Here is a 57018-nt window from a genome sequence, read left to right on the forward strand (position 1 = left end):
GATCAGAGCCTCGTGGCTGACGCCCATCGGACCGTGCAGCCAGTCCAGCAGGGCCGGCGGGTAATCGGGTCGATAGCGGACGTAATCTGCGACGCGGCTGCTGAAGCGTTCAGTGCTGTCGGAGGCGGTCATGGCAGTCAGTTCGACATTGCAGCGAGCCAGGCCAGGCCGCCGAAGAACAGGATGAAGACCAGGATGGCGGCGATCACGGCGCCGACCATCACCCAGCCCAGCACCAGCCCGGTGACGGCCAAGCCATCGCCTTCCAGCTCATGCGGGCGGCGGCGGATTTCGGCGCGGGCCATGTGGCCGGTGATGATGGCCACGACGCTGGCCACGAAGGGCAGGACGGTCCAGCTGGCGATGCCCATGACCAGGCTGACCACGGCCAGGGCGCTTGTCTGTCGGGGTGCCACGCTCATCGGGGTCCTCCTTGGCAGTACGCACATGATAGTGCCTCTGCCCTGGCAATCCCATGCCCGGCGGATGCGATGGCAGGCGTCGACCTTGGTCGACGAAAGGCATTTCAGCCAGGTTGGCAGCTACCGGAGTGCCGGTGTCAGCCCATCAACACCTGGCCGCCATCCACGTTGAGCACGCTGCCGGTGACCCAGCGCGCCAGCGGTGAGCACAGGAACAGGGCGGCATCGGCGATCTCGCGCGGGTGGCCGAAGCGACCGAACGGAATCTTCGCCAGCGTACCGTGGTACAGGGCGGGATCTTCGGTGCGGCGGCGGTCCCAGAGGCCGTCATCGAACTCGATCGAGCCCGGTGCGATGGCATTGACCCGGATCCGTTCCTTGGCCAGCGCCAGTGCCTGCGAGGTGGTGTAGTGCGAAAGCGCGGCCTTGGCGGCGGCGTAGGGTGCGCCACCGGGGCGCGGCTGCTGCGCGGCGATCGAAGAGAGATTGAGGATGCAGGCGTCGCTGGATTTGCGCAGCCAGGGCAGGGCCAGGCGAGAGGCCCGAACCGCCGCCATCAGGTCGATCTGCAGGCTGGCGGCCCAGCCGTCCTCGTCATCGGCCATGCCGTAGCCAGTGGCGTTGTTGACCAGCACATCGATGCCACCAAGTGCATCGGCGGCGGCCTGCAGCCAGGCCTGGATCTGGCCGGGATCGGCCAGATCGGCGGAGAATGTGTGCAGTTCGAAGCCCTGCACCCGTGCATCGGCACGCAGGGCATCCAGACCGGCCTGGCCGCGAGCGCAGACCGCGACCTGCGCTCCGGCGCCGGCAAACGCCAGCGCCATCTCACGACCGATGCCCTTGCTGCCGCCGGCAATCAACACGCGGCGGCCGGTGAAATCGAGGGTCGGGGCCCCTGCGGGGGTCCGACCCTTCGCTGGGGTCAGATCCCCGGAGGGGCTCTGACCCACAGACGTGTCCGCGTCGTTTGCCATCACAGATCGAACTTGATGCCCTGGGCCAGCGGCAGCGAATCCGAATAGTTGATGGTGTTGGTCTGGCGGCGCATGTAGACCTTCCACGCATCCGAGCCGGACTCGCGGCCACCGCCGGTGTCCTTCTCGCCACCGAAGGCGCCGCCGATCTCCGCACCGGACGTGCCGATGTTGATGTTGGCGATGCCGCAGTCGCTGCCGGCGGCCGACAGGAACTTCTCGGCGGTCTTCAGGTTCTGGGTGAAGATCGAGGACGACAGGCCCTGCGGCACGCCGTTCTGCATATCGATGGCTTCGTCGATGCTGTCGTATGGCATCACATACAGGATCGGCGCGAAGGTCTCATGCTGGACCACGGCGTCGCTGTTCTTCAGGCCCGAGACAATCGCCGGAAGTACGAAGTTGCCTGCGCGGTCGATGCGGGTGCCACCGGTTTCGATGGTGCCGCCGGCGGCCTTGGCCTGGGCGATGGCATCGAGGAACTGCTGCACGGCGCCATCGCTGTTCAGCGGGCCCATCAGGTTGGCGGCATCGGTCGGATCGCCGATCTTGCCTTCCACCTGCTTGTAGGCCTTGACCAGGGTGGCCAGCACGTCGGCGTAGATCGAGCGGTGCACGATCAGGCGGCGGGTGGTGGTGCAGCGCTGGCCGGCGGTACCGACCGCGCCGAACACGATGCCCGGCACGGCCAGCTTCAGGTCGGCGGTTTCGTCCAGGATGATTGCGTTGTTGCCACCCAGCTCCAGCAGGCAGCGGCCAAGGCGGCGCGCGACCTTCTCGTTGACGGTGCGGCCGACCTGGGTCGAGCCGGTGAAGCTGATCAGCGGCACGCGACGGTCATCGACCATCTTTTCCGACAGCGCCGTGCCTGCATCGTTGATCAGGAAGAAGATGTCCGGGAAGCCGGCTTCGCGCAGGGCATCGTTGCAGATCTTCAGCGAGGCGATGGCGGTCAGCGGCGTCTTGTTGGACGGCTTCCAGATGCACACGTCGCCGCAGATGGCGGCCAGGAACGCATTCCAGCTCCACACCGCGACCGGGAAGTTGAAGGCCGAGATGATGCCGACCAGGCCCAGCGGGTGGTACTGCTCGTACATGCGGTGGCCGGGGCGCTCGGAATGCATGGTGTAGCCGTACAGCATGCGGCTCTGGCCCACGGCGAAATCGGCGATGTCGATCATCTCCTGCACTTCGCCATCGCCTTCCGGCTTGCTCTTGCCCATTTCCAGGGCGACCAGCGAACCCAGGGCGTCCTTGTGCTTGCGCAGTGCTTCGCCGCACAGGCGCACGGCTTCACCGCGGCGCGGGGCCGGCGTGGTACGCCAGATCTTGAAGGCTTCCTGGGCGCGGGTGACGACGGTCTCGTACTCAGCCTCGGTGGTCGCGCGGACCTGCGCGATCGGCTCGCCGGTGGTCGGGTTGACCGGGGTGATCAGCTCACCACTGGTCGCGCTCGACCACTCCCCGTTGCCCAGGTACGTGCCAGCGTTGATCGCGTCCAGGCCAAGGGACTTGAGCAGCTCGGAAGACATGCAGACTCCTGTGTTTCGTTACGTTGTTTGGCGCCATCGCGGGCAGGTGGGGGACGCGATGAACAGAACCGGCGATGGTAGCAGAGGGAGGTTGCTGGGCTTTGGTGCGGTGCGGGGTGGAATGGGGTGGGTTGAGCGCCAGCAAACCGACATGAAGTGCGCAATGGCGTTCATTTTTTGACGTGAAATGACTCATGTCGATGCAAATTGAAAAATAAAGATTTATTAATGATTTCAGTGAGGTATGACTATTCTGGGGTGCTCACTTGGGCCCGCAGTCTGTCGAAATTCCTATCTTTTGGCTCAATCTTCATTCACAATTCCTCCACATTTGATTGACACAACCTCGATGATTCCGTGCCGGCTGGGGAGTCCATGCACGTGGATGCAGGCAATTCCGCGTCCCGTCGAGCCGAGAATGGAGAAGTGCGTTGCTACATGGATCAGTAGAAGATCTTTCCGCAGAGCGGGCCCGGGTGGGTCGCCGCCGCGTCGAAGCCCGGGCTGCCCTGGAGTTGGGGCTGCGCTTGGGCGACATGCTGCTGCTGCCGGGCATGGCAGTTCTTTCCCACATTCTGCTGTACGGAACAGGTGCGCCTGATTCATCCCAGCGCATCGTGTTCGGCGCGGTGATCCTCAGTGCCATCGTCTGCTTCTCTGTGGCGCCGGTGTACCGCAACTGGCGGATCCGTGGCCTTCTGGCGGATCTCTGGCTGTTGTTGCTGGCCTGGTCTGCCACCTTTGCGCTGTTCTCGCTCTATGTCGTGCTGGTCGGGCTTGCCGATGTGGTGCCTTCGACATGGCTGGTTGGCTGGTACGCCTTTGGCCTGGGATCGATGGCGGCGCTGCGAGTGCTACTGAGGGTGCAGTTGCATCGCCTGCGCTCGCGCGGGATGGACCATGAGCGGATCCTGCTGGTCGGGCTAAGGGCCCCCGCGTTGAGGCTGCATCGTCTGCTGCGTGGGAAGCCGGAGCTTGGCAAGGACGTCATCGGCTACTTTGCCGGTGCGGGCGATATCGCCACCCGTCGCGGCGGGGACGCGCCGTGCAGGCTGGGGCGGCTGGAAGACGTTCCGCAGTACATGGATCAGCACCGCGGCGAGTTCGACCAGGTCTGGGTTTCGATGCCAATGGGGGACGCATCCGCGATCAAGGACATGCTCAAGCAGATCGAGCGATTCCCGGTACCTGTACGTCTGATCCCTGATACGACTGGCCTTGGGGCGCTCAACCCTGGTGTGCACCAGGTGGGTGATGTACCGATGATCGGTGTACGCCAAGGATTGGTGGATCATCGGTTCCGCTTGTTCAAGCGCGTCGAGGACATCCTGGTTGCCGGTGCGGCGGTGATCCTGCTGGCGCCGTTGTTTGCCGTGCTGGCCATTGGCGTGAAACTGAGTTCGCCGGGGCCGGTTTTCTTCCGCCAGAAGCGTCATGGGCTTGGCGGCAAGGAATTCTGGATGCTCAAGTTCCGCTCCATGCGCGTGCATGCCGAGGGGACGGGTCAGATCACCCAGGCGACGCGCGGTGACCCGCGAGTGACCCGGTTCGGCGCCTTCCTGCGCCGCAGCAGCCTGGATGAGCTGCCGCAATTCTTCAATGTGCTGGGTGGGAACATGTCGGTTGTGGGGCCGCGGCCGCACGCTATCCAGCACAACAACCACTATGAGCGTGTGATCGAGCGCTATATGCATCGTCACTATGTGAAGCCGGGTATTACCGGTTGGGCGCAGGTGAATGGATTGCGTGGTGAGACTCCGGAGCTGCGCTCGATGAAGAAGCGGGTCCAGTACGACATCGATTACATCCGGCGCTGGAGTCCGACGCTGGATGTGCGCATCATTGTGATGACGGCTTTCAAGGTGCTGGGCCAGAAGTCGGCATACTAGGCGCCGAGACTGTCGCTGGCGATATGCCGGCCGCGCCCGCGTGGAAGCGCCCGATCTGCAGAAGCGGCCGGGCGCTGCGTTTCATGTACCGAAGAACTGATGGAAGCCGTTGTCCGTGTTCAAGAATATTCTGGTTGTATGTGTCGGCAACATCTGCCGTAGTCCGTCGGCTGAAGTGATGCTGCGTGAGGCAGTGCGGGGCAAGGGCATCACGGTGTCCTCGGCCGGCCTGGGGGCGCTGGTCAACCATGGCGTGGACGCGACCGCGCAGGCGCTGTTGACCGAGCATGGCCTGGATGGCAGCAGCCATCGTGCACGGCAGATCGACCGCAGCATCCTGGGTGCCTCGGATCTGGTGCTGGTGATGGAGCGCAAGCACGTCCATCGCATCATCGAGATCGCGCCAGAGGCGTCGGGCAAGACTTTCCTGCTGGGCAAGTGGCAGTCCGACCGCGAGATTCCCGATCCGTATCGCCAGCAACGGGCGGCATTCGAACACGTCTACACGCTGATGGATGAAGGCGTGAAGAGCTGGGTCCGCTACCTTTGAGTGCCCGGCGCCTACTGAAGGTGCGCTGGAGGCAGAAAGCCGGGAGCCGTCAGGCCCCCGGCTTTTTTCATTCGCCGACGTTGCGCAGGTTGTCGTAGAAGAAGCGCTCGTCGCGGTCACCGGTCATACCGTACAGGCCGTACTTGCGGCCGAGCATGGCGCCGCCGTCGCGGATCAGCGGGTTCCAGTTGAAGGCTGCACGGCCGCGCGTGGAGCGCGGCAAGAAGCCGTCGAGCGGAATGCTGAAGTAGATTCCCTTGTCGAAGCTGCCTTCACCGAAGTCGCGCGCCGAGACATTCGTCTTGGTCGCATAGGCGCCCATGGTCACGCCATTGTTGAACACGCGGGCCAGGTCCAGAGTGGCGCCCTTGTCGCCAGCCAGGTACTGACCGACCGATAGCGAGCCGATGATGCGTTCACGGGCGTCGAAGGCATAGTAGAACGTGGCGTGGCCGGTGGTGACGCGGTAGTCGCGCAGACCCCAGTGCTGGTCGTAGTCGCGCTGCTGCACCCGGTTGAGATTCGCACCAACCGCCCAGCGCTCGCCGCTTGGGCGATACAGCAGCTCGCCGCCAACGCCGGCATACATCCACTCCAGGTAACCGGCATAGGCAATGCCATACAGGTCCGGTGCCAGCCGTCCGGCGATATTGGCCTGCAGGTTGGGCAGCATCACGTCGGAGGTGGTCAGGTACTGGCGGATGTCGGTGCGCACGCGCGGCAGGCGGCTGGGCGCGTTGTACTTGAACTTGTGGTAGTTGTTGGTGACATCGGCGCTGACGGTGCCGGTCAGCCAGATGTTGTCGCGCAGGAACAGGCTGCCGGTGTAGTTGGCTGCGATCTGGTAAAGGATGAAGCCATCGGGGCCGCCCAGGTTCTGCCGGTAGCCGACGTTGAAGCCGCCGCCGAAGGGGGTGCGCTTGGGCTTGTACAGCGTCTCCCGCGCGCGCGTGTCGGGTGCCTGCAGTTCCGTGCTCCGGCGCAGGACGTCTTCGCTGACCGTGCCATCCAGGTAGCCGGCGAATGCTTCACGGTTGATCGACAGATCGGCGATCGGCATGCCCACGCGGGTGGTGCGCAGGGTGAACCAGTCGTAGTCATCGCCGGTCGCGTTGGCAAGGATGCGCGTGGCGCGGCCCAGGCCCTTGGCGGCATGCAGGTAGCGGGTCTGGTAACCGTCGATATACAGCTCGTCGCCGCGGCGCGAAATGCGTTCGACGCGGAAGCCGGCATTGCGCTGCAGTTCGGCGGTGACTGCGGCCCAGTCGGTGCTGGTGACGGGTGCGACACCGGAGGCGTCGCCGCTGGTGACGGCTGCGCGCTGCTCGGCGACAGCGGTCGCGGGCAGCATCCGTTGCGGTGGCGGGTCGAACGGTTTCGGTGCAGCAGGCGTATTGCCCGGGTTGCCACGCAGGGTGAGCGAGAACATCGCCGCGTCCCCGCGCTCCCAGGCAGCAGTCAGCTCGACATTACGGCTGGGGACATAGACAAGGCCCACGTTGATGGGTGTGCGCTGGCGCAGGTTGTTGTTGCGGGGTTCACGGCGGTAGTCGTTGCCGTCGTATTCGACTTTGAGCAGCAGTTCATCCATCGGTGTCTGGTAGGTGATGCCGCCAAAGATACCGACCGGCCCCTTGAACATGTTGCTCAGGCCGAACTTGCCGGCCTGGGTGATGTCACTGTTGGCGATGGAGCGGCGGTCCTTGAAACGATCATCGATGGCGCCGAGTGGATTGGAGAAGTCACCTCGGTTGCCAATGTAGCCGGTGGCGAGTCCGATCGAAGCATCGAACGGACCGAAATTCTTGTTGGCGACCAGATACTCGCTGGAAAAGAATCCGGTACCACCCAGGTCACGCACACCAAAGGCAAGTTCCGGCAGCAGGCGTGATTCCTGCCACAGGCGCAGTTTGAAGTCGATCGACTTGTCTTTGTAATGCTGATCGCCGGCAACGCTGGGCCCATACAATAAGTTATTGACATTAATGTAGCGGAATGATGCCTCCAGCCATGGGAATGGCTGCATGGTCAGGTTGTAGCGTGCATACGGAGCGTTGTACGACGCAGTGAAGCTCAGGTCTCCGTCGCTTGCCATGCGCGCGGTAGGCGTCTGCAGAAGGCCGATCCCGCCCCATTCGTTGGCAGTGGGTGGCGGCGCCTCCTGGGCATGCAGTGCGCAGGATAGCGACAAGGCGAGCGCGCTCAGTGCGAAACGGGCGGGGCGCACCGGGCGCGCGCGCAGGCAGGACTGGGTCATCACGGATTGATGGGCTGGGTGGCGATGAACGTGGCGAAATCGCTGTTGAACAGCGGGTCGATACGCTTGATGAGGGAGGCACGTACGGGCACGAAGACCGTACCTCCTGGCGCGACAGCCTGCGGATCTGCGCGGTTCCACAGGCCGATACCCAACTGCTGGACTCGCCCGTCGGGTTGGATCACGTAGATGTCGTTGCGGTCGGCAAGAGGGCTGGGATGACAGTCACGCAGATAGTCGCGTGCGTCGCGCTGCGGGACGTGCGGCAGTTGGCATTCCTGCTCCACTGCGCCCATGACAGTAATCGTGCGTGGCTGCAGTGGGAACCGCAGCCTGTCGCCTGTCGCTAGTACAGGGTTGCTTGCGGGCTGCACCTGGATCAGGCGTGCGGAGCCGATGATGGGCGTCCGGCCGGTGGCGGGATGTGTCTCCAGCCAGGTCTGCAGAGCCTGTGCGAGCGCCACGACCTGTGCGTCGGCAGACTCTGCCAACTGCCCGGCGCCATACTGCAGCCCCGCGCGCAGCCGCACCTGGGCCTGCAGGGCCTGCGGGCGTTCGAGGCTTGTCCCCAGCAGGTAGGCGTCGGCGCTTGGGCGGGCCAGCAGCAGGCCCTCGGCCAAGCGGGCGCCGGCGCTCAGCTCGTACACCCCGGTCGCTTCAGCGGCGCCCTCAATATGGATCTGCGCGGCCTGGGCAGCACTGGTGGCCAGCAGCGCGGCGAGGATAGCCGCGCTGAAAAATCTGAACGTCATGGCTCAATCCTTGGCCGTGCGATAGGGTTTGAGCTGGGTCAGTTCTGCGACGCGACCGGGCGCCAGATGCTGTCGGCTCTTCCAGATGAAGCCGGTGGCTGGGTCTGCCCAGTAGACATTGCGGCCACTCATGCCACCGCCCCGCAGCTGTTCGTCGAACCGCTGCAGGGTTCGGCGCGAACCAAGGATGTCCACCTGCTCCAGTGCACCCCTGCTCAGGGTGCCAGTCACGGCGACGTCGACCTGGTAGGCGGGCACCCAGTCGTAGCGGCGCTGCACGCTCACGGGCGTGGTCACGCCCCTCAGGTCATCAAAAGGTGACGGGCCGATGATGCGGGCACGCCATTGCTGTCCCAGACCGCTGCCGCCCAGAAGCAGGCCATGGTGGTCCATCTCGAACACCGCGTGTGTACCTGCGAACCACTGCTGCCGGCCCGCATCGATGTAGCCCAGTACTGCCACGGCGACGATGTCAGGTGTGTCCACCTGCATCTGCGGGAAGCGGTTGCTGGCCACGCCTTCCGCGGTCGCCTGTGCCGGGCGATGGGTGATCAGCCGGAAGGTATCCACTGTGGAGCGGCTGCCGGTGGTGCAGCCGGTGAACAGCAGGGCGGCGACGATGACCAGCAACACCGCGCCACGGGCGCGATGTGCCGGGCATTGGCAGGCCGCATCCATGCGAGCCATGTCAGTTGTCCTTGATTTCGGTTCCGGTACGTGCCGCGTTGTACAGGATATTGGTGAAGGGCAGCAGCTGATTCACGAAGCGATTCCAACGGCTGACGCCGGCTGCGCCGACAAATACCACGTCCCCTGGCTGCAGATGGAACTGACTACCAGCGGCAAACGCGGTCGGCGAGCGCGCCTCCAGCTGATAGACCATCGAGGGCTCCTGTTGCAGGTCCGTGCTGCCGCGGATGACATACACGGCGTTACCGCTTGCGGTCTGTTGAAGCAGGCCGCGAGCACGGCCGAGTGCCTGGTTCAGCGAGACATCGCCGGTGCGGAAGCTGTAGGCGCCGGGCTGATTGACTTCGCCCACCACGAAGATCTCTTTGCGATCAAGGTAGGGCACGAAGATGGAGTCGCCATCCTTGAGGAGCAATTGGCGGCCGCCAAACTCGCGGGCCAGGGTTTCCAGGTTGATCGTGTAGGTGACGCCCTCCCGGCTGAGCTGGATACCCGACAAGTCGGCCTGCTGGTTGTCCAGTCCGGATTGGCTGATCGCATCCGCCAGCGTCAGCGGCGAAGTGCCCAGAGCAATCGGCGAGGATCGCTGGGCAGCGCCTGTCACCCAGACCCGCTGGCTGCCATAGGTGAGGACGGATACGTCCACTTGGGGCGATTCCACGTACTTGGCCAAGCGGGTGCTGATCTCCTCGCGGAGCTGCATCGGCGTCTTGCCCGAGGCTGCGACTTTGCCGATGTATGGGTAGAACATCGTGCCGTCACTCTGCACAAGGCGCCCTGCCAGAGCGCCCTGCTGCTGGGGGCCGGCTGGCACCGTCAGTTCCGGGTGATCCCATACGGTGACATAGAGAATGTCGCCGGCGCCGACGGTGTATGGTGCCGGCTGGTAATCGAACAATGCAGCTGGCAGTGAATTCTGCGTCCGCGCGGCGTTTTCCTGCGCGATCAGCTTCGGTGTGATGGTGACGATTTCCAGCTGACCATCGCCGCTCTTGCGGTCAACGGCGACGTCGCTGCGACGCAGGTGCTGTCCCGGCGCAAGCGCACAGCTGGACAGCGCCAGTGCGGTCAACGCAGCGGCGAGAAGGCGAGGGGTGAGGTTATTCATGGGAATGAGAGTCTGGCAGGCATAAAAAACCCCCGCCGGGCCGCGCCCGGCGAGGGCCTGAATGGTACGCGGTGCGCTGATCAGCCGCCGGTGCCGCCCGTACCACCGGTGCCGCCCGTACCGCCGGTGCCACCCGTGCCAGGGCCGCCCGGACCCGGGCCGCCCGGATCAGTGCCGCTGCCGCCGTCATTGCTGCCACTGGTGCTGTCGCCGCCGATGCTGTATGCAACGGCAGCGGCGGCCACGCCGATTACGGTGGTGCCCACGACTGCAGCGGTCGAGACGCCAGCAGCTTCTGCGCCGGCAACTTCCGCCGCAGTAGCCTCCGTGCCGGCCGTAGCCTGCGCTTCCTGCGCGAAACTCATCATCGGGGAGGCGGACAGGGCCGCCAGTGCCACAACTGCGATCGTCTTCTTGAACATGGGAGGCCTGCTCCGTCAGGGAAAATTCCCTTCACATATTCTGCGGATGAACACTTGCTGTCAAGATTTGTGAAAACTTCGTGTCTGATGATGGCTTCTGTCTGGCGATGAGTGGCCGCGTAGATCCTGACGCTCGAATGCCTGCGCGCGGCCGGACAGTGTCTTGGCAGCGGCCTTCACGAGGTCATGAGTGTGTAAGTCTGCGAGCAATATCGGCGTGGTCATGGCGGCGGCAATGGCCAGCAGTGCCGCGCGGCCATGCACCGCCAGGATGTTGCCCAGCGTCTGTCCGTGACGCAGCACCCAAGCCGACGCGGCCAGGCCGAGGCTGAGTCCTATGATGATCTCGGAGGGAGAATGGGCCCGCAAAGGCAGTCGAGAGCAGCCGATCGCCACTGCAAGCCCCGCGCCGGCGACGGCCCAGGCCCGCAAGTGTCGGCTGCGGCCGCTGGCCAGCAGCCATAAGGCCACGGGATAGAGCGCGCTGGACATGGCGGCATGCCCGGAGATGCCGGTGAAATCCAGATGCTCCATCCCAAAACCCCAGCCCATGAAGGCGATCTTGCTGGCCAGCGTTGTCGCGGCGACTACAGTGACGGCCACGGCCCAGCGCCACAGCAGGTGGCGGTGAGAGGTTGGCAGGAACAAGGCGAGTACAATGGCAAGCGGAAACAAGGCGCGGCTGTCGCCGAGTGCAGACAGGCTCTCCCAGAAGGTCATCATGCGGCGACGGTATTAAGTGCAGCGGGTAGATGCGCACAGAATACTGATGCTGGGCGTCCTGCAGAACGCCTCGCGCTTGGTCCATTCAGCCAGACGCGGTATCCTTCCCCGCTGCCAATGGCCCCGTAGCTCAGCTGGATAGAGCGTCCCCCTCCTAAGGGGAAGGTCGCCCGTTCGAATCGGGCCGGGGTCACCATATATCAATGGCTTGTGGCATTTGACCGGCTTGCTGAATGTCTTGACGCGCCATTTGCTCGGCCGAGGCGGCAAGCCTCCATCGCGCGGCCCCGGTGGTAGGTGCGGCCGAATGGTGCCGGAGTTCTACTCCGTCGGCGTCATCCTCTCTGGGGAGGCTTGAGCTGCGGTCATTTGTCCCGCCTGTTCTCACGAAGGGCGAGGAATGCGGCAATTGCGCTTGCAGCGACGCCCAGCAAGAAGCCGAGGACCATTCCGTCGAACCAACCCAAGCTCGCCACGTTGCCCCCATGCAAAGATTGATGCGCGAATAGCGCTCTGCTGCTTGTGTTGTACTGCGAAGGGAAAGGTATGGCCCCGGGCTTTCGCGGGCCTTACAGAGCGCAATTCGCGTCTTGGTGTCGCCAACCCCAGGCGATCTGCACCAGCAGATTCAAGCTGTTGTTCCGCGGCGCGTTCACCGCGCGGCTGAGGTGGCAGACCTCCATTACGTAGCCAAAAGGCACCGCGGACAGATTGCTGCCATGTACTACTCCTTCCAGATCACTGCCGCCCATTCGGAGCGGGGCCGGATGGCCGACCCAAAAGCAAAGCGGCGCATATGCTGGTGAGTGAGCCTTGACCCAATCCAAGACCGAAGTGGTTTCGACGGGCCCTCCGGGTGCGGGCGAGCAGCGTCGTGTCGGCGTCCGGTCCGAGCTATTCAGGCAGATCGTTGCTGCGTTCGCAGGATCTTCGACCGCCGGTCGTATCCTTCCGGCTGACGTCAGGGCCAGCATCCCGGCAAAGGCTGTGACCTTCGCGAGGCTCAAGACTTGGAGTTACGGTGAGCGGACACCGCATTGGGTGACGGCTTCGATGTAGCGAGCCTGTCGACGCTTCAGGAACTTACTATAGAACTTGATATCGCTTCCCCCTCCAGCTCGAGGGGTGACCTCAACAAACTCTGCCGGGACGCCGCCGCTGGAGGTCGACACGGAGTAGCCATCGGAACGGGGCTCAAGTACATACTGCCATCGTGATCCTCCGATGCTCACCTCTCCCCATGCGTCGCGGACACACGTGGCGGCGGCTAAGGGGGCCTGATTGGACGAGAAAGTGGCTACAGGTCCGGAACTTCGCGTGTCGCCGACAGAGGTGCAGGCAGCCAACAGCATAAGTGTGCTTCCAGCTGTTGCCATCCTGATGTGTTGGATCATTCCATGCATTCTGCACCTCCATCGGAAGTGGGGAACTGTGACGCAACCATGAGGAAGCTTCAACGGTGCAGTCTTGAGGTCGGCCAGTATCTGGAAGTGATCTGAACCAAGGCAAAGAACCCGGTGAGGCTGTGGGCGAGGGCCGGGCTCACCACCCGCCACACCGCACGGCACCCGCTCGCCGGGCTTCTACAACAGCCCCACCACGCCCAGCACCGCCGCCACCTCCTCGCGCTCACCGCCCCGCAGCCCCTGTAACGGCAGTGGCAGGCAGTCTTCGCCGCACAGCCCCAGCAGGGCCGCCGCGCAGGCCATGACGCGAATCCCGCCAAGCCGGTCATACAAAGACCACACCGGCGCCAGTCGTGCTGAGAGGGCCATGGCGCCCTCCTCGTGCAGCATGTCTGCCCAGTGCAAATGGCGCACCATGAACGTCATGAAACCAAACCTTTGCGCCGTCCAGCCTTCCCACTACGCCACCATTGCCGGCTGGCTTGATTCCGCCGCGGCCACCCAGCGCTGGGCGGGCCCCGGCGTGCCGTTTCCCTTGCCGCCGGAACGGTTCGCGCAGGTGCTCGAGCTCGGGGCGCGGCCGGGCTGGGCGCTGCTGGACGAGCAGGGCCGGTGCCTGGGCTTTGGCCAGTACTGGATAACCGACGTCGGCACTGCGCACCTGGGCCGCATCATTGTTTCCCCACTGGCACGCGGGCGCGGCCTTGGCCGGCTGCTCATGCAGGCCTTGAGTGCACAGGCCATGCACGAAGACGGCATCGAGCGGCTCACCCTGCGCGTCTATCGTGACAACACGGCCGCCGTGGCCCTGTACCGCGATCTCGGTTTCCAGCAGGTTGAAGCGTCCTCAACACCAGAACTTCTTTTCATGCAGCGCACGTCGGCCTGAACTCCGCTCATGCCGGCAAGGTGGCCTGCAAGGCAAACCAATGCTCGCGGGTGATGCGGCTGATGTGCTCGGTGCGGTAGTCGCCGAGGAAGCTGTTGAACTTGTCCACCTCGGTATGATGATGCTGGAAACCGCATTTGCTCTGTGCGGCCAGCGACTGCAGGTTGTCGGCGAAGTAGCCGCACCACAGCGCGTCCAGCTCCAGATCCATGAAGGCGTGCCGCATCACTTCACGCACTGCTTCGGGCACCAGCCCGCGCCCCCAGTACGGCACGCCGATCCAGTAGGCGATCTCGCCTTCGCGGTCGCTGATCTCGAAATTGCTGTCAGCGCCGATCAGGATGCCGACACAGCCGATCGCTTGGCCGTCCTCGCGGTTCTGCAGTGCGTAGACCTCTGGCCGGTTGAAGACGGTGCGGATGATTTCGGTACTTTCCTCGACGCTGGTGTGCACCGGCCAGCCGGCGATGGGGCCCACGCGCGGGTCGCGGGCGTACTCGTACAGATCGGCGGCATCGGTGTCGCGCCAGGGGCGCAGGATCAGGCGTTCGGTGTGTAGCTGCATGGCAGTTCCAGATACGGAAAGAGAGTGCACAGGCTAGGTTCCGGCGCATCGCGGGCACAGGGCCGGACCTTGATGATTTCGGTACTTTTCACAACTGGCGGTCGAGCCCGGGTATGCTGGGGCCCGGATTACAGCCGGATCGGCCCATGGACCGCGTACCCCAGCTTCTGGACCAGGACGAATCCATGCGCCTGGAGGTCAGCACGCTGGCCGAAGGGCAGGGCGTCCCGCTGTCGTTCGGACACGCCTATCTGGCGGTGCTGGTATGCGTCTCGGGACGCGCACGCTTTGCACTGAACTTCCGCGAGGTAGCGGTGCAGCGTCATGATGCGCTGGTGCTGGCAGAGGACACACTGGCACTGCTGCGGCAACGCTCGCGCGGCTTCCTTGCGATGGTCTGTCTGATGCCCAAGTCGCTGGCATCGGAGGTGGCCTATGTGTTGCCCAATGCGCTGTTCCAGTTCCTGCACGAACAGCCGCACTGCCGGCCGTCACCGCTGGATGTGCCGTTGCTGCAGGGGTGGCTGCAGCTGATGATGGACGCGCAGCACAACGGTGGACGGCACCGCCATGTGATGCTGCGCAATCTGCTTCAGAGCTTCTTCCTGAAGATGGCCACGTTGCTGCCGAAGCAGAAGAAGGTACCCGCGCAAGTCAGCCGGCGAGAACGCCTGGCTTGGAACTTCTGGGAGCTGGTGGGCCAGCGCAGCACGCGCCAGCGTGACGTGCAGTCCTATGCGGAGGCGCTGTGCATCACCCCGTTCTATCTCTCGCAGCTCACCCGCGAATGCTTCGATGAAACGCCGAAGGCGTTGATCGACCGCCAGGTGGTGCTGGAGATCAAGGCGCTGCTCACGTACAGCGAGTTGCCGATCGGACGCATTGCCGATCGCCTGTGTTTCGAGGATGCGTCGTACCTGTGCCGGTATTTCCGGCGGCATACCGGTCAATCGCTGACCGGCTACCGCCGAGCGGGGCAGGGTGGGACTAGTGCGATACGAACAGCGGCGCCGGCACTTCGGCAAGCAGGTCCTCGGTGACCCCGCCAAGCACGCGCTCCACCACCCGGCTGCGGCTGTAGGGGCCCAGAACCAGCAGATCGGCTTCGGCGTCCAGCACGTGTTGGCGGATGGTCGCGGCGATGCCGCCCTGGCTCGAGTTGATCGCCTGTATTTCCACTTCAACGCCGTGCCGTGCCAGATGCTGGGCCATCTCGGTACCGGGTGCGCCTTCGGTCTTGGGCGTGTCGACCATCAGCAGGTGCACGGCCTGCGCACGGGCGAGCAGCGGCAGCGCATCGGCCACTGCGCGACGCGCCTGTTTGCTGGCATTCCAGGCCACCACGATGCGGCGGCCGACCTGATCGCCTTGCCAGTGCGGCGGCACCAGCAGCATCGGCACGCCGGTCTGGCGCAGTGTGCCCAGGGGCCGCCAGCCGCTGGGGGCCCCGGGTGTATGCGGATAGCCGGCGATGATCAGGTCGCAGTACAGCGATTGCAGGGCCAGGTCGGCTCCGCCCAGATAATCCGAAACGATGCGTAGCTCGGTGCTGATCTGCAGTGGTTCGGACAGTGCGCGCAGGTTCTGCATCAACTGTGCGGTACAGGCCGCGTCGGCGCGCGCTTCATGATCGAGCGCGGCGGCGATGCCGGCGCCACGCGCGAAGCCGTTGGCGATGTCGGTGGGATGCTGGGCAGTGGACACTGCGACCAGATGTGCCTGCTGTGTCTGTGCCAGGTGGGAGGCGATGTTCAGTACGCGTTGTCCGGTGTCGCTGGCATCGAACAGCACAGCGATATCGCGCAGTGGATGCAGCATGGCCTTTCTCCTTCGATGCCTGTGACGCGTTCCCTGCCATGCACCGACCCGGGTGCACCGGACGCAGCTCCGTTGTAGCGCATCTGTGATTCGAGTGAATCAATTTTGATTCAGTTTATTAATTGATGATTCATGCTAGCGTGTTCGTACCCCCTGTTTCCGACCCTTTCATGCGACCCGCCACCGCCCGCCCACGCCGCGACCTGCACCACGCCCTGGCGGCCACCCTGGTCAGTCATCCGCGCTGCACGCTCAGTGAGCTGGCGCGGGGTGCCGGCATCAGTCGCGCCACCCTGTACCGATTCGCGCCGACCCGCGAGGCGATCGACGAGGCGTTGTTCGCCGCAGGCTTCGAGCGCTTGGAGGCAGCGGCCAGTTGGTTCGACGATGGCGCGGATGCACAGCATGTGCTGGAGCAGGTCACCACCACGCTGCTCGCCGATTGGGAGCTGGTGACCCTGGTGTTCGCGCGGATGATGGAAGAGCAGCAGCGGCAGGGTGACCTGCATCTGCTGCCAGAACGCTGGGCAACGATAGGCGATCGATTCGAAGCCTTTTTCCTGGGTGGTCAGAAGACAGGCGAGTTCAACGTCGAATTCAGCGCGGTGTGGCTGGCGGACTTCTACTGGACCTGCTTCTACGGCATTACCTGGTCGCTTGCGCGTGGCCGCATGGCACCGGCATCTGCAGCTTCCACGCTGCTCGCATCGTTCCGTCATGGTGCTAGGACGGCCTGATAGGGGTGTCCGCGGCGCGCAATGCGCCGCGATGTGCTGCGGCGTGCAACTCGCGCCGAATTCGCGTGACGTCTTGCCGGAAAGGGCGTTCGCACTGCCGGAATCGTGCACGGTGTCGCACTTCCGGGTTGCTACAACTGTGGTCGTCGAATAACGCCGGAAGCGGTAAATTTAAATGAGACGTTCATCACACTTTTGTTGCGGTGCGGTATCGTAGTTGCAGAACTTCATACCTGACCAACGGGGTCCAGGGACGGTTGTAGTGGCCATGGAGCCGGCAGAACGTGCGTCCGCGCGTGTGGCCAGGCCCATGAGCTCGTCCCACGCGACCCACTGAACAGCGGCTCCACGCGAGCCGACCGGGGAAATCACCATGTGGCAGTCGACGACGTCGCGCATTCGCGCGGGCGGTGGATGCGTTCATCCCAAGAAAACCCAGCAGTGCTCAAAACCCGGGCGCTGGATCACCCGCGGCCTGCTGTTGCTGCTGTCGATGGCAGTGCCGTCGTTGGGGTGGGCGGCCGCGTATGCGACCGGCGGCAGCAGCCCGTATCGCAACACGGTGTTGTGGTTGACCTGGGGCGGCGGTGCCAACGGAGTGAACAACGTCGTACTCAACGATGGTGCGACGTCATCGATCGACCTGCCCATCGCATCGGGCATCAACCTGCGCGTCGACTGCCGGTTGAACACGGCCGAGACCAACGTGCTGCGCAGCTATCGTCCCGGCAACTTTGGCGGTGACAGCCTCGACGATCTGTACAACATCGGCGGTACCGGCAGCAGCAACCAGCTGATTGCCGGCATTGCGCGTGCCGGTGGTACATCCAGCTTCAGCATCACCTGCACCTCGACCGTGGGGGGGGCGCCTTATCGCCTGCGTGGCGTGGTGATGGCCGACGCCGAGTCGATCAACAACAGTGGCGAGTTCGTTGAAGCCAGCGCGCAGGGCACCTGGAACGTGGTCGAGGTCCGCAAGAACCTGGCCAACAGCACGCCGTATCTGGTCAACAAGTCGACCAGCGGCGCCAACCAGGTGATCCGCTTCGGCCCCGGCAACGACGACAACACGGCGGCGGTCACCTTCCTCAGCTTCGACAACGCTGCGCATGCGCCTGGCAACCTGGCCGTGAACATGGGTTTCTCGATGCGTGGCAGCGGGACCACCGCCATCGCCATCGGCCTGCTGGTGCCCTACGCCGACTTCGGCGATGCGCCGCAGAGCTACGGCGATGCGATGCACGTGGTGGATGACCTGCAGTTCCGCTCCGATGGCATTCCGCAGGGCAGCAGCAACTTCAATATCAACACCGCGGCGTACACACCGGGCGGCCTGGCGCCGCCGTTGACCGACTTTCTCGGCAGCCTCGGCCCGGATACCGAACAGCAGAGCAGCTACAGCCTGGATGCGCTGGGTGACGATAACTCGCCCGTTGCTGGCAGCCGCGAAGAAGATGCATGGCCGAGCAGCTACCGCTTGACCGTGATGCAGGCCGGCACGCAGATCAACCAACCGGTGGCTTGCGTGGGCAGTGGCAGTGTGGCTGGCTGGATCGACTTCAACCGCAATGGCAGCTTCGATGCCAATGAGCGCAGCGCTATCGCGGCGTGCAGCGGCGGGCAGGCCAACCTCAGCTGGAGTGTCCCGAACACAGTGAGTGCCGGCACCAGCTATGTGCGCCTGCGCTATGCCACCAACGCGGCGCAGATCCAGAACCCGACCGGCGTGGCCGATGACGGCGAGGTGGAAGATCACCGGATCACCATCACCGCGCCATCGCTGAAGGTGGTGAAGAGCAACAACGCTACCGGTGGCATCTGGAACTACGGCCAGGCCGGAACCCAGTACACGCTGACGGTGAGCAATACCAGCGACGTGCCGACCGGCAACCCGCCGAACGTGCCTGCGGGTGTGATCACCGTGCGCGACCAGCTGCCTGCCGGCATCGTCGCGAACTGGGCGGGCGTGCATGTGAGCGGCAACTGGAGCTGCACCGCCAGCGGCCAGGATGTCACCTGCACCAGCAACCAGGTTCTCTCCGCAGCGGGCAGCGCTGGATCAACGTCAGCGTTCACCCTGCCGGTGACGGTCACCGCCGCAGCGACTGGTGTGCTGACCAACCACGCCAGCGTGGGCGGTGGCCACGATCCGTTCAACAACGGTACGCCGCCAACGCCGGGCAGCAGCTGCACCGACGCCGACCACTGCACGCGCAGCGATGTGACCGTGCCGGTGACGCGCGTCAGCTATGCCAAGCGTTCCAACACGGCCGGCCCGGTCGCGGTGGGTGCGACGGTGAGCTACACCGTCGACGTCACCGTGGCCGATGGCAATACCCGCGATGTGTTGACCCTGACCGACACGCTGGGCACCGGCCTGGATTTCGGCAGTGTCAGCAATGCCGGCTCGTTCACCTGCAATGCGGCCAATCCGTTGGTGTGCACGCTGCCGGCCGGCACGGTACCAGGCACCTACAGCCTGAGCTACACCGCCACCGTCAACGCGCAGGCCAGCGGCCAGGTGGTCAACACCGTGGTCGGCACCGGCACAGATACGCCGACCTGCAGCAGCAACTGCACCACCACCACCCCGGTGGCGGCACCGAAGATCTCGGTCTCCAAGGCCAGTAGTACGACCGGTCCGGTCGCGGTGGGCGACAGCGTCGCCTACACCGTCACCGTGGTGGTGGCTGATGCGCGTACCACGGCGGTGGCCACGCTGACCGATACGCTGGGTACCGGCCTGGACTTCGGCAGTCTGACCAATGCCGGCGGTTTCAGCTGCGTGCCGGGCAACCCACTGGTGTGCACGCTGCCGGCTGGCACCGTGCCGGGCAGCTACGCGTTCTCCTATACCGGCATCGTCAACGCGCAGGCCAGCGGCCAGGTGCGCAATGCGGTGGTGCCGAGCGGCACCGACAACCCGTCCTGCGTGGGCAGCTGCGATACCACCACGCCGATGGCCAGTCCGCAGGTGGTGTACGCCAAGCAGGCATCCACCGGCGGCCCGGTGCGCGTCGGTGACCGCATCGACTACACGCTGAGCGTGACCGTGACTCGTGCACGCACGACGGGTGTGCTCACCCTCACCGATACCCTCGGCAACGGCCTCGACTTCGCAGGCGTGAGCAGTGCGGGAGCCTTCACCTGCAATGCCGCCAATCCGCTGGTCTGCACACTGCCGGCGGGCATCGTGCCTGGCACCTACAGCCTTACGTACGGCGCGACCGTCAACGCACAGGCCAGCGGCAGCGTGCGCAATGCCGTGCTCGGCAGCGGCACCGACACGCCGTCGTGCAGCGTGAACTGCGACACCACCACGCCGGTGGCAACGCCGGGCGTGAGCTACGCCAAGTCGGTGAACAGCACCGGTCCGGTGTCGGTGGGCGATCGCCTGACCTACACACTGACCACGGTGGTGACCAACTCTCGTACCACCGCTGTGGTGACCCTGACCGACACCCTGGGCACCGGTCTGGACTTCGGTTCCGTGACCAGCACAGGCGCCTACGGCTGCAATGCCGCCAATCCGCTGGTGTGCACGCTGCCGGCCGGTACCGTGCCGGGCAGCTACAGCCTGTCCTACACCGCCGTAGTGAATGCGCAGGCCAGCGGCCAGGTCACCAACGCGGTGCTGGGTAGTGGTGGCGACAATCCGTCGTGCACGGCCAACTGCGATACCACCACGCCCGTGGCAGGCAGCGAGATCGATTACCGCAAGACCTCGGCCGCTGCAGGTGCGGTGAAAGTGGGCGACAGCATCGCCTACACGCTCACCGCCGTGGTCAGCCGTTCGCGTACCACGTCCTTGTTCACCCTGACCGACACCATGGGCCCGGGTCTCGATTTCGGCGCGGTCACCGCCAGCCAGGGCTTCAGCTGCAACGCCAGCAATCCGCTGGTGTGCACGCTGCCGGCCGGTACCGCGCCGGGCACCTATGCGGTGGATTACACCGCAAAGGTGAACGCGCAGGCCAAGGGCAGCGTCAGCAATGCGGTGCTGGGCAGTGGCACCGGCACCAATACCTGTACCAGCAACTGCGGCACCACCACGCCGGTGCTGTCGGCGGTGGTGACCTACCGCAAGCAATCGAGCACGGTGGCGCCGATCGATATCGGTGATGCGGTGGACTACAGCGTCGAGGTGACGGTCGCCAATTCGCAGACGCTGGATGTGGTGACCCTGACCGATACGCTGGGCCGCGGCCTGGACCTGCAGTCGGTCACCCAGCCCGGTCCGTTCACCTGCAACAGCAGCAACCCACTGGTGTGCACGCTGCCGGCCGGGACCGCGCCGGGCACCTACACACTGGGCTATCGCGCGCGGGTCAATGCGCAGGCCACCGGCAGTGTACGCAATGCGGTGCTCGGCGGTGGCGGTGATACGCCCACCTGCAGCGGCGACTGCAGTACCGAACATGCGTTGGCCGACCCGCGTGTGGTACTGGAGAAGCAGTCCGGCCCGGCCAGCGGCACCGATGTTCGCCCAGGTGACCGCCTGAGCTACACCCTGGTTGCCACCGTTGAGCGCGCTGCCCTGCGCCAGCCGCTGCAGCTGGTCGATACACCTGATGCAGGGTTGAGCATCGAAAGCCTGCCCGCTGGATGTGCGCAGCAGGGCGCGGACATCGTCTGCACGGTGCCGAGCGGTACACCGGTTGGTCGCCACGAATACGTCTACCAGGCGATCGTCAACCAGGAAGCGCGGACCCAGGTGCTGAATCGTCTGCGCGGGCAGTACCCGGATGGCTCGCCGCCCCCGGAGTGCACGACCTGCGAGACGCATCACAAGGTGATCTCTGATTTCTCGCTGCGCATCACCAAGACCGCCAACCCGCGTCGGGTGAAAGTGGGCGACCTGGTGCGCTACCAGCTGGTGGTGGAGAACGTGGGAGGCAGCCACTGGCGCGATGGCGTGGTGGTCGATACACCACCGCCGGGCTTCAGCTACGTGGATGGCTCGATGCGCGTGGCCGACGATGACGGTGCATTCGCGCTGGCCAGCAGCCAGTCGCCGCTGCGCATCGGTGCGGTGGACATCGCGGTGGGTCGCAGTGCCACCATCACCTATCTGCTGCGGGTGGGCGCCGGTGTGCGCAGCGGTACCCACGTGAATCAGGCGGTAGCGACTGCCGATGACGGCAGTCCGTTGTCGAACGTGGCCACTGCTGAAGTGGCGATGGATGCGGACCCGCTGCTGGAAGACAGCCTGGTGTTCGGCACCGTGTTCGACGATCGCGACGGCGACGGTTGGCAGGACAGTGCCGAGCTGACCGGTGTGCGTGTACAGGGCGGCTTTGCGGCCTCGGCCTATGTGGCCGGCTCGACCACGCTGGATCGGGGCGACGGCCCGCAACCGCTGGCCGATGCCAGTGCGCCCCTGCTGCACGGCGTGCAGATCGGCGTGGTGCATGGACGTGCGTCGACCTCCGATACCGTCGAGGTGCATCAGGTGGTGCTGCGCCAGCGCCTGCACGAGTTGGCCTTCAGCGATGACTTCGTGCTGGAGAGCGAACAGGGGCATCGCTTGCGGATGGATGCGCAGGGGGGCACGAGCGTGCAGCTCAGTGGCGATGCCGGCAAGGGCCTGACCGCCGCCGCGCCGAGCGTCCGCCGTGAGATCGCACGCGTGGCCGATGGCTACGAAGTGGCCTATGTGATCGGCAACGAGGGCATCCAGGAGCAGGGCATTCCTGGCGTGCGCCTGGCCACGGTGGAAGGCCTGCTGGTTGAGACCGATCCGTTCGGGCGCTACCACCTGGCCGATGTCCACGGCGGTGATGCACGCCTGGGGCGCAACTTCATCATCAAGCTGGACCCGGCCACGATACCGGCCGGAGCCGAGCTGACCACCGAGAATCCGCTGCTGCGACGGGTCACCCAAGGCGTGCCGACGCGCTTCAGCTTCGGCGTGCGCCTGCCACCGTCGCCGCAGGCTGCGACCGAACGCATGGAGCTCGCCCTCGGCGAAGTTCTGTTCGCTCCGGGTAGCAGCGAACTGCGTGCCAGCTATCACCCCGTGCTGGCGAAGATGGCCGAGGTGGTGGACCGCTACCAGGGCGGGGACGTGGTGATCGCGGCCAATGGCGAAAGCCAGGCGCTGGCATTCGCCCGTGCGGCGGTGGTGCGCGATGCGCTGCATGCCGAAGTGGCAGAGAGTGCGCGCGCAGGCCTGACCGTGCAGCTGCGTACCGACGTGCAGGATCCGCACTCGCTGCTGGCCGGTGTCGATGCCGCTGGCGCGCTGCTGGGCAACGTATTGTTCGACACCGACAAGGCGGTCGTTCGCGAGGAGTTCAAGCCGCTGCTGGCGGCCATCGCCGCGCGCCTGGAGAAGATGGGGGGTGGTCAGGTCAGCCTGGTCGGGCACACCGATGTGCGCGGCAGCCATGCCTATAACCAGGCGCTGGGCCTGCGTCGTGCCAATGCCGTGTTCGAGGCGCTGCGCAGCCAGCTCAGCCCAGCCGTGCAGCAGCGCCTGCGCGTGCGCAACGAGGAGAGCGCCGCCACCCGCGCGGCCGCCCGCCAACAGGAGGCACGCCGATGAGCGCGCATCACTCTACCGCGCGTCGCGCGGCCCACCTGCAGCGCGCCGTTCTGTACCAGGCGATGCTGCTCGGGCTGGCCGGTGCCGTCCAGGCGGCGCCGCCCGCCGCCGAGCCAACACCGATCCGTTGCGACGGCAACCAGTGCAATGCCGAGGGTGAACTGCTGTTCAGCCTGCGCTCGCGCAGCTATGACGAGCCGGTGACCGAAGGCACCTCGACGCGTTCCAGCTCGCAGGCGCTGCAGCCGGATCGCCGGGTCAGCGTGGCGATCGATGAACCAGGCAAAGCGACGGTCCGGGGCGAGTTCATGATCCGCCTTCCGGAAGGGGGCGCGATCTGGGCCACCGAAGACCCGGCCATGGGCCAGCCAGAACTGTCGGTGTCGGCACCGGGCATGGTCGCTTTCGACGAAGGTCGCATCGTGCGACCGGTCGAGTTCTATGTGCGTGGCAACTACACCGCCTTCATCCAGCGGTTGGAAGTGAGCCTCTATCGCGGCAGCGACACCGACCGCGTTGCACCGCTGGCGCAGTTCGAACTGCCGGTGGCCGCCGTCGCACAGGGCAGCTGGGATGGCACGCTGCCGGCCTCGACACCGCTGCGTCGTGGCGACCACCTGGTCTATGTGCTGCGTGCCTTCGATGCCGAGGGCAATGTGGATGAGACCACCGCGCAGTCCATGCAGTTGGTGACCCCGGCGGAGTTCGAGCGTGGCAACCAGCAGTTGCGTGACGCGCTGGAGGACCGCCGCGGGACTGCGGTGGATTCCAACCAGGCAGCGTCGTTGTCGCTGCTGCAGCAGGTGTTCGACAGCAACGGCCTGCGCCAGCAGAACATCCCGGTGTACGGCTCGCGGGTCCGCCTGCGTGGCCGTGACCTGCCGCTCGGCGCCGCGCTGAAGATCAACGGCGACAGCTATCCGCTGCACCAGGACCGCAAGTTCGCTGCCGAGTACCTGATGCCGATCGGCCACCACGCCTTCGACGTGCGCGTCGAACGGCCGGATGGGCCGGCCATCGCACGCACGCTGGAGGTCGATGTCAGTGGCCGGTACCTGTTCGGTGTCGGCCTGGCCGACATCACCGTGTACCAGAACAAGGCCAGCGGGGCAGGGCAGGACCTTGCCCGCGGCGAGCGTAACGATGACGTGCTCAGCGATGGTCGTCTGGCCTTCTACCTGAAGGCCAAGACCCGTGGCCGCTACCTTCTGACTGCGCAGGCCGACACCCAGAACCGTCCGCTGGACGAGCTGTTCACCGGCTTCACCACCGCCGATCCGCGCGACCTGTTCCGCAGCCTCGACCCCGACCTGTACTACCCGACCTACGGCGATGATTCGCTGACCCAGCGCGATGTGGACAGCATGGGGCGCTTCTACCTGCGCCTGGACTGGGACAAGAACCAGGCGTTGTGGGGCAACTACAACACCGGGCTGACCGGCACCGAGTACGCGCAGTATGTGCGCTCTCTGTACGGTGCGGCGTTGTCGTGGCGATCCCGTGGTGCCAATGCCTGGGGCGATGCGCGCAGCGAACTGCGCCTGTTCGGGTCGCAGGCCGAAACCGCGCCCGGCCACAGCGAGTTCATCGGTACCGGCGGCAGCCTGTACTACCTGCGCCATGCCAGCATCCTCAGTGGCTCGGACCAGGTGGTGCTGGAGATCCGCGACCGTACCACCGGCCGTGTCGAGCAACGCGTGCCGATGGTGCGCGGCGCCGACTACGAGATCGATGCCCTGCAGGGCCGCATCCTGCTGACCCGGCCGCTGGCCCAGGTCAGCCGCGAGAACCTGCGCCGGATCAGTCGCGACGTACCGCTGGACGGCTACGAACAGCGCCTGATTGTCGACTACGAATGGGTGCCGACCGGCTTTGACAGTGATGACATCACTGCCGGCGTTCGTGGCAAGCACTGGTTCGGCGATCACGTGGCGGTGGGCGCCACCTATGTGGACGAACAGCGCGCCGGTCAGGACTACTCGCTGAAGGGTGCGGACCTGACTCTGCAGGCAGGCCGCGGTACCTACCTGAAGGTGGAGCACAGCCGCAGCGAGGCGACCAGTGCGCCGGTGTTCTTCTCCGACAACGGCGGACTCAGCTTCAGCCGGCTCAATCCAGAGGGGCCGCGCGAAGGTGAGGCGACGGCGGTCGAGGCCCGCATCAACCTGCGCGAGCTGGGTTGGACCCAGCGCGACTGGAGCGCCGGTGCCTGGTGGCGGCAGGTGGACGGAGGTTACTCGGTTGGGCGCTTCGACACCGGCCAGCGCGTGCGCGAGCAGGGCGCTGAGCTGCTCGGCTATGTGACCGACGACTTCAGCCTGTACGCGCGCTACAGCGAGGCACGTCGTGGCGCGCAGTCGCTGATCCAGGCGCAGGCAACCGCCGAATGGCGGATCGGCGACAACGATCGACTGTCGGCCGAGCTGCGCCGGGTGCAGGAGGATCGCGGCAGTGGCGGCAACGTGGCCGGCGTGCTGGCGGCCGCACGCTACACCCATCGCATCGGCACCTCGCTGGATGTGTATGGCGGTGGCCAGTTGACCGTGGACGACGACCACGGCCGTTATGCCGACAACGATGCGGTGGTGGCTGGCGGCACCTGGACCTTTGCCAACCTGTCCACCGTCGGCGCTGAAGTCAGCGATGGCGATCGCGGAACCGCAGCGCAGATCAACGCCGAGTACCGGCTGACCCCGCAGCACAGCTTCTACGGTGCGTTTACCCAGTCGACCGACCGTAGCGAGTATGACCCGCTGTTCAGCCCCAATGCGCAGGATGGATGGACCCTGGGCCAGCGCTGGCGGCTGTCCGACCAGGTCAACGTGTTCAACGAAAGCCAGTTCTTGAAATCCAGGCAGGAGTCCGGGCTGGCGCACACCTTCGGCATGGATTTCTATCCAGCGGTGGGCTGGAATGCGGGCTTCACGCTGAGCAACGGCAAGCTCGACGCCAGCACCGGCCAGGTCGACCGCAAGGCGGTGAGCCTGTCCGGCGGGCGTACCTCGCCGGGCACCGAGTGGCAGAGCAAGCTGGAGTGGCGCCGCGATACCGGCGCGGAGCGGCGCACGCAGTGGGTTAGCACCAACCGGCTGAGCCATCGCCTCAACGACAGCTGGCGCATTGCGGCGCGCTTCAACTACGCCGATACCGATGATGCGATCAATCCGGTCGCGGGCGCGCGCTTCATCGAAGGAAACCTCGGCTTCGCCTACCGTCCGTGGGACAACGACCGTTGGGCGTTGTTCGGTCGCTACAGCTACCTGTATGACCTGTCGACGATGGGCCAGGTCAACGGCGTGGACTACGACCAGCGCACCCAGGTGCTGTCGCTGGAAGGGGTCTACCGCATCGATCAGCGCTGGGAAGTGGCGGCGAAGGCCGCCCGCCGCGAAGGCGAGGTGCGCTACGGGCGTGGTACCGGCCCGTGGTTCGATTCAGCCACCAGCTTTGCCTCGGGACAGCTGCGCTACGACCTGTACTACCAATGGCATGGCCTGCTGGAATACCGCCTGCTGGATGTGCGTGACGGCGGCCGCCGTCAGGGGTGGTTGGCCGGTGTCGACCGCGATATCGGCCGCAACTTCCGCGTCGGCGTCGGCTACAACTTCACCGACTTCAGCGATGACCTGACGAAGTTCGACTACACCCACCGCGGCTGGTATCTGAACCTGGTAGGGCGCTATTGAGGAAGGCAGCCGAGGGTGGGCTCGGCTCTACGGCACGGACGTGCCGGGCATTGCCCGGGCAAGCCTCACGCCTGCTTCAACAGCTCCACCAGCTGGCGCAGGCGATAGGGCTTGGGCAGGAACTCGACCTGCTCGGGCAGCGGCGGCAGCTGCGAGCGGGCGTAGCCGGATGACAGGATCATCCGCGCCTGCGGCTGATCGCGCGCCACATGTTCGCTGAGTTCGATGCCGGACATGCCGTTGGGCATGCTGATGTCGCTGAACACCACGTCGAAGCGTGCTTCACCCTTCAACAGGGCGGCCGCTTCGTGTGCATCGGCGGTCGTCGCCACGTCGATGCCGAAATCGCGCAGGGCCAGGCCGATCATCTCGCGAAGATCGGTCTGGTCCTCCACCATCAATACACGGATCGGGTCATCGGTCATGGGCAGGTTCCTCCATTGCGGGAAGCAGCAGGCTGACCGTGGTGCCGACACCGGGCGTGGTGGACACGTCGACGAAGCCGCCGCTCTGGGTAGTGAATCCGAACACCTGGCTCAGGCCCAGGCCGCTGCCTTTGCCGATGTCCTTGGTGGTGAAGAACGGTTCGGTTGCCCGTTCGGCGATTTCAGCGGCCATGCCATGGCCCTCGTCGCAGACACTGAGGGTGACGTAGCCACGTTGCAACGTGGTGTCCGCATCCGGGTCGAGGCGATGTTCCAGCGCGGTACCGACCAGGATGCGACCACCGTCGAGGGTCGCCTCCACGGCATTGGCCACCAGGTTGGCCAGCGCGGTCTGCAGCTGCATCGCATCGGTGCTGACCGGTGGCAGATCCGGCGTGAAGCGGGCATCGAGCACGACCGAAGGAGGGCAGGCACGCTGCAGGTCGGGCAGCCACTGCTGCACCAGTGCATTGATGTCCACTGCTTCCCGGATCAGCGTCTGGCCGGTGCTGAAGGCCAGCAGCTGGCGGGTCAGCAGGGCGCCGCGGTCGGTGGCGGTCTGCGCAGCATCCAGTAGTTCGGCGGCGCGTACGTCGTCACCGCTGACGCGCAGGGACAGCAGGTCCAGCGCGTTGCCGATGGTGGTCAGCAGATTGTTGAACTCATGCGACAGCCCGCGGCTGAGTCGGCCGACGGTTTCGAACTGCTGGGTATGGCGCAGTGCCCGCTGGGCATCGCGCAGCAGCCGCTGTGCCTGCCATTGCTCGGTGATATCACGGGTGATCTTGACGAAGCCGAGCAGTTCGCCGGCTTCGGAGACCGGTTCGATCACGATGCTGGCGCGGAATGAAGAGCCGTCACGGCGGACCCGCCAGCCCTCGCTTGCATGATGGCCGTGCTGCGCTGCAAGGCGAAGCAGGCGCTGCGGTTCACCCGCCTCGCGATCGGCAGGCAGATAGAAACGACCGAAATGGGTACCGATGACCTCGTCGGCTGAATAGCCCTTGATGCGCTCGGCACCCGGGTTCCAGCTGCATACCCTGCCATCGGGATCAAGCAGATACAGCGCATGGTCGCGCACGCTGTCGATCAGCAATCGCAGTTGTCGGGAAGGGTCCGTCAGCACGGACGCCGTAGAAGCTGCTGCGTCCACGTTGAAATGAGCATTACCCCTGTGAGGGACGAAAAGCTAGGCATTGAAGTGTGAAGGATGCGTGCAGGCGGGGCGCGTGCCAATGGTCCTGTGCGGCTGAATGCGACACGGAGTACCATCATCCACCTTTTTGTCTACTGGAGCCGACCCGCATGCGTCCTGGTGCGACCACGCGTGACCGCTGGATCTGGATGACCTCCGCTGTGCTGCTGGCCGCAACCATCGCGCTGGAGCTGGTGGTGCCGCTGGGCTATGCGGTATGGCTGGCCTACTTCCTTGCCGTGGGCGTGACGGTGTTCCAGCGCAGCGCACGGGCACCGTTCGTTGTGGCAGTGCTTGCCTGCATCCTGCTGATTGTCGGCTACAACATCGCACCGGCCAGCTCGAACTCGGCATTCTCGTTCGTCAATCGCAGCATCGGCGGCGGCGCATTCCTGATGATCGCGCTGATTGTTTCCCGTGCGATCCAGGCCCGGCGCCAGGCGATGCGCGCGTTGTGGCTGCAGGAGGCGGAGAACGCAGTGGCGATGAGCCTGCGCGGCGACCTGGGGCCGGAGCAGATCGCCGATGCGGCAGTGACCCGTCTGGCGGAGCAGCTTCGCGCCGACGTGGGGGCGGTCTATCGGCTGGAGGGCGGACGGCTGCAGTTGACCGGTGGCATGGCGCTGCCCTCAGGCACACCCGCCTCGTTGTCGTTGCAGGAAGGACTGGCCGGGCAGGTCGCGCGTGATGAACGCATCCGTCACCTGCACGGCGACGAGGCAGCCGTGCTCGAACTGCAGACCAGCCTGGGCCGGTTGCCGGTGCGCGAACGCATCCTTGCGCCGATCAACAGCGATGGCAGCGTGGTGGGTGTCATTGAGCTGGGCCGGGCGCGCCTCGGTGACCAGCAGGGCCTGGACGACGAACTGCTGGAGCGCTGCGCCGAGACCATCGGCATGGCCCTTCGTGCGTCATTGCTGAGGGCGCAGCTGGTGGTCCTGCTGGAAGAATCGCAGCGTCAGGGCGAAGAACTGCAGGCCCAGCAGGAAGAGCTGCGTGTGGCCAACGAGGAGCTGGAAGAGCAGAGCCGCAGCCTGTTGCAGTCACAGAGCCATCTGGAAGAGCAGCAGGCCGAGCTGGAGCAGAGCAATGTCCAGCTGGAAGAGCGCACCCATGAACTGGAGGCGCAGAAGCAGGCGCTGCTGGTTGCGCAGGGGCAGTTGGTCCGCAACAGCAATGAGCTGGCTGCCACCTCGCGTTACAAGTCCGAGTTCCTCGCCAACATGTCGCACGAACTGCGCACGCCACTGAACAGCTCGCTGATCCTGGCCAAGCTGCTGGCCGACAACAAGGACGGCACGCTGACCGAGGAGCAGGTGAAGTATGCCCGTGCGATCCTGTCGTCCAACAATGACCTGCTGGCGTTGATCAACGACATCCTCGATCTGTCCCGCATCGAGGCCGGCCACGTTGAGCTGGCCGATGAAGTGGTGGTGGTCGACAGTGTGCTGCAACGCCTGCGCGAGACCTTCGAGCCGATGGCGCGGCAAAAGGGGCTGGCGCTGGAGATCGAGGCCGATGCACTGGCACCGACCCAGCTGATGGCCGACAACCAGCGCCTGCAGCAGATCCTGAAGAACCTGTTGGCCAATGCCCTGAAGTTCACCGAGCACGGCAAGGTCAGCCTGCACGTGCGCGCTGGCGGCAGTGGACGCGTGCGTTTCGATGTCTGCGATACCGGCATCGGCATCGCCCGCGAGCAGCTGCCGGTCATCTTCGAGGCGTTCCGCCAGGCCGATGGCAGCACGCGTCGCCGCTACGGCGGCACCGGTCTGGGCCTGTCGATCTCGCGCGACCTGGCCGAGCGCATGGGCGGCAGCATCCAGGTCGACAGCGAGCCGGGACGCGGCAGTTGCTTCATCCTTGAGCTGCCGCTGCAGGGTGCGCCGGCGTCCGAAGCTCTCCCGGCGACGGGGACGGGGACGGCGACGGCGACGGAAACTGTCCTGTTGCCAGCGGCGGCACCGGCACCGGCAGCCGCTCGTGTTGTGGCTGCGCCTGCGGCTGTGCCCCCGGCCGCTGTGTCGATGGCAACTGCGAGCGTGGCGGATGACCGGGGCCGGCGCCAGCGCGCCGGTCGGCTGATCCTGGCGGTGGAGGATGACACCACCTTCGCCGAGGCGCTTGTGGCATTGGCCCATGAGCTGGACTTCGACTGCGTGGTAGCCAGCACGGCCGAAGAAGCGCTGGCGCTGGCTGCCGAGTTGCGCCCGAACGGCATCCTGCTCGATATCGGCCTGCCCGACGTTTCCGGTCTGAGCGTGCTGGAGCGGCTGAAGCGCAATCCGGATACGCGCCACATCCCGGTGCATGTGGTTTCGGCGATGGACCGCAGCCAGGTGGCGCGCGAGCTGGGCGCGATCGGCTTCGCGATCAAACCGACCACACGTGAGCGTCTGGCAGCGGCCATCGAGCAGCTGGAACAGACCAGCCGGCGCGATGTACGGCGCCTGCTGATCGTCGAGGACGACAGCGAGCTGCGCCGCAACCTGGAGCTGCTGCTGGGCCGCGAGCAACTGCAGATTGTCGCCGTCGGTACACTTGCCGGCGCGCTGGAACAGCTCAGCACGGTTACCTTCGATTGCATGGTGATGGACCTGTCGTTGCCGGATGGCAGCGGTTACGACCTGCTCGAGCACATGGCCAACAACGATGACGTCGGCTTCCCGCCGGTGATCGTCTACACCGGCCGGGCACTCAGCCGCGAAGAAGAGCAGCGCCTGCGCCGTTACTCGAAGAGCATCATCATCAAGGGCGCGCGTTCGCCGGAACGCCTGCTGGACGAAGTGACCCTGTTCCTGCACAGCGTCGAGGCCAGTCTGCCCAGCGACCAGCAGCGTCTGCTGCGGGAGGCGCGCCGCCGTGACACCGTGCTCGACGGCCGCACCGTATTGCTGGCCGAGGACGACGTGCGCAACATCTTCGCGCTGTCCAGCGTGCTCGAACCGCTTGGCGTGACCCTGGAGATCGCGCGCAACGGCCAGGAGGCGGTTGACCGCCTGGCCGAGCGTGAGGTCGACCTGGTGCTGATGGACATCATGATGCCGGAGAAGGATGGCCTGGCCGCGATGCGCGAGATCCGCGCGCAGCGCCACCTGCAGGACCTGCCGATCATCGCGTTGACCGCCAAGGCCATGCCGGACGACCGCGAACGTTGCCTGCAGGCCGGTGCCAATGACTACATCGCCAAGCCGATCGATGTCGACAAGCTGGTCTCGCTGTGCCGGGTCTGGTGCTCGCGGCAATGAACGAGCAGGCGCTGTTCGATCTGGAACTGAAGGTGTTGCTGGAGGCTTTGTACCAGCGCTACCACTATGACTTCCGCAGCTATGCGGTGTCGTCGCTGCGCCGGCGTATCCGCCAGGCCATGCAGCGTTATGAGTGCGAGCGCCTGGCGGACCTGCAGCATCGCCTGCTGCACGAGCCGGAGCTGTTCGCCCAGGCCATGCAGTTCTTCACCGTGCAGGTCTCGGAGATGTTCCGGGACCCCGCCTATTTCCGTGAGCTGCGCGAACAGGTGGTGCCGGTGCTGCGCACCTATCCGTCGGTGAAGCTGTGGGTGGCCGGTTGCAGCACAGGGGAGGAAGTGTGGTCGCTGGCGATCCTGCTGCATGAAGAAGGGCTGCTCGAGCGCAGCATCGTCTATGCCACCGATATCAATCCGGCCGCGCTGGCCACGGCCGAGGCGGGCGCCTATGGCATCGACCGGATGGCCCAGTTCAGCCGTAACTACCTGGCCGCCGGTGGCACCGCGTCGCTGTCCAACTATTACGCCACGGCCTACGATGGCGCCGTGTTCGACCGCCAGCTGCGTCGCAACGTGGTGTTCGCCGACCACAGCCTGGCCACCGATACCGTGTTCTCCGAAGTACATCTGGTGTCGTGCCGCAACGTATTGATCTATTTCAACCGTGATCTCCAGGACCGGGCCGTGGGACTGTTCCGCGAGGCGCTGGTGCACCGGGGATTCCTCGGCCTGGGCAGCAAGGAGTCGCTGCAGTTCGGGCGCCACCACGATGCCTTCGAGGTCTGTTCGCGCGAGCATCGCCTGTACCGGAAGGTGGCCTGATGGCGGTGCAGGTTCGCCCAGCGGTGCTGGTGGTCGGTGCCTCCGCAGGAGGCGTCGCGGCGCTGCAGGCTGTGCTGGGTGCGCTTCCGGCCAGGCTGCCGGCGCCGGTGCTGGCCGTGTTGCACCTGCCGCGCGACCGCTCCAGCCGCATTGCCGAAGTGCTGGCGCCGTACTGCGCGCTGCAGGTGCGCGAGGCGGAGGACAAGCAGCCGCTGCAGCCCGGAACGGTGACGTTCGCCCCGCCGGACTACCACCTGCTGGTGGAGGATGCCGGCGCGGTCGCTTTGTCGGTGGACGCGCCAGTGCTGTTCTCGCGCCCGGCCATCGACCCGCTGTTTGAATCGGCCGCTGCGGTGTTTGGTCCGCAGGTGCTGGCGCTGCTGCTGACCGGCGCCAGCAGCGATGGCAGCGAAGGCGTAGCCGCTGTACGCGCCGCCGGAGGCCGCGCCTGGCTGCAATGCCCCGAGGAGGCCGAGGCATCGATGATGCCGGCTTCCGCCCTGCAGCATGCCGGCGCCGATGCCGTGCTGCCCCTTGAACTGATGTGTCGTCGCCTGAAGGAGTTGTTTGCATGAACCTGCTGCCACCGGACCCTGCGCAGTCGCAGTCCCCGGTCAACCTGCTGATCGTCGATGACGTGCCGCAGAACCTGGTGGCCATGCAGGCGCTGCTGCAGCGCGAGGGCGTCAATCTGTTGCTGGCCAGCTCCGGTGCGCAGGCGCTGGAGCTGCTGCTGGAGCATGAGGTCGCGCTGGCCCTGCTGGACGTGCACATGCCGGAGATCGATGGCTTCACCCTGGCTGAGCTGATGCGCGGTTCGCATCGCAGCCGCACGGTACCGATCATTTTCCTGACCGCCTCGCCGGATGATCCGGTGCGCGCGTTCAAGGGCTACGAAACCGGCGCGGTGGATTTCCTGCACAAGCCGGTGGCGCCGCAGGTGATCCTGAGCAAGGTCAACGTCTTCATCGAGCTGTACCAGCAACGGCAGTTGCTGAAGGCGCGCAACGAAGCGCTGGAGCGTGCGCTCAAGCTCAACGAGACGATGGCTGCGGTACTGACCCACGACCTGCGTACGCCGCTGTCGGCAATCCTGCTGTGTGCCGACAAGCTGGCGCTGGACATTCCGCAAGGCAACGCGGGTGCGCAGCAGACGCTGCAGTACCTGGAGGCCAGCACCCTGCGCATGGCGCGGATGGTGGAGCAGCTGCTGGACTTCTCGCGGATCCGCAGCGGCGGCCTGCGCCTGCAGGCCAGTACCTGCGATCTGGCCGAGGTCACCCGGGCGGTGGTGGCGGAGGTGGGGAGTGCGCATGGTGCAGGCCGGATCCGACTGGATACACACGGCGACACGCAGCTTCAGGGCGACCTGGATCGACTGGGACAGGTTGCAGCAAACCTGATCGGCAATGCGCTGACGCATGGCAACGAGGCACAGGTCGAGGTGGATGGCCGTGACCCGCGCAACGTGTTGTTGCGGGTGCGCAATGCCGGGGAGATCGATGCGGCGCTGCTGCCGCGCCTGTTCGAACCGTTCAAGGCCAGCTTCCACCAGAGCAACGGACTTGGCCTCGGCCTGTACATCGTCGATCAGTTCGTGCGGGCGCATGGCGGTCGTATCGGTGCCCGCAACGAAGCAGGGCAGGTGGTGTTCGAGGCGTTGTTGCCGAGGCGCAGTGACGGAGCGCTGGCGGCCGCAAGCTGAATTCTTCAGCAAACGTTTCCCGATACTGAGACGGGCTCGTCCGCAACTGCTACCGTGGCGACTCACGTTGCCAAGGAAGCTCCATGCCATTGCGTGCCATCGCCTACGTCAGCAAGGTGCTGCCGGATCTTTCCGCCGAACGCCTGCATGTATTGGTCGAGGACGCGGCACGCTTCAACAAGCTGGCCGGGGTGACCGGCGTGCTGCTGCATGACGGCGACCGTTTCCTGCAGTACATCGAGGGCCCACCGGACGGCATCGATTCGGTGTATGAGCGCATCCTGCAGGCTGGCAGCCATATCGACATCGTCGAGCTGGCACGCGGCCGGCTGGGCCAGCGCCAGTTCCCGTACTGGTCGATGCGCGCGCTGCCGGTGGATGCTGCGCTGCTGCGCCAGCTGTCTTCCAGTGACTGGTCGGGCTTCACCCGCGCACTGCAGGGCGACCGTTCCGCGCCGACGCCGGTGGATCTGCTCGACAGGGTGGTGCAGCCGGTCCTGCACGTCGGCTGAGCCCGCATCCCCGCTCAGTGCGGGTCGCCACCACAGTAGGCGGCATGCAACGCTTTCAGCACACCCAGCGCCGGGCCATCGACCACGCGGTAGTGGATGGCCTGCGCCTGGCGCCGGGTCGCAACGATATCCAGTTCGCGCAGCACCGCCAGGTGCTGTGACAGCGCCGATGCACTGAGCCCGGTCAGCGCCTGCAGCTCCGGCACCGGCGCTTCGCCTTCCACCAGCCGGCACAACACGCGCAACCGCGCAGGATGGGCCAGGCGCTTGAGCAGAGCGGCGGCCTGCGTGGCGTGCTCGGCCATTGCTGCGCTGTCGAGCTCGATGTGGGCCATGGTTGACCTTTTTGTTTAGAAGAAGCTAATTTAGAAAAATCTAAATAAAAAGGCAAGCCGATGAACGGAATCGACAGGGGCAGGGCGTGAACCTGCCATGGAGTGCAGTGGCTGGCGGGGCGCTGATCGGCGCCGCCGCGGTGCTGTTGCTCGCCACCCTCGGGCGTGTGGCCGGCATCAGCGGAATCGCTGCGGGCAGCCTGCGCGCAGCAAAAGGGGAGCGCGGCTGGCGTTGGGCGTTCTTGCTCGGACTGCTCACTGCGGCGGGGTTGGTGTTGCTGTGGCAATCGGTGCCGGAGGCATCGCCGCAGGTACTGCTGCGTGATGCGTTGCCGGCCTGGCAGCTGGTCGGCGCCGGCCTGCTGGTGGGCTTTGGTACCCGGTTGGGTAGCGGCTGCACCAGTGGCCACGGCGTCTGTGGCATGGCCCGCGGCTCGAAGCGTTCGCTGCTGGCAGTGCTGGTGTTCATGGCCTGCGCAATGCTGACCACCTTCCTGATCCGGCACGGCGGAGGTCTGGCATGAGTCGCGCATTATGGGCCGCCGCTGTGGCCGGTGCGCTGTTTGGCGCTGGGCTGGCGCTTTCCGGGATGACCGACGCGCGTCGTGTGCTCGGCTTCCTCGATGTGGCCGGTGATTTTGATCCCACGTTGATGTGGGTGCTGGCCTCGGCGATGCTGGTCAGTGCGGTCGGGCAGCGCTGGGTGCTGCGACGCACGCGCCCTTGGTGTGCGGCCCGCTTCCAGCTGCCCACCGTACGTGATATCGATGCGCGTCTGCTGCTGGGCGCCGCACTGTTCGGCATAGGCTGGGGCTGGGCAGGCTATTGCCCCGGTCCGGCCATTGCCGGCCTGGCGGTGGCATCTCGCGAAGCGCTGTGGTTCGTACCCGCGATGCTGCTGGGCTTCTGGCTGCACGACCGCTTCTTACGCTGAGGTTTCACCGCTGTGTCACGATGGATCGGGTCAGATCCACGGACCACGGGGAAAGGAGCGTACTGATATGGCACGGATGAAGTGGAAGGGTAGGGCGATGCTGGCCGTGGCGATGGCCGCCGCGATCACACCGGCACTGGCTTGTACGCGCGCGGTGTACCTGGGTGACAACGGTGATGTGATCACCGCACGTTCGATGGACTGGAAGGTCGACGTAGCGACCAATCTCTACGTCCTGCCGCGCGGCATTGCGCGCACCGGCCAGGCGGGTCCGAAGTCGCTGGCGTGGACCGCGCGCTACGGCAGCGTGGTGGCCACCGGCTACGACGTGTCGACCACCGATGGCATGAACGAGAAGGGCCTGGTCGCCAACCTGCTGTGGCTGGTGGAGTCGGAGTACCCGCAGCAGCGCGGCAACAAGCCGGGACTGGCCATCTCGCTGTGGGCGCAGTACGTGCTCGACAATTTCGCAACGGTGGAAGAGGCGGTGGCGGCGCTGAAGCGCGAGCCGTACTCGATCGTCACCGACAAGGTTCCCGGCGAAGACCGCCAGGCGACGCTGCACCTGTCACTGTCCGATGCCACCGGCGACAGCGCCATTGTCGAATACATCGGCGGCCGCCAGGTGATCCATCACGACCGCCGCTACCAGGTGATGACCAACTCGCCGATCTTCGAGCAGCAGCTGGCACTCAACAGCTACTGGCAGCAGATCGGTGGCACGGTGATGCTGCCGGGTACCAACCGCTCATCCGACCGCTTCGCGCGGGCTTCGTTCTACATCAATGCCATTCCCAAGGCCGAGGATCCGGTGGAGGCCCTGGCCAGTGTGTTCAGCGTGATCCGCAACGCGTCGGTGCCGTACGGCATCACCACGCCGGGCGAGCCGAACATCTCGTCCACACGCTGGCGCACCGTGGCCGACCACAAGCGGCGGTTGTACTTCTTCGAATCGGCGTTGACCCCGAATACCTTCTGGGTCGATCTGAACAAGGTCGATTTCGGTGGCCAGGTGCTCAAGCTCGAGCTCGGCAAGGACCAGCGCAACACGTTCGCCGGCGACGCACTGGGCCACTTCGTGCCCAGCGCGCCGTTCACCTTCCTCGGCGTCGAAAGTTAGTTCGACGCCTGGCTGGATGCCGGGTAGACGGCCTGGATCGTACAGCTGCCGCGGGTGTACTGCGGCAGCGGCGCCAGCGCATCGTTGCGCAGGTCGCCATTCTCGAAATCGGCGGTGAGGATGCGATCGCCGGCATTGCCACAGATCAGCCCGTTCTGCATGCCGGAGCGGAAGCTGAGCTGCGGCGCGCGGTCGAGCTGACGGCAGTGGCCGCCGAGTTCGACGCGGTAGTAGCGGTGACCACCATTGCGACGCGGGTTGGTCTCCACCAGCATGCCCTGCGGGTCGGATGACCAGGCACGGACGTTGCGGGTGGCGAAGCAGTAGGACGGTGAGCCGCCGAAGCTGCGGCGGATTTCCTTGCGCTCGCGGATGGTCACGGCGGGCAGGGTGGCCGTGCGCAGGCGATCGCTGTCACGGGCGACGCTGGCGTAGTCGCGATCCTGTACCGGGGTAACCGCGCTGACGGCGCAGCTGCGGCCGTCGACCACGACGCGTTCGCTGGGACGACCACAGGCCCAGCCGGCCGGTGCTTCCAGTTTCAGCGTGGTGGCACCGCGGACACCGGGGCAGTCTTCGTTGAAATCGATGCGATAGGCCTGGCCGGAGGCGGCGCGCAATGCAATCGAGCGCGGTGATGCCTGCTCCACTTCCTGCACGCCGACCGCATCCATGCAGTGCGGAGCGGGCGGGGTGCGTTCCTGTGCCGATGCCGAGCTGGCGACTGCCAGGCCGAGACTTGCGGCCAGCACCACAAACACGTGTTGATGGGTCATGACCTGCACTCCCTGCGTTTGATGACGGCCCGACTATTAGCAGCGGTTTGCACGGCCGTTGTTACACGCGCACACTGTCAGGATGGGCGCCATCTTCCATCTGCGGCACTACGGACAGGCCACCGGCCTGGACCGTCATGACTATGCGCAATGGGTGCTGCCACTGCAGGGTGAACTGCAGTTCGAGATGGAAGGCCGCGGCGGTCGCCTGGACCTGCTGCAGGGCGCTTTCGTGGCTGCTGGTGAAGCACATGACCAGATGGCCGATGGCCCCAATGGTTTCGTGATTGTCGATTGCCCCCCGGGCGTGCTCGATGACGGTACGCAGGAGCACCTGTGCCGGCAGCGCTGGCTGCACCTGCCGCTGGCGCTGCGACACCGCCTGGCGGGTGTGCAGGGCGGCCAGCCGATGCCGGCCCTGCTTCCGCAGCTGCTGCAGGTGTTCGCACCCGCTGGTAGCGGTGCGCGGATGCAGGGGCTGTGCGCGGCGGTGCAGGCCGACCCGGGACTATCGTGGCCGGTGGCACGCATGTCGGCATTCGTGGGCGTCAGCGAGAGCCGTCTGCATGCCTTGTTCCAGCGAGAATTCGGGCTCAGCCCGCAGGCCTGGCTCAGTGCGTGCCGGCTGCGCTGGGCCAAGCACCAGCTGCGTACGAGCGCCGCGCCGATCAGCGATATCGCGCTGGCCGCAGGCTATTCCGAGCAGAGCGCACTGACCCGCGCGCTGCGGCGTGAGTGTGGGCAGACCCCGGCCGCCTGGCGCAGGGCCGCCGGATTGTAGAGTCGAGCCGTGCTCGACTGCCGTTCGCGAGGGGTCGTGCAAAAGTAGTCGAGCACGGCTCGGCTCTACAACGGCGGCAGGGCAGTAGCCTCGGTCAAGAGCTCCCCGCTGGCCTCCGCTTACACTGCGCAGCCTGTTCTCCCCCCAAGAACCCGAAATGCGCAACAACCCGATGGCCCTGGGCATCGCCAATGGCGTTGCCGCAGGCGCGCTGTGGGGCGTGGTCTTCCTCGCGCCCGCCGTGCTGCAGTCGTTCAATGCCTTGCAACTCTCTGCTGGCCGCTACCTGGTCTACGGCCTGATCGCCGTGGCGCTGCTTCTGCCGCGTTGGAAGCGATTGGCCCCGCGGCTTGGTCGTGCCGAGTGGATCGGTCTGCTGTGGCTGAGCCTGGCTGGCAACCTGGTGTACTTCCTGCTGCTGGCCACGGCCGTGCAGTGGGCCGGAGGTGCGGCGGCGTCGTTGATCGTCGGCCTGATTCCGGTGGTTGTGACGCTGGTTGGTGTGCGCGAGCAGGGCGCGGTGCCGTTGAAGCAGCTGTTGCCGGCACTGGGCCTGTGCGTGCTCGGCGTGGCGCTGGTTGGCTGGGAAGCACTGATGTCCGAGCATCTGGCAACGCCCTGGCGGCAGCGCCTGATCGGCCTGCTGTGCGCGTTTGGTGCGCTGTTCTCGTGGGCGCTGTACTCGATCGGCAACAGCCGCTGGCTGGCACGCCGTTCCGATCTGTCCAGCCACGACTGGTCACTGCTGACCGGCGTCACCACCGGCGGGCTGGCCCTGCTGCTGGTGCCGATGGCGTTCATCGGCCACGCCGGCAGCCACACGTCAGCGCAATGGAGTGGTTTCTGGGCGATCAGTGCCGGCGTGGCGGTGGTGGCCTCGATCCTCGGCAATGCGTTCTGGAACCGCGCCAGCCGCCTGCTGCCGTTGACCCTGACCGGGCAGATGATCGTGTTCGAAACCCTGTTCGCGCTGCTCTACGCATTCGCCTGGCAGCAGCGCTGGCCCTCGCTGCTCGAAGCCCTGGCGATCGTGTTCCTGGTGGCGGGCGTGATGCTGTGCGCACACGCCCACCGCACGCCACGGGCGATCGCCGAACATGCCGGCTGAATGCCGTCGTCAAGCGCGCTGATGCCGGTTTTGTCACAGATGCAACCAAATGGCGACACGATGACCGATGATCGCCGCAGCGATTTTTTGCATCGCAGCACTTGACAGCACCCCGGCGGCCGGTGTTTTCTGTGCGTCATGGTCCTTGACGCCGCCCACGCCAGCCTGATCGCCCCCGCCACCGCGGGCCGTTCGACTGCGCCGGTCGCCACCACCACCATTACCACCACCACCGTCACCACTGCCCTGGTGCGGCCCGTCGTCTTCGTGTAACTCCCGAAAACCACGGCCCCGCACCATACAGGTGGCGGGGAAACTCGACACCTGCATGCGACGGGGCCTCCTACCGAGGTCTGCATGTCTTCCCACGCCCCCGCCCAACCCGTTGCACCGGCCGATCTGGCTGCGCCGTCCACCGTCGTGCACAAGTTCGGTGGCACCTCGGTGGCCGACGCCGAGCGCTACCGCCATGTCGCCGGCCTGCTGCTGGCCCGCCCCGAATCGCTGCAGGTCACCGTTGTCTCGGCAATGAAGGGCGTCACCGACGCGCTGATCGAACTGGCCCAGATGGCAGCAAAGGGTGACGAAGGCTGGCGCGAGGCCTGGCATGCACTGCGCGCCCGCCACCGCGGCGCGGCGGTGGCCCTGCTCGGCGAGCAGGTGGGCGAGACCGTGGAATGGATTGACGTGCGTTTCGATCAGCTGGCCGAAGTGCTGGCGGCACTGGCGGTGATCGGCGAACTGCCGCGCGAGGTGCTCGATCGCGTGCAGGGTCTGGGCGAAGTGTTCTCCGCGCAGCTGCTCGGTACCCACCTGCGCGCGCTGGGTGAGGACTGCGCCGTGCTCGATGCACGCGACGTGCTGGTGGTCGCGCACGGCGAGTTGGGTGTGGACGTGGACTGGGAAGCCAGCGCCGACCGCCTGGCCAGGTGGCGCCTGCAGCATCCGCAGTCGCGCCTGGTCGCCACCGGTTTCGTTGCCCGCGACCGCCACGATCGCATCACCACGCTCGGTCGCAATGGCAGCGACTACTCCGGCGCGATCTTCGCGGCACTGTTCAACGCCGACCAACTGCACATCTGGACCGACGTCGACGGCGTGCTGTCGGCGGACCCGAGGCTGGTCCCGGAAGCGGTGCAGCTGGAATCACTGAGCTACGACGAAGCCTGCGAGCTTGCCTATTTCGGCGCCAAGGTGGTGCATCCGCAGACGATGTCGCCGGCGATCCGCCTTGGCCTGCCGATCTTCATCCGCAACACCTTCCACCCGGCGCATCCGGGTACGCGCATCAGTGCCGAGCGCTCGCCGCGCGGGCCGGTGAAAGGCCTGACCCTGAGTCCCGGACTGGCCCTGCTCAACCTGGAGGGTACTGGACTGATCGGCGTACCCGGCACCGCTGAACGCGTGTTCGCGGCATTGCGCCAGGCGCAGGTTTCGGTGGTGATGATCTCGCAGGGGTCGTCGGAGCATTCGATCTGCTGCGTGGTGCGTGCGGCCGAGGCCGCGCGTGGCCGCGAGGCGCTGCTGCAGGCATTTGCGCATGAACTGTCGGTAGGCCACGTGCAGCGCGTGCAGGTCGGCGACGGTGTCAGCGTGCTGGCGGCGGTCGGCGACGGCATGGCGGGCCAGCCCGGCGTCGCCGCGCGCCTGTTCGAGGCCCTCGGCCGGGCGCAGGTGAACATCCTGGCGATCGCGCAGGGCTCGTCGGAACGCAACATCTCGGTGGCGGTGGACAGTGCCGATGCCACCCGTGCGCTGCGCGCTGCACATGCCGGCTTCTGGCTGTCGCCGCAGACGTTTGCGGTAGGTGTGATCGGGCCGGGCAATGTCGGCGCCGCACTGCTGGACCAGTTGCTGGCGGCGCGCCCACAGCTGCTGGCCAAGGCCAATGTCGACCTGCGCCTGCGCGCGCTGGCCTCGCGTACGCGCATGCGGCTGGAGGCTGATGGCCTGCATGCCGATTGGCGGCAGGCGCTGCAGCAGGCGGGTGAGGCCAGTGACCTGGACCGTTTCACCGAGCACCTGCTGGCCGCGCACCTGCCCCACGCGGTGGTGATCGATTGCAGTGGCAGTGCCGAGGTGGCCGAGCGCTACGAGGGGTGGCTGGCCGCCGGCATCCACGTGGTCACTCCGAACAAACAGGCCGGTGCCGGTCCGTTGGCGCGCTATCAGCGCATCCGCGCTGCTGCCGCTGCCAGCGGCGCGCGTTTCCGCTATGAAGCCACGGTGGGTGCTGGGCTGCCGGTGATCACCACGCTGCGCGACCTGGTCGATACCGGCGACGAGGTGCTGGCCATCGAAGGCATCTTCTCCGGCACGCTGGCCTGGCTGTTCAACCGTTACGACGGCAGCCAGCCATTCTCGGCACTGGTCGCGCAGGCGCGCTCGATGGGTTACACCGAGCCGGATCCGCGTGACGATCTGTCCGGCATCGATGTCGCGCGCAAGCTGGTGATCCTGGCCCGCGAAGCCGGTCATCCGCTCAGCCTGGAACAGGTCCAGGTGGAAAGCCTGGTGCCAGCGTTGCTGCGCGAGGGTGGCGTGGACGATTTCATGGCGCGCCTGGGCGAGAGCGATGCCAGCCTGTTGCAGCGCCTGCAGGACGCACGGCAGCGCGGTGCGGTGTTGCGCTACGTGGCGCGGCTGGGTGCCGACGGTGCCTCGGTCGGACTGCAGGAACTACCCATCGAGCATGCGTTCGCCAATCTGCGGCTGACCGACAACGTGGTCCAGTTCCGTACCCGCCGTTACTGCGACAACCCGCTGGTGGTGCAGGGACCAGGCGCCGGCCCGGAAGTCACGGCCGCAGGCGTGTTCGCCGACCTGCTGCGGGTGGCCGCCGGCGAAGGAGCGCGGCTGTGATCGCACGTGCGTTCGCACCGGCCTCGGTGGCCAACGTGGCGGTGGGCTTCGATATTCTCGGCCATGCCATTGCCGGTGTCGGCGATACCGTGAGCGTGCGTCGCATCGATGAACCGGTGGTGCGGATCGAGGCAATCCGTGGCAGTGCGGTCGAGCTGCCGCTGGACGCTGCCGGCAATACCGCAGGGGCCGCACTCATGTCGTTGCGTGAAGGGCTGGGTCTGGACTTCGGCTTCGCGGTCGAGATCGACAAGGGCATTCCGTTCGGCTCCGGCATGGGCGGTTCGGCGGCGTCGAGCGTTGCAGCCCTGGTCGCCGCCAATGCACTGCTGGGCGCACCGCTGCCGCGCGAGGCGTTGTACCCGTTTGCGCTGGATGGCGAGGCGGTGGCCAGTGGCGGCCGCCACGGTGACAACGTCGGCCCGCTGCTGCTGGGCGGCTTGGCGTTGTGCACCGCTGATCGCCTGCTGCCGATTCCGGTTCCGGCCAGCTGGCACAGCCTGTTGGTGCATCCGCATGCGGTGCTGGAAACGCGCCGTGCACGCCAGGCGCTGCAGGGCAGCTATGCGCTGGGTGAATTCGTCGCACAGAGTGCCAATCTTGCGCTGGTCCTGAGTGGCTGCCATCGCAGCGATGCCTCGCTGGTGCGCGCTGGCCTGCGCGACGTGCTGGTGGAGCCGCGTCGCGCCGGACTGATTGTCGGTTTCGAAGCAGCACGCGACGCAGCGCTGTCGGCCCATGCGATGGGCGCGGGCATCTCAGGCGCAGGACCCAGCGTGTTCGCCTGGTTCGAGGATGCCGACCAGGCCCATGCCGCAGCGGCACCGGTGCGCGCAGCATTTGCAGCGGCCGGCTTTGACAGCGATGCCTGGGTGTCGCCGCTGGACGCGCCGGGAGCGCGGCTGTGCTGAATCCTTCCCCTCTACTGGATACCTTGCCCATGCATTTCGTTTCGACCCGTGGCCAGTCACCTGCTGTCGGCCTCAGTGCGGCAATCGCCGCAGGATTGGCGCCCGATGGCGGACTGTATGTTCCCGAGGTTCTGCCTGCACCTCGTGAATTGCAGGCCGGTGCAACCCTGGCCGATACCGCCGCTGATCTGCTGGCACCGTTCTTTGCCGGCGATGCGCTGGAAGGCGCGCTGCCGTCGATCTGCCATGAGGCATTCGACTTCCCGGTCCCGCTGCGCTCTCTCGGCGATGGTGACCACGTGCTGGAACTGTTCCATGGGCCGACCGCGGCGTTCAAGGACATCGGCGCGCGATTCCTGGCCGGTACGCTGTCGCAGTTGCAGGCCGGCAAGGACCGCGATCTGACGATTGTCGTCGCCACCTCCGGCGATACCGGCGCAGCAGTGGCCGCAGCCTTCCATCGCCAGCCCGGCGTGCGTGTGGTGGTGCTGTATCCCGACGGCCGCGTGTCGCCGCGACAGGCGCATCAGCTCGGTTGCTTCGGTGACAACATCCGGGCGCTGCGCGTGGCCGGTTCGTTCGATGACTGCCAGACCATGGTCAAGCAGGCGCTGGCCGACCGCGAGCTGCAGGCACAGGTGCCGTTGAGTTCGGCCAACAGCATCAGCCTGGGCCGCCTGCTGCCGCAGATGAGCTACTACGCGCATGCGGCGTTGAGCCATCATGCCGCACATCGACGCCGGCTCAACCTGGTGGTGCCCACCGGCAACCTCGGCAACGCAATGGCGGCAGTGCTGGCGCGCGCGCTGGGTGTGCCGATCGGGCAGATTGTGCTGGCCACCAATGCCAATGCCGTACTGCCGGCCTACTTCAATGGCGACGACTATCAGCCGCAGGCCAGTGTTGCCACCGTTGCCAACGCGATGGACGTGGGGGCGCCCAGCAACTTCGAGCGCCTGCGCTGGCTCTACCACGGCGATGACGCGGAACTGCGTGCAGCGTTCCGTGCGTTCGCGGTGGATGACGTGACCATCCGCGCCACGATTGCGGCTGAGCATGCCAGCCGTGGCGAGCTGTTCTGCCCACATACGGCCACCGCAGTGAAGGTGCTGCAGGATCTGCGCAGTGGCGGTGCCAAGGGGGACTGGGCGGTGGTGGCCACCGCGCATCCGGCCAAGTTCGAAGCCGTGGTCGAGCCGCTCATCGGCGAAGCAGTAGCGGTGCCGCCGGCGCTGGAGGCATTGCTGCAGCGACCGGCGCATGCCGACCCGTTGGCCGCCGACTATGCGGCGTTGCGCGAGGTGTTGCTGCGCTGATCGGAGATGGACGCGGTTGCCGGCCAGCGGCCGGCACTACCGGGTGGATGCAACACGCTGGCCGGCAACCCCATGAACCGCGATGCGGTCAGATCAACCCTTCACCGGCCAGCGTGCGCAGCCCATCCTCGTCGAGGATCTCCACCACGTTCAGGTGGGGCAGGGCGATCATCTCCTGCTGGCGCAGCTTGGTGAAGGTGCGGCTGACTGTTTCCATGGTCAGGCCCAGATGGTCGGCGATGTCGCCGCGGCCCATCGGCAGCGACACGCGCAGGCCATCGCCACCCAGCTTGGCCTCGCGTGCGGCCAGGCGCAGCAGGAAATCGGCCAGCTTCTCGGCCGGCTGCAGCCGCGCCAGTGCCAACGCGGCGTCCTGCGCGGCGTCCAGCTCCTGGCAGGCGCGTTGCAGCAGCTTGCGTTCCAGGTGCGGGAAGCGGCTGCGCAGCGCCTTCATCTGCGGCAGCGCGACGCGGCACACGCGGCTGTCGGCGATGGCTTCGATATCGTAGCGGTGGTGGTCGCTGCCGCTCAGGCCCAGGTAATCGCCGGGCAGCACGAAACCGTTGATCTGGCGGCGGCCATCGGCCAGGGTGCGTACCAGGCGCAGCGCGCCGCCGGTCAATGTATAGACATGGTCGCGCTCTTCGCCGGTGCGGGCCAGGGTACTGCCCATGCTGACCTGCTGGGAAACGGTGACCTGTTCCAGTGCCTGCACTTCATCGGGCGACAGCGCCGAGCACACCGCAAGGTGGCGAACCGAGCAGTGCAGGCAGTCCTGCGTGACGCAGGACGGCGAGGCGGAGTCATTGGTGGCGGGCGGAGCGCCGGAAGGCCGTGACATGTTGCGGGGGCGTATCGCGGGCGGGGAGGGCCTTATGATACTTCAAGCGGCCGTTCGACCCTGCCCGAGGCGGGGGCGCTAGAATGTCGCCCCCTCCCACGTCCCGTTCCAGCAGGAGTTCCGCCCGTGATCAAGCCCCGTACCCCGCCCGGCACCCTTGAACTGCTGCCGCGCGAGCAGATCGCATTCCAGCGCATGCTGGACGTGATCCGCCGCAATTACGAGCGCTTCGGGTTCCTGCCGGTGGAGACGCCGGTGTTCGAGCTGTCCGATGTGCTGCTGACCAAGTCCGGCGGCGAGACCGAGCGCCAGGTGTATTTCGTGCAGTCCACCGGCGCGCTGGCCAATGCCGCCGAATCGGGCGACCGTTCACTGCCGGAAATGGCGCTGCGCTTCGACCTGACCGTGCCGCTGGCGCGCTACGTGGCCGAGCACGAGCATGAACTGACCTTCCCGTTCCGCCGCTACCAGATGCAGCGCGTCTACCGCGGCGAGCGTGCGCAGCGCGGCCGTTTCCGCGAGTTCTACCAGTGCGACATCGACGTGATCGGCAAGGACAGCCTGAGCGTTCGCTATGACGCCGAAGTGCTGGCGGTCATCCACGCAGTGTTCTCGGAACTGCGCATCGGCGACTTCAGCATCCAGTTGAACAACCGCAAGCTGCTGCGCGGCTTCTTCGAAAGCCTGGGCGTGGCCGAGGGTGAACGCCAGCTGGCAGTGCTGCGCGAAGTGGACAAGCTGGACAAGCGTGGCCCCGACTACGTGCGCGAGACGCTGGTGGGCGAGGGCTTTGCCATTCCGGCCGAACAGGTCGAGAAGATCCTGGCCTTCGTCGCCGTGCGTTCGCAGGGTCATGCCGATGCGCTGGCACAGCTGGCAGCGCTGGAAGACGGCGCGGGTTCCTCGGAGATCCTGCGTGCCGGCGTGGCCGAGCTGCGCGAAGTACTGCAGCTGGTGCAGGCACTGGGCGTGCCGGAAAGCGCCTACTGCCTGAACTTCTCCATTGCACGTGGCCTGGATTACTACACCGGCACGGTGTACGAGACCACGCTGACCGACCACCCGCAGATCGGGTCGATCTGTTCCGGTGGCCGTTATGAAGACCTGGCCAGCCACTACAGCAAGTCCAAGCTGCCGGGCGTGGGCATTTCCATCGGCCTGTCGCGCCTGTTCTGGCAGCTGCGCGAGGCTGGCCTGATCGAGGGCATCGAGGCCAGCAGCGTGCAGGCGCTGGTGGCGCTGATGGACGAGCAGGGCATGCCGCAGTCGCTGGACATCGCCCGCCGCCTGCGCGCCGGTGGCATCAACACTGAAGTACAGATGGAGCCGAAGAAGATCGGCAAGCAGTTCCAGTACGCGGCCAAGGCCGGTATCCGCTTCGTGGTGCTGGCGGGTGAGGATGAGCTGGCGCGCGGCGTGGTGGCGGTGAAGGACCTGCTGCGCGAGCAGCAGTTCGAAGTGTCGCGCGACGAACTGGCCAGCACCCTTCTGGTGGAGCTGGAGCAGTCCAGGGCGATGGTGTGATGCGTGCCGCCGCAGGAGTGCTGAGCGTGCTCCTGCTGGCGGGCTGCCAGAGCGATCGGTCGCTGCACAGCACGCGGATCGGGCCGGCGCAGTACCGGCTGCAGGTCGATCGCTGCCACGTGATCGACCGCGCGCAGCTGGAGGGCGACCTGCAGGCCCTGGCCTCACGGACGTGCCGGGCGGGAGCGGGGGCGTTGGAGAACATCCAGTCCCTGCCGAGCCGACAGGGCAGCCTGTTCGGCGAATGCCTGCGGCGCGGCGCGCTGCAGGCGGAGGTGCGTTGCCTGCCCTGAGTCGGGTCAGGTTGTTGATTTGAAAGCATAACGCCCGCCCTTTGGTGGGCGTTTTGCGTTTCTGGACAACAGCAGTCGAGCATGGCTCGACTCTACAAAAGCCGGTTCCGATCAGTTTCCTGACGAGATCCAGCAGGCCGCAGCCAACTGTCGAAGGTGGGGAGGGTCCGGTGGCAAGGGTGTGAGCCGCATGGGCCCGAGGCATGCCTCGGGCGGGTTGGGCAGGACGCCCAACCCGGGTCTTGCCGTGTGCGCAGGACTGCGCACACGAGCAAGCCGCGACCAAGCCCCCATGGACGGGTTTACGGCGTCCCCTGCCACCGGACCCTCCCCGCCAACGCTCAGGAAACCAGCTTTTGCTTTTGCTCTGGCTCTTAGCGGGTGCAGGGCAGCAGCCCTGCCGTACCCCAGCCCAATCCACGATTTGACGCACTGCGCAAGAATGCGTTAATGTACTAACACGCTATTACATTGATGCAAGAGCCCTGCCCGTGAAAGCCCGCCCCGACATCGCCGCCAAAGACCCGCAAGCCGATCTGGACGCCCTGGCCCAGGCCTTTGCCGCGCTGCGCGAGCCGGAGCAGGTGGTCGCCTTCCTGCGTGACCTGTGCACCCCGGCCGAGCTGGAAGCCATGGCCGACCGCTGGAAGGTGGTGCCGCTGCTGCAGCAGGGCGTGCCGTATCGCGAGATCCACGAGCGCACCGGCGTCAGCGTGACCACCACCGGACGGGTGGCACGCACGCTCGAGCATGGCCATCGAGGCTATGCCGCCGCTGTCGACCGCCTTGCTTCGCGCTGAACCGCGCCCCGTTCCAGACTTCGAGACCTCCCCCATGAGTGCAACCCAGGCAGCGCCGGCGCGAGACCGGCTGCGTATCGCCATCCAGAAGAGTGGCCGGCTGGCCGAGCCCGCCCGCAACCTGCTCAGTGCCTGTGGCCTGAGTTGGCGCGAGAGCCGCGACAAGCTGTTCTGCTACGGCGAATCGCTGCCGGTGGACCTGCTGCTGGTGCGCGACGACGACATTCCCGGCCTGATCGCCGATGGCGTCTGCGACCTCGGCATCGTCGGCCGCAACGAACTGGACGAACAGGCCGCCGCGCGTCGCCAGATCGGCCTGGCCGATACCTATCAGGCATTGCGCGGGCTGGGCTTCGGCCAGTGCCGGCTGATGCTGGCGGTGCCAGAAGAATGGCAGTGGCAGGGCCCGGCCCAGCTGGCCGGCACCCGCATCGCCACCAGCTACCCGGCCATCCTCAAGCAGTGGCTGATGGAGCAGGGCGTGGACGCGCAGGTAGTCGAACTGTCTGGCTCGGTCGAGATCGCACCGCGTCTGGGCACCGCCGACCTGATCTGCGACCTGGTCTCCAGCGGTGCCACGCTGCGCGCCAACCAGCTTACCCCGGTGCACAACCTGCTCGACAGCGAAGCCGTGCTGGCCGGTGCGGTACGCGTTCCCGATGATGCGCGCGGCGCCCTGCGCAGCATGCTGCTGCGCCGCCTGGACGGTGTGGTGCAGCGGCAGGACCGCAAGCTGCTGATGTTCCGCGCCAGCGAGGACCGCGTCGATGCGTTGTCGCAGCTGCTGGCCGATGCCGAACCGCTGGTGCGGTTGCCGGCTGATGGCGGTGCACTGCGCCTGCAGACCATGTGCCCCGGTCCGTTGAGCTGGCAGCGCATGGAGGAACTCGAGCGCGCCGGTGCGCAGGGCCTGATGGTACTGAGCGTGGAGCGATCGCTGGCATGAACCGTCTGATCTGGTCCCGACTTGATGAGGCCGCGCGCAGCGCGGCACTGACCCGCCCGGTGCAGACCGTGGCGCAGCAGACCCGTGATGCGGTGGCCGCGCTGATCGCGCAGGTACGCACGCAGGGTGACGACGCGCTGCGCGCGATCACCGCGCGCTTCGATGGCGTGGATCTGCAGGATTTCGAAGTTTCCGCAGCCGAGTTCGCAGCTGCCGATGCCGCAGTGCCGGCCGAGCTGCGCCAGGCCATGGTGGAAGCGGCCGAACGCATCACCCGCTTCCATGCGGCCGGCATGGGCCAGGGCTATACGGTGGAAACCGCGCCGGGCGTGGTCTGCGAACGCATGCTGCGCCCGATCGGCCGGGTGGGCCTGTATGTGCCGGCTGGCAGCGCGCCGCTGCCGTCCACCGCGTTGATGCTGGGCGTTCCGGCGCAGCTGGCCGGTTGCCCGCAGGTGGTGCTGTGCACGCCGCCGCGCGCCGACGGTAGCGCCGATCCGGCGGTGCTGGTGGCCGCGCGGCTGACCGGCGTGCAACGCGTGTTCAAGCTGGGTGGTGCGCAGGCGATCGCGGCGATGGCCTATGGCACCGAAAGCATCCCGGCCAGCGACAAGCTGTTCGGGCCGGGCAACAGTTTCGTCACCGAGGCCAAGCAGCAGGTGGCACAGGACGGTGCCGCCGCCATCGACATGCCGGCCGGTCCCTCGGAAGTGCTGGTGATCGCCGATGCCGGTGCCAACCCTGCATTCGTTGCCGCCGACCTGCTGTCGCAGGCCGAGCACGGCCCGGATTCACAGGTGCTGCTGCTGACCGATGACGCGGCGATGCTGGCCGCCGTCGAGGCCGAAGTTGAACGCCAGGTGGCCTTGCTGCCGCGGCAGCACATCGCCCGCCAGGCGCTGTCGGCATCGCAGTTGATCCAGGTGGAATCGCTGGCCGATGCGTTTGCGATCAGCAACCGCTACGCCCCCGAACACCTGATCCTGGCCCTGCGCGAACCGCGCGCGTGGCTGGACCAGGTGCAGGCGGCCGGTTCGGTGTTCCTCGGCGACTACACGCCGGAAGCACTGGGTGACTACTGCAGCGGCACCAACCACGTGCTGCCCACCGCTGGTGCCGCGCGCGCCTACAGTGGCGTCAGCGTGGCCAGCTTCCAGAACCTGATCAGCGTACAGAGCGCGACCGCCGCTGGCCTGGCCGCGATCGGTGGCTGCGCGCGCATCATCGCCAGCGCCGAAGGACTGGATGCACACGAACGTGCGGTGGCACTGCGCATGGAGGTGGCCGCATGAGCGCGGACATCGACGGCGTGCTGGCCCTGGTACGGCCGGACCTGCAGGCCTTTGCCGGCTACAGTTCGGCGCGCAGCAGCGCTGTGCAGGGCGAGGTGTGGCTGAACGCGAACGAATCAGCGTGGGCCAATCCGGCAGACGCCACCGGGGGCAGCCGCCGCTACCCGGAGCCGCAGCCGGCTGCGCTGCGTGATGCGCTGGCGTCGCTGTACGGCGTGCAGGCGCAACAGCTGCTGGTAGGCCGTGGCAGCGACGAGGCGATCGATCTGCTGGTCCGCGCCCTGTGCGTGCCCGGCCGCGATGGCGTGCTGGTGACGCCACCGGTATTCGGCATGTACGCAGTCTGTGCACGCTTGCATGGTGCGCCGTTGATCGAGGTGCCGCTGATTGACGATGGTGAGGGCCTGCGCACGGACCTGGATGCGGTGATTGCCGCTGCGAAGGGGCAGGGCGCCAAGCTCGTTTTCCTGTGCGCGCCGTCCAATCCTGCCGGCAGTGATATCCCGCTGCCCGAGATCGAACGGGTGGCTCGTGCCCTGCGTGGGCAGGCGCTGGTGGTGGTGGACGAGGCCTATGTCGAGTACGCACAGCGCGCTTCGGCGACCACGTTGCTTGCCACGCACGCCAACCTGGCGGTGCTGCGCACGTTGTCCAAGGCGCACGCACTGGCCGCCGCGCGTATCGGTACCTTGATCGCCGCGCCGGAACTGATTGCCGTGCTGCGCCGCTGCCAGGCGCCGTACCCGGTGCCGACGCCGTGCTCCGAGCTGGCCGTGCAGGCGCTGCAGCCGGCCGCGCTCGCGCGCACCGCTGAGCGGGTAGCCACGGTCATCACCGAGCGCGAGCGCCTGTACCGCGCCCTGCAGGGCCTGCCCGGCATTGGCCGGGTATACGCTTCGGCCGGCAATTACCTGCTGGTCCGCTTCGCCGATGCACAGGCCGCGTTCGATACGCTGTTGGAAGCCGGCGTGGTGGTGCGCGACCAGCGCGCTGCACCGCAGCTGGACGATGCACTGCGCATCAGTATCGGCAGCCCCGAAGAGAATGACCGCGTGCTTGCGGCCCTGTCGGCGCGGAGGGCCGCAGCATGACCCCGATCCTGTTCATCGACCGCGACGGCACCCTCATCGAGGAGCCGTCCGATTTCCAGATCGACGCCTACGAGAAGCTGCGCTTCGTGCCACAGGTCATTCCAGCGCTGCTGAAGCTGCGCGATGCCGGCTACCAGTTCGTGATCGTCACCAATCAGGACGGGCTGGGCAGCGACAGCTACCCGCGCGCCAGTTTCGATGGCCCGAATGACCTGATGCTGCAGATCTTCGAAAGCCAGGGCATCACCTTCCGTGACGTGCTGATCGACTGCAGCTGGCCGCAGGACAATGCGCCCACCCGCAAGCCGGGCATCGGCCTGATGACGGCCTACCTGCAGGACCGCAGCATCGACTGGGCGCGTTCGGGCATGGTCGGCGACCGCATCACCGACCTGCAGTTCGCCGAGAATCTCAACATCCGCGGTTTCCAGCTGCGCACCGAGCAGTTCGGTGGCGAGTGGGACTGGCCGGGCATCGCCCACGTGCTGGCCGACGCGCCGCGCACCGCCGTGGTCCAGCGCAACACGAAAGAGACGAAGATCCGCGTCGAACTGGACCTGGACCGTGCCGGCGATGCGCGCATCGACACCGGGCTGCCGTTCTTCGACCACATGCTGGAACAGATCGGCAAGCACGGTGGCTTCGCGCTGGACATCCAGGCCGAGGGTGACCTGCACATCGACGAGCACCACACCATCGAAGACACCGGTCTCGCATTGGGCCAGGCGCTGCGCGAGGCGCTGGGCGACAAGCGCGGCATCGGCCGCTACGGCTTCACCCTGCCGATGGACGAGACCCTGGCCAGCGCCGCGCTGGACTTCAGTGGCCGCCCCTATTTCGTGTTCGAGGGCGAGTTCAAGCGCGAGCGGGTGGGCGACATGCCGACCGAGCTGGTTCCGCACTTCTTCCGTTCGCTGTGCGACGCCAGCGGCTTGAACCTCAACCTGCAGGTGCGCGGCGACAACGACCACCACAAGGTCGAGGCCTGCTTCAAGGCGCTGGCGCGCGCGCTGCGTCCGGCGCTGGCCAGGCAGGGCAGAGCCTTGCCCACCACCAAGGGGGCGCTGTGAGCGACGTTGCGCTGATCGATGCCGGCGGGGCCAACCTGGGTTCGGTGCGCTACGCATTGGAGCGGCTCGGTGCGACGGTGAAGCTGGTTCGCGATGCCGAAGGCCTGGCCGGCGCGCAACGGGTGATCCTGCCCGGCGTCGGCGCCGCTGGTCCCGGCATGCAGCGCCTGCATGCGCAGGGTCTGGTGGAACCATTGCAGCGGCTGGAAGTGCCGTTGATGGGCATCTGCCTGGGCATGCAGCTTCTGTTCGAGCGCTCCGAAGAGGCCGGCGTAGAAGCGCTGGGACTGATTCCCGGCGTGGTGCGCAAGCTGGTGCCGGCCTGTGGCATTCGCGTACCGCACATGGGCTGGAACCGCCTGCTGCCGCTGCGCGAATCGCTGTTGCTGCAGGGCTTGCCGGAGCGCGCCAGCGCCTATTTCGTGCACAGCTATGCAGCACCGCTCAACGCCCACACGGTAGCCGCCTGCGATCACGGCGGCCTGTTCACCGCGGTGGTGGAGCAGGGGCGCTACTTCGGCGCACAGTTCCATCCCGAGCGCTCCGGCGATACCGGTTCGTTGATGCTGCGCAATTTCCTCGAGGGCACTGCTGCATGAGTTTCATCGTCTACCCCGCGCTGGATATCCGAGATGGCCGCGTGGTGCGGCTGCGCCAGGGCGACTACATGCAGGAAACCTCCTATGGTGACGATCCGCTGCCGCGCGCACAGGCCTTTGCCGCGCAGGGCGCGCAGTGGATGCACCTGGTCGACCTGGACGCCGCACGCGCCGGTGGCTACACGCTGGCACCGCTGCTGTCGTCGATCCGCGCGCAGACCACGCTGCAGGTGCAGACCGGTGGTGGCGTGCGTGGCCGTGACGATGTGGCGCGCATCCTCGATGCCGGCGCTGGCCGCGTGGTGGTCGGCTCACTGGCGGTGCGTCGCCCCGATGAAGTGGTTGGCTGGCTGGAGGAGTTCGGCGCCGAGCGCATCACCATCGCGCTGGATGCCCGTCAGGACGCACAGGGCCAATGGCAATTGCCGGTGCATGGCTGGACCGAGAACGCCGGAGTGACCCTGGATGCCCTGGCCCAGCGTTTTGCGCGCGCCGGCATGCGCCACCTGCTGTGTACCGACATCGCCCGCGACGGCATGCTGGCCGGCCCCAACATCAGCCTCTACCAGCACCTGTCGGCGCTGCTGCCGGGCGTGGCGGTGCAGGCCTCCGGTGGTATCCGTGACGTGGCCGATGTGGCCGAAGCCCGCGCCGCCGGTTGCGGCGGTGCGATTCTCGGCAAGGCGCTGCTGGAGCAGCGTATGGACCTGGCGGAGGCGCTGGCATGTTGAGCCGCCGCATCATTCCCTGCCTGGACGTGCGCGATGGCCGCGTGGTCAAGGGCGTACGCTTCCGCGACCACGTCGATATGGGCGACATCGCCGAACTGGCACAGCGCTACCGCGACCAGGGCGCCGACGAGCTGGTGTTCTATGACATCGGCGCCAGTCCCGAGGCACGTTCGGTGGATGTGGCCTGGATCGAGCGCATCGCGCGCCTGATCGACATTCCGTTCTGCGTGGCCGGTGGCATCGACAGCGTGGAAACTGCACGTCGCGTGCTGTTCGCCGGTGCCGACAAGGTGTCGATCAACTCGCCGGCGCTGGGCCGCCCGGAGCTGATCACCGAGCTGGCAGACGAGTTCGGCGTGCAGTGCGTGGTGGTGGGGGTCGATTCGGTACGCGAGGCCGATGGCCAGTGGCGGGTGCGTCGATTCAGCGGTGACCCTGACAAGACCCAGGCGGTGCCACTGCGCACACTGGACTGGATCGTCGAAGCACAACGGCGTGGCGCAGGCGAGATCGTGCTGAACTGCATGGACAGCGATGGTGTGCGCCGTGGCTACGATGTCGCGCAGCTGCAGCAGGCGCGGGCACTGTGCCAGGTGCCGCTGATCGCCTCCGGCGGTGCCGGTGCGATGGAGCACTTCGCCGAAGCCTTCGACCAGGCCGACGTCGACGGCGCGCTGGCGGCCAGTGTGTTCCACAGTGGCGCCATCGCCATTCCAGAATTGAAGCGCTACCTGCGCGGACAGCAGATCGAGGTGCGGGATGTCTATTGAAGTGAAACCATCACTGGATGCGCTGCAGGCGCTGGACTGGGACAAGGGCGACGGCCTGCTGCCGGCGGTGGTGCAGGATGCCGACACCCTGCAGGCGCTGATGCTGGGCTATGTCAGCGCCGAATCGCTGGCGGCCACGCTGGCCATCGGCCACATGACCTTCTTCAGCCGCAGCAAGCAGCGGTTGTGGACCAAGGGCGAGCAGTCCGGCAACGTGCTGGTGGTGCAGTCGATCAGTGTCGACTGTGATGCCGACACGCTGCTGGTGATGGCGCGCCCGGCCGGGCCGACCTGCCACACCGGCGCCGAGAGTTGTTTCGACGGGGCACCGAAGGACTTCCTGGGTGGGCTGGGCCAGCTGGTGGCGATGCGCGAGGCGCAGCGGCCGCCAGGCAGCTACACCACCAGCCTGTTCGAGGGCGGCATCCGCCGCATCGCACAGAAGGTGGGCGAGGAGGGCGTGGAGACGGCTCTGGCGGCGGTGGCACAGGACGACGAGGCGCTGCTGGGCGAGGCCTCGGACCTGCTGTATCACCTGCTTGTGCTGCTGCGCGCGCGCGGCTTGTCGCTGGATGATGCGCGGGCAGTACTGGAAAAACGCCATCGTTGAGCTGCGGTAGTGCCGGCCGCTGGCCGGCAACCACCAGATGCCCGACGATCATGAGGTTGCCGGCCAGCGGCCGGCACTACCGGCAATGCGCCACCGCGTGCGCGATGTCATCAACGGAATCTACAATAGGCGGTCTTCTTTTTCCCCGGACCGCCCATGAAACTGCCTGCCACCTGGCTGTGCTGCCTGTTGCTGACCTCGCCGGCCTGGGCCGCGGACACCGTGGTCAGCGGCAAGGTCTATCTGGAGCGCGATGGCCGGCCGGGTCGCGGTGCGACCGATCCGGGCCTGGCCGGGGTGCAGGTCTCCAACGGCGAAGCCATCGTCAAGACTGCCGCCGATGGCAGCTACAGCCTGCCGGTGCGCGACGGCCAGACCGTGTTCGTGATCAAGCCCGATGCCTACGCTTTCCCGAAGGCCACCGACGGCCTGCCGTCGTTCTGGCGCCACTACCGCCCGAACGGTTCACCGGCACTGAAGTACGGTGGTATCGCCGCCACCAGCGATGTCACCCGCAACTGGGATTTCGCGCTGCAGTCGGACCGCCACGACAGCCGCCGTGGTTTCCAGATGCTGGTGTTCACCGATTCGCAGACCGCCAGCCTGAAGGACATCGGCTACTACCAGCAGTCGATCGTGGCACCGCTGGTCGGCCAGACCAGGGCGCGCATGGGCACCACCCTGGGTGACATCGTCAACGATGACCTGACTCTGTATCCGGCGATCAACAAGGTCACCACCGAACTTGGCGTGCCGTGGTTCCATGTGCCGGGCAACCACGACCTCGACTTCGATGCGGGCAGCGACGAACATTCGCTGGACAGCTGGCGCAACATCTATGGCCCGGACACCTACGCGGTGGAAGAGGGCGGCGCCAGCTTCGTGTTCCTGGACGACGTGGTCTACGACCCCAAGGCCAAGCCGAAGTACGTCGGCGGCCTGCGCGAAGACCAGTTCGCCTTCCTTGCCAGTTACCTGAAGGGCCTGCACAAGGACCGCCTGCTGGTGCTGGGCATGCACATCCCGTTGTTCGACGCCGCGCCGGGGCGCGAGACCTTCCGCCACGCCGACCGCCAGCGCCTGTTCGACCTGCTGAAGGATTTCCGCAACGTGCTGGTGCTCAGCGGCCACAGCCACACCCAGCAGCACGTCTACCACGGCAAGGCCGAGGGCTGGAACGGCGACAAGCCGCTGCACGAGTACAACGTCGGTGCCAACTGCGGTGCGTTCTGGTCGGGGGTGAAGGACGTCGCCGGCGTGCCGGACAGCACCATGAGCGATGGCACGCCGAAGGGTTATGCGCTGCTCGACGTGGCTGGCAATGGCAGCTACAAGCTGCAGTATCGCGTGGCCGGCCAACCGGCCAGCGAGCAGATCGGCCTGCATGCCCCCAAGGTGCTGCGCCAGGGCGCCTACCCGGCGTGGGGTGTCT

51 protein-coding genes and 1 tRNA gene (2 of these 52 running past the window's edge) are annotated in these 57018 nt (G+C 66.3%); 33 read left to right on the forward strand and 19 right to left on the reverse strand.

Annotated features, from left to right (window positions below):
- The 4 genes from DI041_RS02270 to amaB form a co-directional block, all read right to left on the reverse strand.
- Nucleotides 1-132: the beginning of a class I SAM-dependent methyltransferase gene (locus DI041_RS02270; protein WP_136638718.1), read on the reverse strand. It extends 639 nt beyond the left edge of the window; the window shows 132 of its 771 coding nt (coding positions 1-132); the start codon lies at nucleotides 130-132; its stop codon lies beyond the left edge, outside the window.
- Between the two features lie 5 nt (nucleotides 133-137).
- Nucleotides 138-422 carry a DUF4190 domain-containing protein gene (locus tag DI041_RS02275; RefSeq protein WP_136638719.1) on the reverse strand — a complete coding sequence of 95 codons (285 nt, stop codon included), beginning with the start codon at nucleotides 420-422 and terminating at the stop codon, nucleotides 138-140.
- 137 nt (nucleotides 423-559) lie between these two features.
- Nucleotides 560-1399, reverse strand: a complete 840-nt coding sequence (locus DI041_RS02280) for an SDR family NAD(P)-dependent oxidoreductase (protein WP_136638720.1) — start codon at nucleotides 1397-1399, stop codon at nucleotides 560-562.
- Nucleotides 1399-2931 (reverse strand): L-piperidine-6-carboxylate dehydrogenase, encoded by a 1533-nt coding sequence (amaB, locus tag DI041_RS02285; RefSeq protein ID WP_136638721.1) that lies wholly within the window; start codon nucleotides 2929-2931, stop codon nucleotides 1399-1401. Before amaB ends, DI041_RS02280 begins: the two co-directional genes overlap by 1 nt.
- Before the next feature lie 536 nt (nucleotides 2932-3467).
- Between amaB and DI041_RS02290 the strand changes: the two genes are divergently transcribed.
- Entirely contained in the window at nucleotides 3468-4820 is a 1353-nt protein-coding gene (locus tag DI041_RS02290) for an undecaprenyl-phosphate glucose phosphotransferase (protein WP_248298459.1), read from the forward strand.
- Between the two features lie 115 nt (nucleotides 4821-4935).
- On the forward strand, nucleotides 4936-5370 hold the full coding sequence (locus DI041_RS02295) for a low molecular weight protein-tyrosine-phosphatase (protein ID WP_136638723.1): 435 nt from the start codon (nucleotides 4936-4938) through the stop codon (nucleotides 5368-5370).
- 67 nt (nucleotides 5371-5437) lie between these two features.
- On the opposite strand, the gene DI041_RS02300 is transcribed toward DI041_RS02295, so the two are convergent.
- From DI041_RS02300 to DI041_RS02325, 6 genes are all read right to left on the reverse strand, one after another.
- Complete coding sequence (locus DI041_RS02300) at nucleotides 5438-7627, reverse strand: YjbH domain-containing protein (protein WP_136638724.1); 2190 nt, start codon at nucleotides 7625-7627, stop codon at nucleotides 5438-5440.
- Nucleotides 7627-8379, reverse strand: coding sequence for a capsule biosynthesis GfcC family protein (locus DI041_RS02305; protein WP_136638725.1), 753 nt, complete (start codon nucleotides 8377-8379; stop codon nucleotides 7627-7629). Before DI041_RS02305 ends, DI041_RS02300 begins: the two co-directional genes overlap by 1 nt.
- Nucleotides 8380-8382: 3 nt before the next feature.
- Nucleotides 8383-9066: a YjbF family lipoprotein gene (locus DI041_RS02310; protein ID WP_248298454.1), complete on the reverse strand. Its 684-nt coding sequence runs from the start codon at nucleotides 9064-9066 to the stop codon at nucleotides 8383-8385.
- A gap of 1 nt (nucleotide 9067) precedes the next feature.
- Nucleotides 9068-10177, reverse strand: coding sequence for a polysaccharide biosynthesis/export family protein (locus DI041_RS02315; RefSeq protein WP_169050343.1), 1110 nt, complete (start codon nucleotides 10175-10177; stop codon nucleotides 9068-9070).
- An 80-nt stretch (nucleotides 10178-10257) separates the two neighbouring features.
- A complete protein-coding gene (locus DI041_RS02320) occupies nucleotides 10258-10599 on the reverse strand; it encodes a hypothetical protein (protein WP_057503544.1) in 342 nt (113 codons plus the stop codon).
- A gap of 60 nt (nucleotides 10600-10659) precedes the next feature.
- The gene (locus tag DI041_RS02325) at nucleotides 10660-11322 is read right to left on the reverse strand and encodes a phosphatase PAP2 family protein (RefSeq protein WP_136638726.1); all 663 of its coding nucleotides are present in this window, start codon (nucleotides 11320-11322) and stop codon (nucleotides 10660-10662) included.
- Between the two features lie 119 nt (nucleotides 11323-11441).
- Between DI041_RS02325 and DI041_RS02330 the strand changes: the two genes are divergently transcribed.
- A tRNA-Arg gene (locus tag DI041_RS02330) sits at nucleotides 11442-11518 on the forward strand.
- A gap of 1387 nt (nucleotides 11519-12905) precedes the next feature.
- Here the strand turns inward: DI041_RS02330 and DI041_RS02335 are convergent.
- On the reverse strand, nucleotides 12906-13154 hold the full coding sequence (locus tag DI041_RS02335) for a hypothetical protein (RefSeq protein ID WP_248298455.1): 249 nt from the start codon (nucleotides 13152-13154) through the stop codon (nucleotides 12906-12908).
- On the opposite strand from DI041_RS02335, the gene DI041_RS02340 reads away from it, so the two are divergent.
- Nucleotides 13153-13617, forward strand: coding sequence for a GNAT family N-acetyltransferase (locus DI041_RS02340; protein ID WP_211195197.1), 465 nt, complete (start codon nucleotides 13153-13155; stop codon nucleotides 13615-13617). The two genes, DI041_RS02335 and DI041_RS02340, sit on opposite strands and share 2 nt — an antisense overlap.
- Nucleotides 13618-13624: 7 nt before the next feature.
- Here DI041_RS02340 and DI041_RS02345 read toward each other — a convergent pair whose 3' ends face one another.
- Nucleotides 13625-14182 (reverse strand): GNAT family N-acetyltransferase, encoded by a 558-nt coding sequence (locus DI041_RS02345; protein ID WP_136638728.1) that lies wholly within the window; start codon nucleotides 14180-14182, stop codon nucleotides 13625-13627.
- A gap of 146 nt (nucleotides 14183-14328) precedes the next feature.
- Between DI041_RS02345 and DI041_RS02350 the strand changes: the two genes are divergently transcribed.
- On the forward strand, nucleotides 14329-15222 hold the full coding sequence (locus tag DI041_RS02350; protein ID WP_136638729.1) for an AraC family transcriptional regulator: 894 nt from the start codon (nucleotides 14329-14331) through the stop codon (nucleotides 15220-15222).
- Here DI041_RS02350 and DI041_RS02355 read toward each other — a convergent pair.
- Nucleotides 15170-16000, reverse strand: coding sequence for a universal stress protein (locus DI041_RS02355; RefSeq protein WP_136638730.1), 831 nt, complete (start codon nucleotides 15998-16000; stop codon nucleotides 15170-15172). The two genes, DI041_RS02350 and DI041_RS02355, sit on opposite strands and share 53 nt — an antisense overlap.
- Nucleotides 16001-16170: 170 nt before the next feature.
- Between DI041_RS02355 and DI041_RS02360 the strand changes: the two genes are divergently transcribed.
- The 3 genes from DI041_RS02360 to DI041_RS02370 all read left to right on the forward strand — a co-directional run bounded on the left by DI041_RS02360 (nucleotide 16171) and on the right by DI041_RS02370 (nucleotide 26970).
- On the forward strand, nucleotides 16171-16737 hold the full coding sequence (locus tag DI041_RS02360; RefSeq protein ID WP_136638731.1) for a TetR/AcrR family transcriptional regulator: 567 nt from the start codon (nucleotides 16171-16173) through the stop codon (nucleotides 16735-16737).
- A 373-nt stretch (nucleotides 16738-17110) separates the two neighbouring features.
- Nucleotides 17111-23284 (forward strand): CshA/CshB family fibrillar adhesin-related protein, encoded by a 6174-nt coding sequence (locus DI041_RS02365; protein WP_248298456.1) that lies wholly within the window; start codon nucleotides 17111-17113, stop codon nucleotides 23282-23284.
- Nucleotides 23281-26970: a TonB-dependent receptor gene (locus tag DI041_RS02370; protein WP_136638732.1), complete on the forward strand. Its 3690-nt coding sequence runs from the start codon at nucleotides 23281-23283 to the stop codon at nucleotides 26968-26970. The genes DI041_RS02365 and DI041_RS02370 overlap by 4 nt, the downstream gene beginning before the upstream one ends.
- Before the next feature lie 65 nt (nucleotides 26971-27035).
- Here DI041_RS02370 and DI041_RS02375 read toward each other — a convergent pair whose 3' ends face one another.
- Together DI041_RS02375 and DI041_RS02380 are read right to left on the reverse strand one after the other, a co-directional pair.
- A complete protein-coding gene (locus DI041_RS02375) occupies nucleotides 27036-27395 on the reverse strand; it encodes a response regulator (protein ID WP_006362973.1) in 360 nt (119 codons plus the stop codon).
- Complete coding sequence (locus tag DI041_RS02380) at nucleotides 27385-28548, reverse strand: two-component system sensor histidine kinase NtrB (protein ID WP_430543756.1); 1164 nt, start codon at nucleotides 28546-28548, stop codon at nucleotides 27385-27387. Before DI041_RS02380 ends, DI041_RS02375 begins: the two co-directional genes overlap by 11 nt.
- Nucleotides 28549-28700: 152 nt before the next feature.
- Here DI041_RS02380 and DI041_RS02385 point away from each other — a divergent pair, with 152 nt between their 5' ends.
- From DI041_RS02385 to DI041_RS02405, 5 genes are all read left to right on the forward strand, one after another.
- Entirely contained in the window at nucleotides 28701-31838 is a 3138-nt protein-coding gene (locus DI041_RS02385; protein ID WP_136638734.1) for a response regulator, read from the forward strand.
- Nucleotides 31835-32659: a CheR family methyltransferase gene (locus DI041_RS02390; protein ID WP_046984717.1), complete on the forward strand. Its 825-nt coding sequence runs from the start codon at nucleotides 31835-31837 to the stop codon at nucleotides 32657-32659. Before DI041_RS02385 ends, DI041_RS02390 begins: the two co-directional genes overlap by 4 nt.
- Nucleotides 32659-33234 (forward strand): chemotaxis protein CheB, encoded by a 576-nt coding sequence (locus DI041_RS02395; protein ID WP_046984718.1) that lies wholly within the window; start codon nucleotides 32659-32661, stop codon nucleotides 33232-33234. Before DI041_RS02390 ends, DI041_RS02395 begins: the two co-directional genes overlap by 1 nt.
- The gene (locus DI041_RS02400; RefSeq protein WP_136638735.1) at nucleotides 33231-34364 is read left to right on the forward strand and encodes a hybrid sensor histidine kinase/response regulator; all 1134 of its coding nucleotides are present in this window, start codon (nucleotides 33231-33233) and stop codon (nucleotides 34362-34364) included. The genes DI041_RS02395 and DI041_RS02400 overlap by 4 nt, the downstream gene beginning before the upstream one ends.
- 83 nt (nucleotides 34365-34447) lie before the next feature.
- Nucleotides 34448-34876 carry a BLUF domain-containing protein gene (locus tag DI041_RS02405; protein ID WP_046984720.1) on the forward strand — a complete coding sequence of 143 codons (429 nt, stop codon included), beginning with the start codon at nucleotides 34448-34450 and terminating at the stop codon, nucleotides 34874-34876.
- Between the two features lie 14 nt (nucleotides 34877-34890).
- On the opposite strand, the gene DI041_RS02410 is transcribed toward DI041_RS02405, so the two are convergent.
- Nucleotides 34891-35211: an ArsR/SmtB family transcription factor gene (locus DI041_RS02410; RefSeq protein ID WP_046984721.1), complete on the reverse strand. Its 321-nt coding sequence runs from the start codon at nucleotides 35209-35211 to the stop codon at nucleotides 34891-34893.
- Between the two features lie 86 nt (nucleotides 35212-35297).
- Between DI041_RS02410 and DI041_RS02415 the strand changes: the two genes are divergently transcribed.
- The 3 genes from DI041_RS02415 (at nucleotide 35298) to DI041_RS02425 (ending at nucleotide 37265) form a co-directional block, all read left to right on the forward strand.
- On the forward strand, nucleotides 35298-35735 hold the full coding sequence (locus DI041_RS02415; RefSeq protein ID WP_046984722.1) for a YeeE/YedE family protein: 438 nt from the start codon (nucleotides 35298-35300) through the stop codon (nucleotides 35733-35735).
- The gene (locus DI041_RS02420; RefSeq protein WP_046984723.1) at nucleotides 35732-36145 is read left to right on the forward strand and encodes a DUF6691 family protein; all 414 of its coding nucleotides are present in this window, start codon (nucleotides 35732-35734) and stop codon (nucleotides 36143-36145) included. Before DI041_RS02415 ends, DI041_RS02420 begins: the two co-directional genes overlap by 4 nt.
- A gap of 67 nt (nucleotides 36146-36212) precedes the next feature.
- On the forward strand, nucleotides 36213-37265 hold the full coding sequence (locus tag DI041_RS02425) for a linear amide C-N hydrolase (RefSeq protein WP_136638736.1): 1053 nt from the start codon (nucleotides 36213-36215) through the stop codon (nucleotides 37263-37265).
- Here the strand turns inward: DI041_RS02425 and DI041_RS02430 are convergent.
- Nucleotides 37262-38041, reverse strand: coding sequence for a DUF6491 family protein (locus DI041_RS02430; RefSeq protein ID WP_136638737.1), 780 nt, complete (start codon nucleotides 38039-38041; stop codon nucleotides 37262-37264). The two genes, DI041_RS02425 and DI041_RS02430, sit on opposite strands and share 4 nt — an antisense overlap.
- Before the next feature lie 82 nt (nucleotides 38042-38123).
- On the opposite strand from DI041_RS02430, the gene DI041_RS02435 reads away from it, so the two are divergent.
- Nucleotides 38124-38822 (forward strand): helix-turn-helix domain-containing protein, encoded by a 699-nt coding sequence (locus DI041_RS02435; RefSeq protein WP_046984726.1) that lies wholly within the window; start codon nucleotides 38124-38126, stop codon nucleotides 38820-38822.
- A gap of 157 nt (nucleotides 38823-38979) precedes the next feature.
- Nucleotides 38980-39930, forward strand: coding sequence for a DMT family transporter (locus DI041_RS02440; protein ID WP_136638738.1), 951 nt, complete (start codon nucleotides 38980-38982; stop codon nucleotides 39928-39930).
- 33 nt (nucleotides 39931-39963) lie between these two features.
- On the opposite strand, the gene DI041_RS21175 is transcribed toward DI041_RS02440, so the two are convergent.
- Nucleotides 39964-40260 carry a hypothetical protein gene (locus DI041_RS21175; RefSeq protein WP_169050339.1) on the reverse strand — a complete coding sequence of 99 codons (297 nt, stop codon included), beginning with the start codon at nucleotides 40258-40260 and terminating at the stop codon, nucleotides 39964-39966.
- A 27-nt stretch (nucleotides 40261-40287) separates the two neighbouring features.
- Here DI041_RS21175 and thrA point away from each other — a divergent pair, with 27 nt between their 5' ends.
- The 3 genes from thrA to thrC are packed head-to-tail and all read left to right on the forward strand — an operon-like array spanning nucleotide 40288 to nucleotide 45019.
- Entirely contained in the window at nucleotides 40288-42792 is a 2505-nt protein-coding gene (thrA, locus tag DI041_RS02445) for a bifunctional aspartate kinase/homoserine dehydrogenase I (protein WP_136638739.1), read from the forward strand.
- The gene (locus tag DI041_RS02450; RefSeq protein WP_136638740.1) at nucleotides 42789-43703 is read left to right on the forward strand and encodes a homoserine kinase; all 915 of its coding nucleotides are present in this window, start codon (nucleotides 42789-42791) and stop codon (nucleotides 43701-43703) included. Before thrA ends, DI041_RS02450 begins: the two co-directional genes overlap by 4 nt.
- A gap of 29 nt (nucleotides 43704-43732) precedes the next feature.
- A complete protein-coding gene (thrC, locus tag DI041_RS02455) occupies nucleotides 43733-45019 on the forward strand; it encodes a threonine synthase (protein WP_136638741.1) in 1287 nt (428 codons plus the stop codon).
- An 88-nt stretch (nucleotides 45020-45107) separates the two neighbouring features.
- On the opposite strand, the gene DI041_RS02460 is transcribed toward thrC, so the two are convergent.
- Nucleotides 45108-45860 carry a Crp/Fnr family transcriptional regulator gene (locus DI041_RS02460; protein WP_136638742.1) on the reverse strand — a complete coding sequence of 251 codons (753 nt, stop codon included), beginning with the start codon at nucleotides 45858-45860 and terminating at the stop codon, nucleotides 45108-45110.
- 126 nt (nucleotides 45861-45986) lie between these two features.
- On the opposite strand from DI041_RS02460, the gene hisS reads away from it, so the two are divergent.
- From hisS to DI041_RS02520, 12 genes are all read left to right on the forward strand, one after another.
- Entirely contained in the window at nucleotides 45987-47384 is a 1398-nt protein-coding gene (gene hisS, locus DI041_RS02465) for a histidine--tRNA ligase (RefSeq protein ID WP_136639899.1), read from the forward strand.
- A 26-nt stretch (nucleotides 47385-47410) separates the two neighbouring features.
- Complete coding sequence (locus DI041_RS02470; RefSeq protein ID WP_248298520.1) at nucleotides 47411-47677, forward strand: hypothetical protein; 267 nt, start codon at nucleotides 47411-47413, stop codon at nucleotides 47675-47677.
- 491 nt (nucleotides 47678-48168) lie between these two features.
- Nucleotides 48169-48477, forward strand: coding sequence for a YerC/YecD family TrpR-related protein (locus DI041_RS02475; RefSeq protein WP_025874839.1), 309 nt, complete (start codon nucleotides 48169-48171; stop codon nucleotides 48475-48477).
- 34 nt (nucleotides 48478-48511) lie between these two features.
- Nucleotides 48512-49423, forward strand: a complete 912-nt coding sequence (hisG, locus tag DI041_RS02480) for an ATP phosphoribosyltransferase (RefSeq protein ID WP_136639901.1) — start codon at nucleotides 48512-48514, stop codon at nucleotides 49421-49423.
- The gene (gene hisD / locus DI041_RS02485; protein WP_136639902.1) at nucleotides 49420-50715 is read left to right on the forward strand and encodes a histidinol dehydrogenase; all 1296 of its coding nucleotides are present in this window, start codon (nucleotides 49420-49422) and stop codon (nucleotides 50713-50715) included. The genes hisG and hisD overlap by 4 nt, the downstream gene beginning before the upstream one ends.
- Nucleotides 50712-51806: a histidinol-phosphate transaminase gene (gene hisC / locus DI041_RS02490; protein WP_136639903.1), complete on the forward strand. Its 1095-nt coding sequence runs from the start codon at nucleotides 50712-50714 to the stop codon at nucleotides 51804-51806. Before hisD ends, hisC begins: the two co-directional genes overlap by 4 nt.
- Nucleotides 51803-52876 (forward strand): bifunctional histidinol-phosphatase/imidazoleglycerol-phosphate dehydratase HisB, encoded by a 1074-nt coding sequence (gene hisB / locus DI041_RS02495; RefSeq protein WP_136639904.1) that lies wholly within the window; start codon nucleotides 51803-51805, stop codon nucleotides 52874-52876. Before hisC ends, hisB begins: the two co-directional genes overlap by 4 nt.
- Nucleotides 52873-53475: an imidazole glycerol phosphate synthase subunit HisH gene (gene hisH, locus DI041_RS02500; protein WP_136639905.1), complete on the forward strand. Its 603-nt coding sequence runs from the start codon at nucleotides 52873-52875 to the stop codon at nucleotides 53473-53475. Before hisB ends, hisH begins: the two co-directional genes overlap by 4 nt.
- Nucleotides 53472-54206 (forward strand): 1-(5-phosphoribosyl)-5-[(5-phosphoribosylamino)methylideneamino]imidazole-4-carboxamide isomerase, encoded by a 735-nt coding sequence (gene hisA / locus DI041_RS02505; RefSeq protein WP_046985960.1) that lies wholly within the window; start codon nucleotides 53472-53474, stop codon nucleotides 54204-54206. The genes hisH and hisA overlap by 4 nt, the downstream gene beginning before the upstream one ends.
- Nucleotides 54200-54976: an imidazole glycerol phosphate synthase subunit HisF gene (gene hisF, locus DI041_RS02510; protein WP_046985961.1), complete on the forward strand. Its 777-nt coding sequence runs from the start codon at nucleotides 54200-54202 to the stop codon at nucleotides 54974-54976. Before hisA ends, hisF begins: the two co-directional genes overlap by 7 nt.
- Nucleotides 54966-55586 (forward strand): bifunctional phosphoribosyl-AMP cyclohydrolase/phosphoribosyl-ATP diphosphatase HisIE, encoded by a 621-nt coding sequence (hisIE, locus tag DI041_RS02515; protein ID WP_136639906.1) that lies wholly within the window; start codon nucleotides 54966-54968, stop codon nucleotides 55584-55586. Before hisF ends, hisIE begins: the two co-directional genes overlap by 11 nt.
- Before the next feature lie 156 nt (nucleotides 55587-55742).
- Nucleotides 55743-57018, forward strand: partial view of a calcineurin-like phosphoesterase C-terminal domain-containing protein gene (locus DI041_RS02520; protein ID WP_136639907.1) — the 5' portion only. It continues 314 nt past the right edge of the window; 1276 of the gene's 1590 nt are visible here — the first part of the coding sequence; it begins with the start codon at nucleotides 55743-55745; its stop codon lies off the right edge, out of view.

It is taken from the genome of Stenotrophomonas maltophilia, from assembly GCF_004920835.1.
Taxonomy (GTDB): domain Bacteria; phylum Pseudomonadota; class Gammaproteobacteria; order Xanthomonadales; family Xanthomonadaceae; genus Stenotrophomonas; species Stenotrophomonas maltophilia_AQ.

Coding starts and splice junctions, on each gene's coding strand:
- DI041_RS02275 (WP_136638719.1), bottom strand. CDS start 422: ATGAGCGTGGCACCCCGACAGACAAGCGCCCTGGCCGTGGTCAGCCTG.
- DI041_RS02280 (WP_136638720.1), bottom strand. CDS start 1,399: ATGGCAAACGACGCGGACACGTCTGTGGGTCAGAGCCCCTCCGGGGAT.
- amaB (WP_136638721.1), bottom strand. CDS start 2,931: ATGTCTTCCGAGCTGCTCAAGTCCCTTGGCCTGGACGCGATCAACGCT.
- DI041_RS02290 (WP_248298459.1), top strand. CDS start 3,468: ATGCTGCTGCTGCCGGGCATGGCAGTTCTTTCCCACATTCTGCTGTAC.
- DI041_RS02300 (WP_136638724.1), bottom strand. CDS start 7,627: ATGACCCAGTCCTGCCTGCGCGCGCGCCCGGTGCGCCCCGCCCGTTTC.
- DI041_RS02305 (WP_136638725.1), bottom strand. CDS start 8,379: ATGACGTTCAGATTTTTCAGCGCGGCTATCCTCGCCGCGCTGCTGGCC.
- DI041_RS02310 (WP_248298454.1), bottom strand. CDS start 9,066: ATGGCTCGCATGGATGCGGCCTGCCAATGCCCGGCACATCGCGCCCGT.
- DI041_RS02315 (WP_169050343.1), bottom strand. CDS start 10,177: ATGAATAACCTCACCCCTCGCCTTCTCGCCGCTGCGTTGACCGCACTG.
- DI041_RS02320 (WP_057503544.1), bottom strand. CDS start 10,599: ATGTTCAAGAAGACGATCGCAGTTGTGGCACTGGCGGCCCTGTCCGCC.
- DI041_RS02325 (WP_136638726.1), bottom strand. CDS start 11,322: ATGATGACCTTCTGGGAGAGCCTGTCTGCACTCGGCGACAGCCGCGCC.
- DI041_RS02340 (WP_211195197.1), top strand. CDS start 13,153: ATGAAACCAAACCTTTGCGCCGTCCAGCCTTCCCACTACGCCACCATT.
- DI041_RS02335 (WP_248298455.1), bottom strand. CDS start 13,154: ATGACGTTCATGGTGCGCCATTTGCACTGGGCAGACATGCTGCACGAG.
- DI041_RS02345 (WP_136638728.1), bottom strand. CDS start 14,182: ATGCAGCTACACACCGAACGCCTGATCCTGCGCCCCTGGCGCGACACC.
- DI041_RS02350 (WP_136638729.1), top strand. CDS start 14,329: ATGGACCGCGTACCCCAGCTTCTGGACCAGGACGAATCCATGCGCCTG.
- DI041_RS02355 (WP_136638730.1), bottom strand. CDS start 16,000: ATGCTGCATCCACTGCGCGATATCGCTGTGCTGTTCGATGCCAGCGAC.
- DI041_RS02360 (WP_136638731.1), top strand. CDS start 16,171: ATGCGACCCGCCACCGCCCGCCCACGCCGCGACCTGCACCACGCCCTG.
- DI041_RS02365 (WP_248298456.1), top strand. CDS start 17,111: ATGTGGCAGTCGACGACGTCGCGCATTCGCGCGGGCGGTGGATGCGTT.
- DI041_RS02370 (WP_136638732.1), top strand. CDS start 23,281: ATGAGCGCGCATCACTCTACCGCGCGTCGCGCGGCCCACCTGCAGCGC.
- DI041_RS02375 (WP_006362973.1), bottom strand. CDS start 27,395: ATGACCGATGACCCGATCCGTGTATTGATGGTGGAGGACCAGACCGAT.
- DI041_RS02385 (WP_136638734.1), top strand. CDS start 28,701: ATGCGTCCTGGTGCGACCACGCGTGACCGCTGGATCTGGATGACCTCC.
- DI041_RS02390 (WP_046984717.1), top strand. CDS start 31,835: ATGAACGAGCAGGCGCTGTTCGATCTGGAACTGAAGGTGTTGCTGGAG.
- DI041_RS02395 (WP_046984718.1), top strand. CDS start 32,659: ATGGCGGTGCAGGTTCGCCCAGCGGTGCTGGTGGTCGGTGCCTCCGCA.
- DI041_RS02400 (WP_136638735.1), top strand. CDS start 33,231: ATGAACCTGCTGCCACCGGACCCTGCGCAGTCGCAGTCCCCGGTCAAC.
- DI041_RS02405 (WP_046984720.1), top strand. CDS start 34,448: ATGCCATTGCGTGCCATCGCCTACGTCAGCAAGGTGCTGCCGGATCTT.
- DI041_RS02410 (WP_046984721.1), bottom strand. CDS start 35,211: ATGGCCCACATCGAGCTCGACAGCGCAGCAATGGCCGAGCACGCCACG.
- DI041_RS02420 (WP_046984723.1), top strand. CDS start 35,732: ATGAGTCGCGCATTATGGGCCGCCGCTGTGGCCGGTGCGCTGTTTGGC.
- DI041_RS02425 (WP_136638736.1), top strand. CDS start 36,213: ATGGCACGGATGAAGTGGAAGGGTAGGGCGATGCTGGCCGTGGCGATG.
- DI041_RS02430 (WP_136638737.1), bottom strand. CDS start 38,041: ATGACCCATCAACACGTGTTTGTGGTGCTGGCCGCAAGTCTCGGCCTG.
- DI041_RS02435 (WP_046984726.1), top strand. CDS start 38,124: ATGGGCGCCATCTTCCATCTGCGGCACTACGGACAGGCCACCGGCCTG.
- DI041_RS02440 (WP_136638738.1), top strand. CDS start 38,980: ATGCGCAACAACCCGATGGCCCTGGGCATCGCCAATGGCGTTGCCGCA.
- DI041_RS21175 (WP_169050339.1), bottom strand. CDS start 40,260: ATGCAGGTGTCGAGTTTCCCCGCCACCTGTATGGTGCGGGGCCGTGGT.
- thrA (WP_136638739.1), top strand. CDS start 40,288: ATGTCTTCCCACGCCCCCGCCCAACCCGTTGCACCGGCCGATCTGGCT.
- thrC (WP_136638741.1), top strand. CDS start 43,733: ATGCATTTCGTTTCGACCCGTGGCCAGTCACCTGCTGTCGGCCTCAGT.
- DI041_RS02460 (WP_136638742.1), bottom strand. CDS start 45,860: ATGTCACGGCCTTCCGGCGCTCCGCCCGCCACCAATGACTCCGCCTCG.
- hisG (WP_136639901.1), top strand. CDS start 48,512: ATGAGTGCAACCCAGGCAGCGCCGGCGCGAGACCGGCTGCGTATCGCC.
- hisD (WP_136639902.1), top strand. CDS start 49,420: ATGAACCGTCTGATCTGGTCCCGACTTGATGAGGCCGCGCGCAGCGCG.
- hisC (WP_136639903.1), top strand. CDS start 50,712: ATGAGCGCGGACATCGACGGCGTGCTGGCCCTGGTACGGCCGGACCTG.
- hisB (WP_136639904.1), top strand. CDS start 51,803: ATGACCCCGATCCTGTTCATCGACCGCGACGGCACCCTCATCGAGGAG.
- hisA (WP_046985960.1), top strand. CDS start 53,472: ATGAGTTTCATCGTCTACCCCGCGCTGGATATCCGAGATGGCCGCGTG.
- hisF (WP_046985961.1), top strand. CDS start 54,200: ATGTTGAGCCGCCGCATCATTCCCTGCCTGGACGTGCGCGATGGCCGC.
- hisIE (WP_136639906.1), top strand. CDS start 54,966: ATGTCTATTGAAGTGAAACCATCACTGGATGCGCTGCAGGCGCTGGAC.